We start from the raw sequence: 57,031 nt of genomic DNA, 5'->3' as shown, positions 1-57,031 counted from the left end.
CTTCGCGCTGTGCGCGCTTGCGGGCCAGCTTGCGGGCGCGGCGAACGGCTTCGGCCTTTTCACGGGCGCGCTTCTCGGAAGGCTTCTCGTAGTGGCCGCGCATCTTCATTTCGCGGAAAATGCCCTCGCGCTGCATCTTCTTCTTCAGCGCGCGAAGCGCCTGATCAACGTTATTGTCGCGGACGAGTACCTGCACGGGCAATCCTGTCTTTCGGGTTTGATATCAACAGGCAAGCAGCCATAGCCACAAGCCTCCGCGGCGCTCGACACCACGAATTGTGGCGGCTGATAGCAGAATCAAGCCTCGCTGTCCACAGTCGAAATGACGGACGACAGCCAAATTGCCACAGTCGCCTGGAGATAGGGTGCCTGTTACGCCGTGGCCAGGTGCAGCCGCTCGAAATCCTCGAAGAACTCACCGTAATCGCAGGTGATCTCCTCGCCGACGGCGATATCCCGGGTCGCAGTGGCGCCGCCATATTGCGAAAAATCGGTGTTCGGGGTCGCCGAATGGTTCATGAAGCGGCCATTGTCGACCTCATAGACGATGAAACCGGGCTTGTCCGGGCTCGGATAGGCATAACGGTCGAGCAATTCCTTCAGGGGTTGCGGCGCCGTCTCGTATTTGTCCATCGGGATCAGCCGATCGAAATCCGGATCCAGGCGCCAGATCGAGGCGCCCTTCCGGATGGGCTCGGCGGCGAACATGCCGACGCCTTCGATTGCACTCTGGGCGACATAGGTTCGGATCAGCATCATGGTTCCAGGACCCGTCTTGGCAAGAAGACCCGTTTAGATAGAAACGGAATCGCCAAATCGCGCCGAAAAAGCAAGGCCGGCGGCCTGCGTCACAACGACGAACAGGCCTGTCCCGGCAAAAAATCCTTCACGTCCGGTTGATCGACACTCCGCCATCCGCAAACAGCGCGGTTCCCGTGGTGAAGCTCGAGGCGTCGGAGGCAAGGTAAAGCGCGGAGCGGGCGATCTCTTGCGGCTGCGCCATGCGCTTCAGGGCGTGGAGGCCCTCGACGAAGGCGCGGGCCTCAGGCGTGGTCGTCGTCGCGCCTGGCGTGTCGGTCCCGCCGGGCAGCAGCGCGTTGACGCGCAGCCCCTTCGGTCCGTATTCGGCGGCCAACACCTGCGTCAATCCGATCAGGCCGGCCTTGGCCGCGGCGTAGGCGGCCATGCCCGGCATGCCGACGGTGTAACCGACAAAGCTCGACGTGAAGATCAGCGAGCCGCCGCCGTGCTCGAGCATGGCCGGTATCTGATACTTCGCACCGAGAAAGGCGCTGGTCAGATTGGTGTCCATCGTTCCGTGCCATGTCTGTGCCGACATGTCGGGGACAGGACCCATCGGTCCGACGGAGCCGGCATTGTTCAACGCGATGTCGAGTCCACCGAAGCTGCCGACCGCCAGTTCGACGAGAGCTTTCGCGTAGGTCTCGTCGATAACATCCCCCGCGAGAGCGACAGCCGTGCCGCCGGCGTCCTCGATTTCAGCGGCGAGTGCATCAAGCTCGGTCTGGCGGCGAGCGGAAATGACCAGCTTGGCGCCTTCCTCCGCGAACAGTTTGGCGGTGGCATGGCCGATGCCGGAACTGGCGCCGGTGACGATGGCGATCTTGTTGGAAAGTGCGAGCATGTTTGGCATCCTTGTCCTTCGCGCCAGCTTTGCCGGCGATCGGATGCTTCGTCGCAAATCGGCAGGACAGCAGCCACCCGAAAACCGCAGAGGCTCGCACCAACTATTGCCGGAGCAGCCAAGCCAATCGGTCCAGCGAGAACACGTAGCTGATGACGATCAGCACGGCCATGATGGTGCCCGTGGCGGCATGGCCTGCCACATGGAAACCGGCCGCGCCGCCGAACATGACGACGAATTCCAGCGCCAGCCTGACAGCGCCGGGCACCTGTACCGGTGCACTCCCTGAACGGCTCGGATCGCCGGGCACGGCAAAAATCCCCCACAACGCTGCAGCGATGAGTGGCAAGGCAAGGGCCAGGACCCAGTGCCACCAGCCCTCGAAAAGGCTCCAGCCTGCCATGCCGAGGCCAAGCAAGGCTGACAGCTCCAGCAGGAAGCGCAATGTGAGATTCCACCAAGCGTTGCCCACCATCATTCTCCGAATCCCCGACGCCGGGAAGTGTGACTGAAGGCAATCATCGGGGCCAGACCGGATACCTCTTTTTCAGCACGGCGCAAAACGGCAAGCGCCGTCGCAAACAGCGCAAGGATGGCAGCGCCGTTTCGCTAGTGATACACCTCGCGCGCTGGGCCGAAGGAAGACCCGGCTGCACTCCGCGAGACCTTTTGGCGCGAGGCTGGACCGTGAAGAAATACTCTGTATTCGCCATCGCCCGCGAGGCCATGCGCGGCCACAAGGGCTGGGAGGAACAATGGTCCTCGCCGGAGCCCAGGAAGGAATACGACGTCATCATCGTCGGCGCCGGCGGTCATGGATTGGCCACCGCCTATTATCTCGCCACCGTGCACGGCATCACCAATATCGCGGTGCTGGAAAAGGGCTGGCTGGGCGGCGGCAATACCGGCCGCAACACCACCATCATCCGATCCAACTATCTCTATGACGAGAGCGCAGGGATTTACGACCATGCGCTGAAGCTGTGGGACGGGCTCTCCCAGGAGCTCAACTACAACGTCATGTATTCGGCGCGCGGCGTCATGATGCTCGCCCACAATGTGCACGACATCCAGGTGCTGAAGCGCCATGTCCATGCCAACCGGCTGAACGGCATCGACAATGAATGGCTGACGCCGGAGCAGGCCAAGGAATTCTGTCCGCCGCTCAATACCTCGAAAGACGCGCGCTATCCGGTCGTCGGGGCTGCCCTGCAGCGCCGCGGCGGCACGGCGCGCCATGACGCGGTCGCCTGGGGCTATGCGCGCGGCGCTTCGGCGCGCGGCGTCCACATCATCCAGAACTGCGAGGTCACCGGCGTCAAGCGGGCTGCCAACGGCGCGGTCACAGGCGTCGATACGACGCGCGGTTTCATCGGCGCCAAGAAGGTCGGCGTCGTCGCGGCCGGCCATTCCTCGGTCATCATGAACATGGCCGGCGTGCGCATGCCGCTGGAGAGCTATCCGCTGCAGGCGCTGGTGTCGGAGCCGGTCAAGCCGGTTGTGCCTTGCGTTGTGATGTCGAACACGGTGCACGCCTATATCTCGCAGTCCGACAAGGGCGAACTGGTGATCGGCGCCGGCACCGACCAGTATGTCTCCTATTCGCAGACCGGCGGACTTCACATTCTTCAGCATACGCTGGACGCCATCTGCGAGATGTTCCCGATCTTCACGCGCATGAAGATGCTGCGTTCGTGGGGCGGCATCGTCGACGTGACGCCCGACCGCTCGCCGATCCTGGCCAAGACGCCGGTGCCCGGCCTCTACGTCAATTGCGGCTGGGGCACGGGCGGCTTCAAGGCCACACCGGGCTCGGGCCATGTCTTTGCCCACACCATCGCCAAGGACGATCCGCATCCGATCAACGCGCCTTTCACCATCGAACGCTTCCGCACCGGTCGCCTCATCGACGAGGCGGCGGCCGCAGCGGTGGCGCACTGATGATGATGACTGATATCGCTGTCGCGATGCCGCTGATGCTGGCGGGGGAACAGGGCATGTTCCATGTTCCGACGGTGCAGGAGGTGCGGCTGCAGCCGATCAGCCGTGCCGGAAACGAGACCGGCTGGCCGTTTTCGGTCGACGAGGGAATGCTCGCCTGCGTCTGGAGCGTCGGCCAGAAAGTGGTGATGTTCTACGAGGGCAGACCGCATGGGCTGGATGAGGACGAGGATTTCCAACCGCGTGGCGTCATCGTTACGACAGATCCGATGCAGCTGACGCTCGGCAACATGGCCAACCGCGATCTCTTCAGTGCGGCGACGAGCGTCGAGGAGCGGCTGCGACTCGTCGCTCCCTTCATGACCATGGGCCAGAAGCTTTGCGATCAACCGGCGGGCGCGCGCGTCGGCCACGGCGAATTGTAGGAACAAACACGATGCTTCTCATCCGCTGCCCCTATTGCGAGGAAGAGCGCCCGGAACTCGAATTCCGCAACGCCGGCGAGGCGCATATCGCGCGTTCGGCCAACATGGCCGGCGAGAGCGACGACGATTTCGAGAAGTTCTTTTTCATCCGCTCGAATCCCAAGGGCATCATTTATGAGCGCTGGCGGCACATGCATGGCTGCGCGCGCTTCTTCAACGCGGTGCGCGACACCGTCACCGACAAGTTCGTCATGACCTACAAGGCCGGCGAACCGAAACCCTCCAAGCTACCTGGAGTAGCCAAATGAGCAGCGCGTTGCGCATTCCCGGCGCCGGACGCCTCAGCCAGGCCAAGACCGCCCGCTTCAGCTTCGATGGCCAGTCCTATGCCGGCATCGAGGGCGACACATTGGCTTCGGCGCTGCTTGCCAACGGCGTGCATCTGGTCGGCCGTTCGTTCAAGTACCACCGCCCGCGCGGCATCCTCTCGGCTGGCGCGGAAGAGCCCAACGCCCTGGTGCAGATCGTGCGTGATGACGCGCGCAAGACGCCCAACGTGCGCGCCACCGTACAGGAACTCTATGACGGGCTTGCCGCCAATTCGCAGAACCGCTGGCCGTCGCTATCCTTCGACGTCGGCGCGGTCAACGATTTGGCATCACCGCTGTTCTCGGCCGGTTTCTACTACAAGACCTTCATGTGGCCGAAGGCGGCCTGGAAGAGCCTTTACGAACCCAAGATCCGCGAAGCCGCCGGCCTCGGCGTTTCGCCCGACAAACCCGATCCCGACCATTATTCCTCGCGCTACGCCCATTGCGACGTGCTGGTGCTGGGCGGCGGCGCGGCTGGTATCGCGGCGGCGCTTGCCGCGGCGGAGACCGGCGTGCGCGTCATCCTGGCCGACGAGCAGGCCGAGTTCGGCGGCAGCCTGCGCTTCGAGTCTGGCGCGAAGATCGACGGCAAGGACGGCTTTGCCTGGGCGCAAGCGGCGATCGCCAGGCTGGGTGCAATGGACAATGTCCGCGTGCTGCCGCGCACCACGGCGTTCGGCTATTACGCGCAGAATTTCGTCGGCCTGGTCGAGCGCGTCAGCGATCACCTGAAAGCCCCCGGCCACGACCTGCCGCGCGAACGGCTATGGCAGGTCCGCGCCAAGCGCGTGGTGCTGGCCTCCGGCGCCATCGAGCGCCACATGGTGTTCGCCAATAACGACCGGCCAGGCGTCATGCTGGCGGGCGCGGCGCGCACCTTCCTCAACCATTATGGTGTCGCGGTCGGAAAAAATGTCGGTGTCTACACCGCCAATGACTCGGCCTACAGCGCCGCGATCGACCTGAAGAAGGCCGGCGTCAACGTGGCGGCGATCGTCGATTTGCGCGACAACCCGACCGGCCCGGTGATCGACGAGGCGAGGGCGCTCGGCATCGAGATCAATTTCGGCCGTGCTGTGATCCGCGCCGGCGGCAAGTTGCGGGTGTCGTCGATGACGGTGCAGCCGAAGAATGGCGGCGGCGAACGCACAATTCCGGTCGATGCGATCCTGATGTCGGCCGGCTGGACACCGTCGGTGCATCTGTTCTCGCAGTCGCGCGGCAAGGTCGCCTTCAACGACGAGACCAAGCGGTTCGTGCCCGGCACCTACGCGCAGGACTGCGTCTCGGTCGGCGCCTGCAACGGCACCGACGGACTGGCGGCGACGGTGGACGAGGCCTATGCGGCGGGCGCCAAGGCGGCCAAGGATGCCGGCGCGAAAGCCGCCAAGGAGACCAAACCGAAGGTGGACGCCTCGGAGAGCTGGTCGCGCGGCATGCTGGGTGCGGCGCCCGGCGCCGGACCGGACACGACGGTTAAAGCCTTCGTCGATTTCCAGAACGACGTGACCGCCAAGGACATCCGCCAGGCGGTGCATGAAGGCATGCGCTCGATCGAGCATGTCAAGCGCTTCACCACCAACGGCATGGCGACCGACCAGGGCAAGACCTCCAACATGCACGGCCTGGCGATTGCCGCCGAAACGCTGGGCAAGCCGATCCCGGAGGTCGGCCTGACCACGTTCCGCGCGCCCTACACGCCTGTCACCTTCGGCGCGATTGTCAGCCATGCGCGTGGGCCGCTGTTCGACCCGACACGCAGAACCGCGATCCATCCGTGGGCCGAGGCGCAAGGCGCGGTGTTCGAGGATGTCGGCCAGTGGAAGCGCGCCTGGTATTTCCCGAAAGCCGGCGAAGACATGCATGCGGCGGTCGACCGCGAATGCGTTGGGGTCCGCAATCAAGCCGGCCTGTTCGATGCCTCGACGCTGGGCAAGATCGAAGTGGTCGGCCCGGACGCGGCCAAGTTCATGGAACTGCTCTACACCAATCCGTGGGAGAAGCTGGAGCCAGGCCGCTGCCGCTATGGCATCATGCTGCGCGAGGATGGCTTCATCTATGATGACGGTGTCGTGGGCAGGCTGGCGCCGGACCGCTTCCATGTCACGACGACGACGGGCGGCGCGCCGCGCGTCATGAACCACATGGAGGATTACCTCCAGACCGAGTTCCCGCATCTCAATGTCTGGCTGACCTCGATCACCGAGCAGTGGGCGGTCATTGCCGTGCAGGGTCCGAAATCCCGCGACATCATCGCGCCGCTGGTCGAAGGCATCGACATGTCTGATGAAGCGCTGCCGCATATGTCGGTGCGCGAAGGCAAGATCTGTGGCGTGCCGACACGGCTGTTCCGCATGTCGTTCACCGGCGAGCGCGGTTTCGAAGTCAATGTCCCGGCCGACTATGGCCAGGCCGTCTGGGAAGCGTTGTGGGCCGAGGGCCAGAAGCATGGCGCCACCGCTTACGGCACCGAGGCGATGCACGTGCTGCGCGCCGAGAAGGGCTACATCATCGTCGGCCAGGATACGGACGGCACGGTGACGCCAAACGACGCCGGCCTCGACTGGGCGGTCGGCAAGAAGAAGGCCGACTTCGTCGGCATCAGGGGCATGGCGCGGCCGGACCTGGTCGCCAAGGGCCGCAAGCAACTGGTCGGCTTGAAGACCAAGGACCCCAAGGTGGTGCTGGAAGAAGGCGCGCAGATCGTCGAGGACCCGAAGCAGGCAATCCCGATGAAGATGATCGGCCACGTTACCTCGAGCTACTGGTCGCAGAATTGCGGCCGTTCCATCGCCCTGGCGCTGGTCGCCGGCGGGCGTGACCGGATGGGCGACACGCTCTACGTGCCGATGCCGGACGGGGTGATTGAAGTGGAGGTTGCCGGCATGGTGTTCTTCGACGAGACGGGAGGGCGCCTCAATGGCTAAAGCTGCTGCAAAGACGGCCGCGACGGCTTCGCCCTCGGCGGAGCGGCGTCCGGCATTGGCCGGGCGCACTGTCTCCGCAACGGGTGTCAAGGTCGAAGTGCTGCCGCCGGCCCTGCGCATTTCGCTGCGCGCGCCGGAAGCTTCGGTCGCCGCTCTGTCGAAGGCGCTCGGTGTGACCCTGCCGAAGCAGCCGAAAACCTCGGCGTCGAAGAGCGGCCGTACGGCGCTGTGGCTTGGGCCGGACGAGTGGCTTGTCATCGACGAGGCCGGCAAGGACCCGCTCGCCGATTGCGCGAAGGTTTCAACCTTGCACTCGTCGGTCGGCATCTCGCATCGCAACATCGCGATTTCCGTCACCGGCCCGGCGGCGGAAGCCGCGATCAATTCGGGCTGCCCGCAGGATCTGTCGCTCGACGCCTTCCCGGTGGGCGCCGCTTCGCGCACCATTTTGGGCAAGGCCGAGATCGTGCTGTTGCGCACGGCCGACGAGGCCTTCAGGGTCGAGTGCTGGCGTTCTTTCTCGGACTATGTCTTTACTTTCCTGTCCGAGGGAGCCCGCGACGCCGCCGGCTGACCCCGGAACGTTTGCCGCCCGCGTCCGTTGTGCGGCGACAAATCGAGGGAGAACTGCCGATGCCGTCGAGGTCCGCGCCGAAATCGCCGAAAACCGCGGCGGTCCGTTCGCTTGAACATGAGCGGCATCACGAGGCCGACGCCGAAGACGAACTCGAGGAAGGCCTCGAGGACACATTTCCAGCCAGCGATCCCGTGTCGATTACGGGGTCGTCCATTCCCGGCGCACCGGCCAAGCCTGGCAAGGCCAAGACAGTCCCTGGCCGCAAGGCCCGCAAGCCCTGATTTCACAAATTTTGATCGACGACATCTTTCCAAGACCTCATCGGATGCGGTACTCAAAGCGCTTTGGAGAGGAAAAATGCCTGTTAAAGCCGTTGTCTGGGGCGAGAACGTCCATGAACAGACCAATGCCGCCGTGCGCGTCCTCTATCCCTTGGGCATGCACGGTACCATCGCCGCCGCGCTCAACCAGGACAAGCGGATCGAAGCGACCACCGCCACCTTGCAGGAACCCGAGCACGGGCTGAGCGACACGCGCCTGGCGGCCACCGACGTGCTTCTATGGTGGGGCCATGCCGCCCATGGCGAGGTCAAGGACGAGATCGTCGAGCGCGTCCAGAAGCGGGTCTGGGAAGGCATGGGGCTGATCGTGCTTCATTCCGGCCACTACTCGAAGATTTTCAAGCGGCTGATGGGCACGCCCTGTTCGCTGAAATGGCGCGAGGCGGGCGAGCGCGAGCGTGTCTGGGCGGTCAATCGCGGCCACCCGATCGCGCAAGGCATCGGCGAATGCCTGGAGATCGGCGAGACGGAAATGTATGGCGAACCGTTCGCGGTGCCGGAGCCGCTGGAGACGGTGTTTATCTCCTGGTACGAGGGCGGCGAGGTGTTCCGCTCCGGCCTGACCTATCAGCGGGGAGCGGGAAAAATCTTCTATTTCTCACCGGGCCACGAGACCTATCCGATCTATCACAATGAAGGCGTGCAGCAGGTGCTGCGCAACGCCGTGCACTGGGCGCACAACCCCGCCCCGGCATGGTCCGGCGTCACCAACGCGCCGAATGTGCCGACGGACAAGGCCAAGGAGAAGATCGTCCAGAAAGGCCTGCGTCTGCATGCCGACGGTGAGAGGGGGCTGAGCTGATGCATCGCCTGCTTTTGCTCGGCACCGGCTGGATCGCGGCACATCATATCGAGGAGTTCGGTCAGGTTCCGAGCTGTACCATCGTCGCTTGCGTCGATCATCTGCCGGGCCGCGCGGCGGCGTTCGCCGCCGCCAACAAAATAGGCAATTTCTTCGAAAGCCTCGAAGCTGCGATCGCTTGGGGCGAGTTCGATGCCGCCATCAACGCGACGCCGGACCAGGTCCACAAGGCGACGACGCTCGCCCTGCTGGCCGCCGGGAAACATGTGTTCTGCGAGAAGCCACTGGCGCCGAACCATGCCGATGCGCTTGCGATGAGCGAAGCCGCCGAGGCGGCCGGGCTCGTCAACATGGTCAACCTGACCTATCGCAACACGCCGGTGATCCACGAGGCGCGGCGCATGGTGGAGGCCGGCGAGATCGGCGAGCTGCGCCATGTCGAGGCGAACTACCGGCAAAGCTGGCTGGTCAGCAAGTTCTGGGGTGACTGGCGGGTCGACGACAAATGGCTGTGGCGCCTGTCGAGCCGGCACGGTTCGACGGGTGTTCTGGGCGATGTCGGCATCCATATCCTCGACTTCGCGACCTATGGCGCGGCCCAGGATATCGTCTCGCTGCATGCCGATCTGGTGACGTTTCCGAAGGCGGAGGGCGACCGCATCGGTGACTATCTGCTCGACGTCAATGACAGTTTGGCGGTAACGGCGCGGCTCACCTCAGGCGCGCTGGCCACGATCATGGCCAGCCGCTACACGACGGGCCATGGCAATGATTTGTCGCTGGCTCTGCACGGCACCAAGGGCGCGATCAAGGTCGAGACCGACGGCAAGGTTTCGCGGCTGTCGGCCTGCCTGGGTGACGACGTCGATCAGCACCGTTGGCGGATGCTGACGCCGCCTGACGTCAAGCACAATGCCCGGCGCTTCGCCGATGCGCTGGACACGGGACGGAACGGCGATCCGTCGTTCCGGCGCGCCGCCGACATGCAGAAGCTGATCGACGCGGCCTTCGAAAGTTCAGCGGCCAAGCTGCCGGTCTCGATCGCCTGAAATCACCATCTGGCCGGCTGAGCCGGCCAGACTTTCGGAAAATCTCAGTAGGCGCTCGGCATGATCCACGGGTTCACCGTGATCCCGAGCCTAGGACCCTTGCCGTCGGTTGTGGCTTCCGTGGAAGCCTTCTTGTCGACCGATCCGGTCGAAGCGCAATCGAGCTTCACATTGGTCTTGGTGTCGACGCAGGTCGCTGCAGTCGAATGCTTGACCGCGTGGGGGGTGTTGTTGGCGGCAAAGGCCGAGCCCGAAAGCGCCAGGACGGCGGCGAGGGTGAGGAGTATCTTTTTCATGGTCAGTCTCCGTGTTCGACGGGGTGAATTTGTTCCGTACATGTACGTTGCTTTGTACAAATACGTCCGTCGATCGCGAAGTTCAAGTTTGTTAACCAAGAAATCTGCCCCATTCTGGCTGGGAGAGGCGGTGAGGAAATCTGGAAAAACGAAGAGGTCGCGCTCAGCAGTTGACCGGTGTTTCGGTCAACGGCGGCACATCTTGCGTGCTGAGCGTGGCAAGGGTGAAGTCGCACATCCGCTTCACGAAAGCCTGCGCGTCGCCGAAGGGATAGAAGGGGAATGTGATCAGCAGCGAGATCGTGCCATGGCCGACCGCCCACAGCATGGTGGCGATGGCGCGCGGATCGCCACGCAATTTGCCGGCGGCGACGCAGGCCTCGACCCTGCTGATCAGCACCTTCATCGCCGGGTTGCCTTCCTCCATGTCCTCGTAGCTCCTGCCTTCCGGCAGCTTGGTCTTTTCGGTCATGAAGACAGTGCGGTATTCGTTGGGATTGCCGAGCCCGAAGGCGGCATATTCGGTCATCACCGCCTGCAAGGCCTCGATCGGATCGTCGGACGGGTGCTCCTCGATGCGCCGGGCGAGCGTTTCAAACGCGTCCTCGGCCAGCGCGAAGAGGATGTCCTGCTTGTCGGCGAAGTAGGAATAGACCGACATCGGCGCGTAGCCGACCCGCTTGGCCAGCTTGCGGATGGTCAGGCCTTCATAGCCTTCTTCCTGGACGAGCTTGTGTGCGGCCGCGACAAGCTCCGAGCGCAGTTCGGCCTTTTGTTTCTCGCGGCGTTTCTGGAGGCTCAGCGGCAAGTCCGTTGCCCTTGTCTGGTTGGTGCCTTGGTTAAATTATATACGCTGTACGGAAACGAACAAGGGCGCCGCGGGTTCCCAAGCGGCAGGCGTCAGAAGCGACCCATCCCGTCTCCCGTTACGCCTGCTTGTTGATCAGTTGGACGGCGAGGTGCGAGAGCAATTTCACCGCCTCGCCATAGGTTTTGGCCTTCTCCGGGTTGGAAGCGTTGCCGTCGAGCGCCCGCTTGTAGACACCCTGGCAGATTGCAGCCAGCCGGAAGAAGGAGAAGGCGAGGAAGAATGTCCAATTGCCGATGCCGGTCAGCCCACGTCGCCGGCAATAGGCGGCGACATAGTCTTCCTCGGAAGGCAGGCCGAGTGCCGAGCGATCGATGCCGCCCAGGCCGCGAAAGCCGGATGCATGCGGCAGGCGCCATTGCATGCATTGATAGGCGATGTCGGCGAAGGGGTGGCCTGATGTCGACAATTCCCAGTCGAGCACCGCCAGTACCTTCGGCTGGTCCGGCGCGAAGATCAGATTGTCCAGCCGATAGTCGCCATGCACAAGCGAGGCCCTGACGTCATCGGCCGGCTTATGCATCTCCAGCCAGGTAATCAGTTGGTCCATGTCGGCAATGGTACCGGTTTCGGAGGCACGGTACTGGCTGGTCCAGCGTGCCAGCTGCCGCTCGAAGTAATTGCCGCGGCGGCCGAAAGCGCTGAGACCCACGGCCTCGACATCGACATCGTGCAGGGCCGCAAGCGTGCCGTTCATGGCATCGTACGTCGCGGCGCGCTCATCGTTGTCGCGGGCCTCAGGCAGTGCCGGATCCCAGAAGATGCGGCCATCGAGGAAACCCATGATGTAGAACATGCGACCGATCGGCGAGCCCTCGGCCGACAGATGCAGCATTTTGGGCACCGGCACGGCGGTGCCCGAAAGCGCCTCCATCACCCGAAATTCGCGGTCGACCTGGTGCGCCGATTTCAAGAGTTGGCCTGGCGGCTTGGCGCGCAGCACGTAACGGCCGCTTGCCGCCGTCAGGAGATAGGTCGGGTTGGATTGGCCGGATTTGAATTTTTCGATTGCCGCGAGCCCGGAAAAGCCCGGGATGTGCGCCTCGAGGTAAGGCGCAAGCGCCGCCTGGTCGAGCGCGTTCGGGTCGCTCATACCGTCTCGGGCTGACGTTCAAGTAAGGTCAGCGTCAGCCAGCGGGCGGTCAGCGCCGGCTTTTTGGAACCTTCGATCTCGATGGTCACGTCATGCGCCGTCTGCACCCAGCCCGATGGCCTGACCTTGACGTCGGCCAGCACGAAATGGGTGCGGATGCGCGCGCCAGTCTTCACCGGCGCCAGGAAGCGCAGCGAATCGAAGCCATGGTTGACGCCCATCTTGCCGTTTTCCAGCGGCGGCATGGTCTCGAACGTCATCGCCGACAACAGCGACAGCGACAGGAAGCCGTGCGCGATGGTGCCACCGAACGGCGTTTCGCGCTTGGCCCGCTCCGGATCGCAGTGGATGAACTGGTGATCGTCGGTGGCGTCGGCGAACTGATCGATCATGCGTTGTGTGACCACGCGCCAGGGCGAAACGCCGACCTCCTTGCCGACACTGGCCAGAAGCACATCGAGACTGATCGGTTCCACGCTCATGTCCTCCTGTTTCACTCCCGGCTTCTGCGGCCGGAAAATGTCATTCCTTGAATAAGGTCAACCCATGCTGCACCGACTGCCCGCCGTCGATCGGCAGGATGGCGCCGGTCACATAGCTGCCTGCACGGCTGCACAAATAGAGCGTTGCGCCGGCAATGTCATCCGGCGTGCCGATGCGGCCGATCGGGACATGGCCGCCGACATGCCTGGCCTGTTCGTCCGTGCCGGTGGCGAATGCGGTCATGCGGCTCTGGAATGGGCCTGGTGCGAAGGCGTTGACGGTGATGCGGCGGCCAGCGAATTCGAACGCCAGCGTGCGTGTCAGATGATGCACGGCGGCCTTGGAGGCGGTGTAGGAATAGGCATCGTCGGCCAGCGGCTGCGTGCCCATCACCGATCCCAGATTGATCACCCGGGCCGGATCGGCTTCGCTTGCAGCAGCATCAAGCAGCGGCAGCAATTCGCGTGTCAGATGGAAGACCGCGGTGACATTGACGCCGAACACCTTGGCCCAGGCGTGATAGGGAAAGCTCTCCAGCGGCGCGCCCCAGGACACGCCGGCATTGTTGACCAGAATATGCAGTCTTTCGGTCCGTGCCTTGACCTCACCGACCAGGTCGGCAATGCCAACCTCGCTGGAAATGTCGGCGGCAAAGCCTTCCGCCCGGCCCGGGGCGCCAAGTCCGTTCAACTCGCTGGCGACCTTGATGCAGTCCTCGCCCTTGCGCGAGGCGATCATGACGCTAGCGCCGGCCTTGACCAGCGCGGTTGCCGCCATGCGGCCGATGCCGGTCGCCGCTCCCGTCACCAGCGCGGTCTTGCCGGCAACCGAAAACAGCTCATCCAGATAGCTCATCTAAATTCTCCGCGCCTTCGCCCGCGGGCAAAACAGTTCGCGTTGACAAGGCTATCCGAAGTACGGTCATCCTTGCCACGGATAAAATGCCCGGCCTGCATGAAGGGTTAGCGACCGACGACGCAGATGAATCTCGGCATGACCGAGCGGCTGAAGCCGATCCACGCACGCGTCGCGGCCATGGTGCGCGACGAGATCATGCCGCTCGACAAGGAGTTCCTGGGCGAAGTCGGCAAGGCCGGCGACCGCTGGGTCTACAGCAAACGCCAGAGCGAGATCCTCGAAGGGCTGAAGAAGACCGCACGGGAGCGCGGCCTGTGGAACTTCTGGTTGACCGGCTCGGAACGTGGCTACGGCCTGTCCACTGTCGAATACGCCTATCTGGCCGAAGAGATGGGCAAGGCGCATCTCGGCGCCGAAACATTCAACTGCTCGGCACCGGACACCGGCAATATGGAGGTTCTGGAACGCTACGGCTCGGCCGAGCACAAACGGGAATGGCTCGAACCGTTGCTGGACGGAAAAATCCGCTCGGCCTATCTGATGACGGAGCCGGATGTCGCCTCCTCCGACGCCACCAACATTTCCATGCGCTGCGAGCGGCAGGGCGGCGACTACGTGCTCAACGGCGAGAAATGGTGGGCGTCGGGCGCCGGCGATCCGCGCTGCGCCATCTACATCGTCATGGTGCGGACCGGCGGCGATGACGAGCCGCAGCACCGCCGCCACTCGATGGTCCTGGTACCCTCGGTCACGAAAGGCGTGACCAAGGTCCGCGCCATGCAGGTCTATGGTGACGATGACGCGCCGCATGGCCATATGCATCTTCGCTTCGACAATGTCCGGGTACCGGCCTCGAACCTGATCCTGGGCGAGGGCAGGGGCTTCGAGATCGCGCAAGGCCGGCTCGGCCCCGGCCGCATCCATCACTGCATGCGCGCCATCGGCCAGGCCGAGATGGCGCTGGAGATGCTGTGCCAGCGTTCCGTGCGCCGCGAGGCCTTCGGCCAGAAGCTGGCGAAGCTTGGCGCCAATTTCGACATCATCGCCGAATGCCGCATGGAGATCGAGATGGCCCGCCTGCTCTGCCTCAAGGCGGCATGGATGATCGACCAGGGAGACGCGCGGGCCGCCGCTCCCTGGATCAGCCAGATCAAGGTCGTCGCGCCACGCGTGGCGCTCAAGGTCACCGACGAGGCGGTGCAGATGTTCGGCGCCCAGGGCATCAGCCAGGATACGCCACTGGCGCGCTCGTGGACGCATCTGAGGACGCTGCGCCTCGCCGACGGGCCTGACGCAGTCCATCGCCGCCAGGTGGCGCGTACGGAGTTGAAGAAATACACGCAGGAGAAGCTCTGAGCGGCAGTTCGGCTGGCCATTACGGGTTTGCCTGCGGCAACCAAGGAGTGTCAGTGATGACCATACCCTCCGAAATGAAGGCGCTGCTCTTGGTCGGTGACGGCTATACCAGGACGCCGAGCGGCAGTGCGCTCGAGGCGATGGAGCCCTATCTCGAGCCGGGCAGCATCGCCGTGCCTGCGCCCGGACCGAGCCAGGTGCTGATCAAGGTCAGCCTGGCTTCGATCAATCCATCGGATGTCGCCTTCATCAAGGGCCAGTATGGCCAGCCGCGCGCCAAGGGTCAGCCGGCCGGCTTCGAGGGCGGCGGCACGGTCGTCGCGGGTGGCGAGGAGCCCTATCCCAAAAGCCTCGTCGGCAAGCGTGTCGCTTTCGCCACTGGTCTCAGCAATTGGGGCTCGTGGGCCGAATATGCCGTCGCCGAGGCGGCGGCCTGCATTCCGCTGCTCGATACGGTGCGCGACGAGGACGGTGCCGCGATGATCGTCAATCCGCTGACCGCGATCGCCATGTTCGACATCGTCAAACAGGAAAGCGAGAAGGCCTTCGTCATGACCGCCGGCGCCAGCCAGCTCTGCAAGCTGATCATCGGCCTTGCCAGCGAGGAAGGGTTCCGGCCTGTTGTCACCGTGCGCCGCGACGAGCAGATCGCCATGCTTAAAGGGCTTGGCGCGGCGCATGTCCTCAACGAGAAGGCGCCGGATTTCGAGGCCACGCTGCGCGAGGTGATGAAGGCCGAACAGCCGCGCATCTTCCTCGATGCTGTCACGGGCCCGCTGGCTTCAGCCATCTTCAATGCAATGCCGAAACGGGCGCGCTGGATCATCTATGGCCGGCTCGATCCCGAGGCCACGGTCATCCGCGAACCCGGCCAACTGATCTTCCAGCACAAGCACATCGAGGGCTTCTGGCTGAGCGAATGGATGCGGCAATCCAGGGATCGGCGTGGTCCGGCGATCCTCGAGGCGCAGAAGCGTTTTTCCGATGGACGCTGGTCGACCGACGTGACGGCGGTCATTCCGTTGGCCGAGGCAATGGCACGCGTGCCGGCGGAACTGGCCAAGCCTAACGGCAAGGTGTTCATTCGGCCTTAAAGTGGTGACCTTGCTCTCGACGCCCGACACAATCACGTGTCCGGCGCTATCGGAACGGCCGGATCGTAGCTTGCGCCATTGAGCCCCCCTATGCCTGGCCGCTTTGTCCGTGATATGCCGCCGCCATCGAATGCCGGGACGACGCCAGGCTGAGGCGTCTTCCGCGATGGCGTGCGGGGTGTGTTGATGACGATTTCCAAGCCGGTTTTCGACCGTTTGGGGCTGGGCATGTGGGTCGGGGCGTTCCTGGTCGTTCTCGGCCTGGTGCTATGGTCGCCCCACACGCGCACGGTGATGCAGGCCTACGGATATGGCAGCGAGGCATTCCTCGGCGGCCAGCCGCTGTACAATCTCCAGTCGGAGATGGGCTATCTCTACGCGCCGGCCTTTGCTGCGCTCTACATTCCGGTGCTGAAGCTTGGACCGTATCTGGGCGGCGTGGTGTGGCATGCGGTGGGCTTCGCGGCGCTCACCTTCGCGGCGATGCGGCAAGTGCGCAAAATCGGCGGCGGGGAATTACCGTGGCTGCTTTCCTTCGGGCTCTTCCTTGCCCTGCCGATGGCGCTGGGTGCGGTCCGCAACGGCCAGGCGACGATCCTCTTGACCGGCGCCTGCTGGCTCCTGACCCTGTCGGCGCTAGAAGGGCGGCGCGCCGAGACCTTCTTCTGGGCTTCGGTCGCCATCATTGCCAAACCGACCGCGATCATCATGCTTTTGCTGGTGGGAGCCCTGCGCCTGCGGCTGATACCCGTGCTCGTGCTGGCGGTGCTGTTCGTGCTCGCCATACCGTATGCCTTCGCACCTGCCGGCTATCTCAACGCGCAGTACGGTGATTTCGCCCGCATGCTGACCTCGATGGCCGTCGACCAGTCCGGCCACTTTGTCCCTACCGACTTCACGGCGCCTTTCACCTCGGCAGGAGTGCCCATGCCTGAATTCGCCGCCACGATCGTGCGCGTCGTCGTGGCACTGCTTACGCTATCGATCGTCCTCTGGTTCGACCGCAAGCTCCAGCCCGGGATGGCCGGACTGGCGATCTTCCTGACGGCCGCCTTCTACATGTGCGTCTTCAATCCGCGCGTCGAGCCAAATACCTATGCCATGATCGCCGTGCCTGCCGGTCTCGCTATCGCCACACTGTGGCGGGAGGAGCGTGGTGGCGCCTTGGCTTCGGTGCTGTCGACGGTATTGTTCCTCACAGGTTTGACCAGCGTCGAGCGCCACATGCATAATTTCTTCTACCCTTGGTTCCGGCCGCTCGCGGTCACCTTCATCGCCTGTTCGCTGATCTGGTGGTTCTGGACCAAGGCGCGCGACAAGGCGGTGAATGTCGGACCCGTCGCACATGGCTGAGTTGCGGCAGAAACTCGATATCGTAGCGCCCTTCTTCAATGAGGCGCAGTCGGCTTCGGCCTTTGCCGGGCTGCTCGAGAGGCTCGAGGAAGCGGTATCAAGCCGTTTCGGCATGGCCGTCCATAAGATCCTGATCGACGATGGCAGTCGCGACGATGGCGCCGAGCGGTTTTCGCTGGCGCTGTCGGGTTCCTGGGAGGTCGTGCGGCTCAGCCGTAATTTCGGCAAGGAGGTCGCGGTGCTCGCCGGCCTCGACCATTCGCGCGGCGACATGGTGCTGATCATGGATTCCGACCTTCAGCATTCCATGGATGTCAGCCTGCAGATGATTGCCGAGTTGGTGGAACACCACGATATCGACGTCGTCTACGCTCAGAACGACCGGCGCGAGGCCAGTTGGCGGCGCAGCCAGCTGGCGAAGCTGTTCTACAGCCTGATCAACAGCAGCCAGCGTTTCGATATCCCCGAGAATGCGGGAGACTTTCGCGTCATGCGCGGTACCGTGGCGCGCGCGCTGACAAGCTTGCGCGACAAGCGGCGCTTCAACAAGGGCCTGTTCGCCTGGGCCGGCTTCCGCCAGAAAGCCATACCCTATTCGCCGGAAAATCGTGCCATCGGCACATCGAAATGGAGCCGGCTCAACCTGATCGCCTTTTCGCTGGAAGGCTTTACGTCGTTTTCCGTCATCCCGCTGCGCATCATCAGTCTGAGCGGCATGCTGGCGGCGCTGGCGGGCGTCGTTTACGGCGCCAAGGTGTTCTTCGAAGTGATGTTCTACGGCATTGCAGTGCCTGGCTATCCCAGCCTGATGGTCGCCGTCGTCCTGCTCGGTGGCCTCAACCTCACCCTCCTTGGCCTGATCGGCGAATATGTCTGGGTCACGCTGTCGGAGAGCAAGGACCGTCCGGTGTATATCGTGCGCGATGTCGTGCGCAGCGACGTTTCAGACGGCGCCGCGGGCGCGTCCCGCGGATGACGCGGCGCATTCGCCTGATCGCCGATGACTACGGCCTGGCGCCAGGGGTTTGCGCCGGGATTCTCGACCTGCTCGACCGGCGACGCCTGACCGGCACCAGCTGCATGACCGGTTTTCCGGAATGGGCTGGGGCGGCGGCGCGTATAAGGCCACTGTGCGGTCACGCGGCGATCGGACTGCACCTGACCCTTACGGACCAGCCAGCCGTCACGGGCAAATCGAGTCTGGCGCCTGAGGGCCGGCTGCCGCCGCTTCGTTCGCTGGCCCTGCCGGTCTTCCGCAGCCGGATCGATGAGCGCGACGTCCATGCCGAACTCGGCGCGCAATATAGTCATTTCGTCGAGGCGCTGGGCCGCAAGCCCGACTTCATCGACGGACATCAGCACGTGCATTTCCTGCCCGTCGTGCGCGGCTGGCTGCGGGCGAATTTTCGTGAAGCTGCGGGCAGGCCGGTGTTGCGCGGCGCTCCCGCGCTGGGTGATGCCGCCGTCGCACCGAAGATCGCGGCAATCGCTGCCGTGGCCGCCGGCTTCAACCAATCGATGCAGCGCGCCGGCTTTGCCGTTTGGAAGCCGCTCGCCGGCATCTATGACTGGCGGCAACCCGGAAAATTTGCCCCATTGCTGGAGGCTGCGGTCGAAGCGCTGCCGGACCATGGATTGTTCATGTGCCACCCCGGCCATGTCGACGAAACACTGTGCGCGCGCGATCCGATGCAAAGCGTGCGCGAAGTGGAACTTGGGGTTCTGGCCTCGGACGCGTTCGGCGCGCGCCTGGCCCGCGCCGGTGTCGAGATCATGGACGGCATGGGATGAGCGGCGGCAAACAGCCCCAGCGTTCGACCGGCAGCAAGATCGTCCGTTTTGCGCTTGTCGGACTGGCGAACACGGCCATCGATCTTGCCGGCTTCTCCCTGCTGCTCAAGCTGCATGTCCCGCCGCTGTCCGCCAATGTCGTCTCGTGGTCGATCGCCGTGATCTTCTCTTTCGTGGCGAATGGCTTCTGGTCGTTCGAGCGCAATCACGCCATCCGGCTGCATGACGCCTTCCTGCGGTTCGTCACGGCTGGGGCGTTGATTTCGCTCGGCGTTTCCAGCCTGTCGATCGCACTCTTCGCCGGTATCACCGGTGTGTGGCCGGCAAAGATCGGCGGCGTCATCGTGGCGGCTGTGTTGAACTTCCTTGCCGCCCGCTGGTCGATCGAAGGCCGGCTGCTGAAATAGCTATCTCTATTGCGCTGGTTCCACATTGGTGTAGGCGGCTTCCTCGAGTTCGCGCTTCAGCCGTGCTTCCTCGTGGGTCTTCGGGGTGACGAAACGGCCAAGCAGGAGATAGGCGACCGGTGTCAGAAACAGCGTCGAGACGGTCGCCAAGCCAAGCCCGCCGACGATGACCCAGCCAAGCGCCACGCGCGCCTCGGCGCCCGCGCCGGCGGCCAGCACAAGCGGCACACCGCCGAGAATTGTGCAGATCATCGTCATCATCACCGGCCGCAGGCGAATGGTGGAAGCCTGCTCGATCGCTTCGCGCACGCCGAGGCCCCGATCACGCAGCTGGTTTGCGAATTCGACGATCAGGATGCCGTTCTTGGCCATGACGCCGACCAGAAGCACCAGGCCGATCTGGCTGTAGGCGTTGAGGCTGGTGCCCGAGAGCAGCAAGGCGAAAATGGCGCAGGCAAGGCCGAGCGGCACCGTCGCCATGATGATGACGGCGCTGACGAAACTCTCGAACTGGGCGGCCAGCACCAAGAGGATGATGACCAGCGCGAAACCGAAGATGGTGACCATTGCGCTATTGGTTTCGCCCAAAGTCGCGGCTTCGGCCAGCGGCAGGATGCGGCTGCCGGGCGGCAGAAGCGGCGCGGCGATCTCCTGCGCGCGTGTCAGCGCATCGCCAAGCGCGAAATTGCCTGAGAGATTCGAGGTAATCGCCACCGAAGGCTGCTGCTGTTCGCGCGAGAGCGACGGCGGCACGGCGCGCTCGGTCAGCTTGGCGATGGTCGACATCGGCACGAAGCGGCCATCCGCCGTCTTGAGGAAGACATTTTCCAGATCGGTCGGGTCGTTGATCGGGTTGGTGGTCGAGACCAGCTTCACGCCATAGCTACGGTCGGCGACGTAAACATCGACGACGTCGTTGCCGTCGAGCATGGCTTGCATGGTGTTGGCGAGCCCGGTGATGTCGATGCCGAGATCGGAAGCGCGCTCGCGGTCGATGGCCACGGCGAGCTGCGGCTGCGTCGGGTCGATCGACAGGCGCGGCGTCTGGAAACGCTGATCCTTCTGCATCTCGGCGATGACCTTGACCGCCGCGTCGCTAAGCGCTTTGCGGTCGTTGCCGACCAGCGCGAATTGCAGGCCATTGCCGGCGCCGCGGATGCCGAGGCTGTTGGGCTGGACCGGGAAGATGCGCACGCTGGGCACCTGCCTGGTCAACTGGCTGATCTCGGCCATGATCTCCTGCTGGCTGCGGCTGCGCTCGTCCCACGGCGCCAGCGTCATCACCATGAAACCGGAGTTGTAGGAGCCGTTCTGGCCGGCGTTTTCGAAGGTCGAGCGGATCTCGCCGGAATCGCGCATGGGCTGGATCAGGCGCTCGATTCTCTGCATCTGCTGCGTCGTATATTCGAGGCTGACGCCTTGCGGGGCGTTGATGCGCAACAGCACGGCGGCGCGGTCCTCGGTTGGCGTCAGCTCCTGGCGGATGGTGCCGAACAGCGCAAACGCGATGCCGGCAAACAGCACCGCGACCAGAACCACGATCCACGGTGCGTCGAGACATGCATGGAGGGCGCGCTTGTAGCCGGCATTCAGGACGCCGCCGATGCGCGCGCCAATGCCGTGGCCGCCTTCGTGGTGGAGGGACGCGCTGGTCAGCATGCGTGAGGCAAGCATTGGACAAAGCGTCAGTGCCACCACGCAGGACAGAAGCACCGACATTGCAAGCACGAAGCCGAATTCGCGGAACAGGCCGCCGGTCTGGCCCGGCAGGAACGAGATCGGCACGAAGACGGCAACCAGAGTCAGCGTCGTGGCGACGACGGCGAAGAACACTTCCTGTGCACCGAGCACGGCGGCCGCGCGCGGGCCCATGCCTTCGTTGCGCCGTCGCACGATGTTTTCAAGCACCACGATGGCGTCATCGACGACAAGGCCGGTGGCCAGCACCAAAGCAAGCAGCGTCAGGATGTTGACGGAGAAGCCGGCCAGATAGATGGCGGCTATGGTGCCGATCATGGCGACCGGCATCGATAGGCCCGGGATGAGCGTGGCGCGCCAGTCGAGCAGGAAGACATAAATCACGATCAGCACCATGGTGACCGACAGGCCAAGCGCTATCTCGACCTCGTGCACCGCACCCTTGACGAAGACAGCGTCGTCGCTGGTGATCTTGATCGACATGCCCCTGGGCAGGTTCTCCTGCAGCTTGGCGACGGCGGCCTGGACGCCGGTCGAAATGTCCAGCGTGTTGGATTCCGCCTGCCGGATGATGCCGATGCCGATGCCCGTCTTGCCGTCCGAACGCAGCGCCGTCTGGCCGACGTCGGGGCCGAGCGTGACGGTCGCGACATCGCGGATGCGCGTCGTGCCGCCAATGATGATGTTCTCGAATTCCTCAGGCGTCGTTACGTCGGCCGTGGTGCGGACGATCAGGTCCTGGTTTGTCGTGGTGATCGACCCGGCCGGGGAATCGAAGGCGACGGAGGCAAGCGCCGCCCTGAGGTCGGCGACCGTGAAGCCAAGGCTGGCCAGCTTGTTCTGGTCGACATCGATGCGGAAGATCTTGTCGCGGTCGCCATAGACCTGGACGTCGGCGACACCGGGCACGGCGGCCAGTTCGTCCTCGATCTGGTCCTGGACCACCACCGTCATGTCCTGGATCGACATGGTGTCGGAGGTCACCGCCAGCCGCATCACCGCGTCGGAATTGGCGTCGGCCTTGACGATGCGCGGCGGATCGGCCGTGTCCGGCATCTGGTTGGCGACGCGGCCGACCGCGTCACGCACGTCCGAGGCGGCGACGTTGAGATCGACCCCGTCGTTGAACTCGATGGTGACACGGCTCGAGCCGAAGGAGGACGAAGACGAGATCGACTTGACGCCGGAGACGCGGGCGACTGCGCCCTCGATCGTGTCGGTCAATTCGCGGTCGACGGTTTCGGCGGCGGCCCCTTCGAAGGTGGTGGAGACCGTGACGACGGCACGGTCGACGTCGGGCAGTTCGCGGATCTCGACACCGTAGAAGGCAGCGAGGCCGGCAACGGCAATAAGGGTGTTCAGCACGAAGGCCATGACCGGCCTGCGGATGAACAGCGCGGTGAAGCCGGTGTCGCTGGAGGCGTTGGCGGGGCCGGTCATGAGCCTTCCGCGGCGTTGGCGGCGCGCTGGTCCTGGCCGGCGATGCGAACCTCGCCGCCTTCGCTGACATTTTGGGTGCCTTCGGTGACCACCATGTCGCCGGTGTCGATCTTCGCGTCGACCAATACGGTTTCGGTGTTGCGCTGGATGATGCGAACCGGCAACCGCCTGGCCTTGCCGTCCTCGATCTGCCAGACATAGGCGCCCTCCGATCCCCACAGGATCGCCAGCGGGCTGACGGCCGGATAGGTCTCGCCGGGGAATTTCATGGTGATGGAGAACGACATGCCGGCGCGCAGCGAATCGGCCGGGTTGGCGATCTTGGCCTTGACCAGCAGGGTGCGGCTCTTTTCATCGACGTGGTTGTCGATCGCCGACACCGTCCCGGTATAGGCCTTGCCCGGATTGGCGATCGGCGTCGCCGTCAATTGCGCGCCGACCTTGACAGCGGCCGCGAAGCGCTCGGGCACCTGGAAATCGACCAGGATCGAGGAGCGGTCGTCAAGCGTGGCGATCGCCGACTGGTTGGTCACATAGTTGCCGGCCGAGATCGGCAGGATGCCGACCGTACCGGCGATCGGCGCCAGGATCGAGCGGCGCTGCAGCGCAAGCTCGGCATCCTGAAGCGCCAGCTTGGCGCCGGCCAGCACCACTTCCGCATCGGCGACCGCGACCGGCGTCGCGGCGTTTGAGGCACGCAACGACTTGACGCGGTCGAGCTTGGACTGGGCATCCTGCAAAGCGAGCTTGGCCCGATTCTGGGCGATGATCTCCGTGTCGGGATCGAGCGAAGCGATGATCTGCCCCTTATCGACATGACTGCCGGATTCGACCAGCAGTTCGGCAAGGCGGCCGGAACTATAGGGATTGACGGTCACCGAGGCGTTGGCACGGCCGGTGCCGATCGCCTGCAGGCGGTCGTTGATCGTGGCCATGCTGGCTGGCGACGCGACGATCGTGGCAATCCGGGTGCGCCCCGTCTGCCGGGCGCCAGCCGCTGCGGTGTCCTTTGCTGGAGGCGTCGCGCCATACGCCCAGTCCATCCCCCAGCGTGTCAGCACTCCGGGAGCGGCGGGGTAGAAACGCGCCCACGCAGCCGCGGCGGCGACCACGATCACAAATGCGAGGACAATCTGTTTCCAGCTCGACATCGATACTCCAGCGGCAACAATCGTCCGCTGGGTTCCAGGTGGAAGCGGATGCAGCGACGATGCGGGCTGGCGGCAACAACCGGCCACGCCACACCCCGATATCATCGGTTTATGGCAATTATCACGCAATCGTGCACATTAAATCTCGGTAACGTGAATTCGGGACGCTGTAGCGGAGCCGATGCGATGCCCGGGGGATCTGCTTATCGCAGGCCTTCCATCTCGCGGATGCGCCGGGCGCCGTCGGCCTCGAGCTGCCTTGTGACAGCGCCGATCAGGGTTTCGGCGACAACGAAGAGCGCCGCCGAAGAATCCCATGCGGAAGGCACGGCGGTTCGCCCGGCAATGACATGGCGGGCAAAGCGGGCGATCGGCGACAGCCATTGATCGGTGAACAGTACGATCTGCACGCCGCGCTGATGCGCCTTCTCGGCAAAGCGGAGGAGGCTGCCCTGGTAGCGCCTGATGTCGAAGATCACCAGCACGTCGCGCTTGCCCATGTCGATCAGCCTGTCGCGCCACATGCTCTCCTGGCCGGCGAGGTGAAAGACATCGGGCTGGATGACCGCCAGATGGGCTGCCATGTAGCGCGCCAGCGGATCGGTGAAGCGGCCGCCGATGAGGAAGGTCTTGCCGCGCCGCTCGGCCAGCCTGGTGGCAATGTCGGCAAGCTGCCTGTCGGACAGATGCCTGAAGGTCTCGCGCATGTTGTCGAGCGTCGCTTCCAGCATGGGCGACACCGTGCCGCCATTGGGCGAGGGCGGATTGAGCGTTCGTATCGCCGGCGACTGCAATTGCGCCGCCAGTTCGTCCTGCAGGCTCGACTGGAACTCGGGATAGTTCTGGAAGCCGAGCCGGGCGACAAAACGCAGGATCGTCGGCGAGGAGACGCCGGCCGCGGATGAGAATTCGGCGACCGTCTTCAGGCCGATCATCGGGTAGTTCGCGATCAGCGTCTGCGCCGCTCGCCGTTCGCCGGCGGGCATCGCGCCGATACGGTCGGCGATCAATTCGGCAATGTTGGAAATCATCTTTTCCCCACACTGGCCGTCGACGGTCTTTTCCCCAGATCGCATTTGACAAAGCCAAACAAACTGTATGAAATCATCCGTAGGGACGCAATGAGGCAAAATACGTAACATACGATACAGCGCTCCCCGGGGACGGCAGACTATGGAGAAAGCACGGCCCGCCAGCCTTGCATCGTCTGATACCGTGCGGGTGATGAACCCCGGCGGATCGAGCCCTTTCGTACTGACCTGCGACCACGCTTCCAATTTCCTGCCGACCGAATTCGGCACGCTCGGCCTCGCCGCCGAGGACCTGACGCGCCACATCGCCTGGGATCCCGGTGCGCTGCCGGTTGCGTCGCGGATGGCGCAGGCACTCGATGCCACGCTGGTCGAAACCCGGATTTCGCGATTGGTCGTCGACTGCAACCGGCCGCTCGACGCGCCGGACCTGGTGCCGCAGGTCAGCGAAACGACAGCCATACCGGGCAATACCGGCCTGTCCGAGAAGCAGCTCGCGGCGCGGGTGGCCCTGTCATGGCAGCCATTTCACAGCACGATCGAGCGCATCGTCGAGGAGCGGCTGGCGCGCGGCCAGGAGACACGGCTGGTCTCCGTCCATTCCTTCACGCCGGTCTACAAGTCCAAAAACCGGCCCTGGCACATCGGCGTTATCCATGACGAGGATCGCCGCCTGGCGGCGCCGCTGATCGCGGCACTCAAGCGGCTTGCCGGCGTAACCGTCGGCGTCAACGAGCCCTATTCGCCGGCCGACCGCGTGTATTTCACGCTGGAACGGCACGCACGTTCGCGCGGCTTGCCCTGTGCGATGATCGAGATCCGCAACGACGAAATCTCCGGCGAGACCGGGCAGCGGAAATGGGCGGATCTGCTCACCGGCATTTTTTCCAATCTGGAGCCAGAGGAGGCCACGCGGCCCAGATCGCATTCAGTCAGAAAGTCAGTCCAATCGGCCAGCTGAGAAACAAACAGGGGACTTCCAATGACAGCACCGGGTTATACAGACGTTGACAAGGCGGAGGACGTAAAGGCCCTCCACAGCATGGGCTACGCCCAGGAACTGGAGCGGCGCCTCAGCCGCTTTTCGAATTTCGCGGTTTCCTTCTCCATTATCTGCATCCTTTCGGGCGGCATCAATTCGCTGGCGCAAGGTACCTCAGGCGCCGGCGGCATCGGCATCGGCATCGGTTGGCTGGTCGGCTGTTTTGTCTCGCTGACCTTCGCGGTCGCCATGTCGCAGATCAGCTCGGCCTATCCGACCGCCGGCGGCCTCTATCACTGGGGTTCCATCCTCGGCAACCGTGGCACCGGCTGGGTGACAGCCTGGTTGAATCTGCTCGGTCTGATCACCGTGCTCGGTGCCATCAATGTCGGCACCTGGACGTTCTTCGTCGGCGCCTTCGGGCCAGCGCTTGGCATCGAGGGCACGCTGACCAACCAGATGATCTTCCTGATCATCATCACCGGTGCCCAGGCCCTGATCAACCATCTCGGCATCAAGCTGACGGCGAAGCTGACTGACTTCTCGGGCTATCTGATCTTCTTCGGCGCCATCCTGATCGCGGTGGTCTGCCTGATCTCGGCGGAACATTGGGATTTCAGCCGGCTGTTTACGTTCCACAATTACTCCGGCGATGCCGGCGGCGGCGTCTGGCCGCAGGTTTCGAACGCTTGGGTGTTCGCGCTCGGGCTCTTGCTGCCGATCTACACGATCACCGGCTACGACGCTTCGGCGCACACTTCCGAGGAAACCATCAAGGCGGCTTCCTCGGTGCCGCGCGCCATGGTCATGTCGGTGATCTGGTCGGCACTGTTCGGCTATCTGTTCCTCGCCGCCTTCGTGCTGATGATCCCCAACATGGACGATGCCGCCAAGCAGGGCTGGAACGTGTTCTTCTGGGCCTTCGACCAGCGCGTCAGCCCCGGCATCAAGGAATTCGTCTATCTCGTCGTTTTCGTCGCTCAGCTGCTGTGCGGCCTTGCCACCGTCACGTCGGCCTCGCGCATGATCTTCGCCTTCTCGCGCGACGGCGGCCTGCCCGGTTCATCGGCCCTTGCCAAGGTCAGCCCGACCTACCGCACGCCGGTGGCGGCGATCTGGACGGCGTCGATCCTGTCGGTGCTGTTCGTCTGGGGCTCGACGCTGGTTTCGGTCGCCGGCACCTCGGCCTACACCATCGTCGTGTCCTGCACCGTCATCTTCCTGTTCCTGTCCTTCATCGTGCCGATCGTGCTCGGCATGTTGGCCTGGGGCACACCGAAGTGGGACAAGATGGGGCCGTGGAACATGGGGCGCGGCGTGTTCATGCTGTTCGGCTTCCTGTCGATTGTGTCGATGGTCCTGATCTTCATCATCGGCATCCAGCCGCCGAACGACTGGGCGCTCTACATCACTGTCGGCTTCTTCATCCTGACTGCGATCGTCTGGTTCGCTTTCGAGCGCAACCGCTTCCAGGGGCCGCCGCTCGGCGACATCATCGCGGCGCGCCAGGCCGCAATCAAGGCAGCGGAGCAGGCGGTCGGCGAAACCGGCCACTGACATCCGCCATCATGGCCATGGCCGGCATCGCGCCGGCCATGGTTTTGTTTCTCCCTTTCAACGACCAAGCACTGGAGTGCCAAAGGAATGGCCGGAAATTTCTCGTTCGATCAGTTGAAGAAAGCGGTCTCCAATGGCGAGATCGACACGATGCTGGCCTGCATCGTCGACATGCAGGGCCGACTGGCGGGAAAACGGTTCCTGGCGCAATATTTCGTCGATTCCGCGCATGACGAGACGCATGGCTGCAACTATCTGCTGGCGGCCGACATCGATATGGAACCGGTGCCGGGTTACAAGGCGGCAAGCTGGTCGAAGGGCTATGGCGATTTCGTCATGAAGCCGGACCTGGCGACGCTGCGGCGCATTCCATGGCTGGAGAAGACGGCGCTGGTGATCTGCGACGTGCTCGACCACCACACCCATGACGACCTGCCGCATTCGCCGCGCGCCATCCTGAAGAAACAGGTCAAGCGGCTGAGCGAGCGCGGCTATATCGGCTATTTCGCTTCCGAGCTCGAATTCTACCTGTTCAACGAGACCTATGATTCCGCCCGCAAGAAGCACTGGCAAAGTCTCGACACCGCTTCGCCCTATATCGGCGATTACCAGATCGGCATCACCACCAAGGAAGAAGGCGTCATGCGCCGGCTTCGCAACGAGATGGAAGCAGCCGGCATTCCGATCGAGAATTCCAAAGGCGAGTGGGGCCCGGGCCAGGAAGAGATCAATGTGCGCTATGCCGAAGCGCTCGACATGGCCGACCGCCACGTCATCCTGAAGAACGGCGCCAAGGAAATCGCCGAGTCCGAAGGCAAGGCGATCTCCTTCATGTCGAAGTACAATTACGGGCTCGCCGGCAATTCCAGCCACATCCACAACTCGCTGTGGAGCGCCGACGGCAAGACGCCGCTGTTTTTCGACAAGAAGGCCAACTGGACCTTGTCGACGCTCGGCCAGCAATGGGCGGCCGGACAATTGAAATACGCCAAGGAATTCACCTGGTTCCTGGCGCCCTACATCAATTCCTACAAGCGCTTCCAGGCCGGCACCTTCGCGCCGACCAAGATCATGTGGAGCGAGGACAACCGCACCGCCGGCTTCCGCCTGTGCGGCGAGGGTACCAAGGGTATCCGCATGGAATGCCGCATCGGCGGCGCCGACCTCAATCCCTATCTCGCCTTCGCGGCGCTGATCGCGGCCGGCCTTGCCGGCATTGACGAGAAGCTGGAATTGCAGAAGCCTTTCGTCGGCGACGCCTATCAGGCTTCTCGTTTGCCGGAGATTCCGAAGACACTGCGCGATGCCACGGAGACGCTGGCCAAGTCGAAGATGCTGAAGCAGGCGCTCGGCGAGGATGTGCTCGAGCACTATGTCCACACGGCGAAGTGGGAACAGTTCGAATACGACCGCCGGATCACGGATTGGGAACTGCACAGAGGGTTCGAACGATATTAAACCAAGCCGCCGCTGCCCTCTCCGGCCATCGCTGGAATGGTGGCGGCGCCAATCAAGATTCATGAAGTGCGAGGACTGAACGAATGACCGAAACGGTCAAGTTAAAATCTCCTATCGACGGCTCGATCTACGCCGAGCGTCCGATCGCGACGGATCAGGCGATCAATGCCGCGGTCGAGCGCGCCAAGGCGGCGCAGGAGAAGTGGGCACAGACGCCGATCGTCGAGCGCGGCAAATACATGCTGGCGATGCTCGAAGCGCTGGTCGCGATGACCGACGAGATCGTGCCGGAGATAGCCTGGCAAATGGGGCGGCCGGTTCGCTATGGCGGCGAGTTCGGCGGCGTCAAGGAGCGCACCAATTATATGGTCGAGATCGCGGAAGCGGCGCTCAAGTCGATGCCGGCTTCCAACCCGAAGGACGGCTTCCGACGCTATGTGAAGAAGGATCCGCTCGGCGTGGTCATGGTGATCGCGCCATGGAACTATCCCTATCTAACAGCGGTCAACACCATCGTGCCGGCGCTGATGGCCGGCAACGTCGTCATCCTCAAACATGCCGCGCAGACATTGCTGGTCGGTGAGCGCTTCCAGCAGGCCTTCGACAGGGCTGGCCTGCCCAAGGGCGTTTTCCAGAACGTGGTTCTCAACCACGCCCAGACCGAAAAACTGCTGGGTTCGGGCAAGATCGACCATGTCAATTTCACCGGCTCGGTCGGCGGCGGTCGCGCCATCGAAAAGGCGGCGGCAGGCACCTTCATGACGCTTGGCCTCGAGCTTGGTGGCAAGGATCCGGCCTATGTGCTGCCCGATGCCAAGATGGACCATGCGGTCGCCAATCTGGTCGACGGCGCTTTCTTCAACTCCGGCCAGTGCTGCTGCGGCATCGAGCGCGTCTATGTGCACGAGAAGGTCTATGACGAGTTCGTCGAAGGCTTCATCGCCGAGACGAAGAATTATGTCGTCGGCAATCCTCTGGAGCAGGCGACGACGATGGGGCCGATGGCGCAGGCGCGTTTCGCCGACCTGATCCGCGAGCAGAAGGCCGAAGCGCTGCGTAAGGGTGCGGTGGCGCACATCAACATGAAGGTGGCTAACGACAAGGCCGGCTCGCCCTATCTGGCACCGGAGGTATTGACCGGAGTCGACCACCAGATGAGCGTCATGCGCGAGGAAAGTTTTGGCCCGATCGTTGGCATCATGAAGGTGCGCAACGACGAAGAGGCGATCGCTTTGATGAACGACAGCGCCTATGGGCTGACCGCCTCGATCTGGACGCGCGACACCGAGCATGCGGTGGCGATCGGCGACCGGGTCGAGACTGGCACGGTGTTCATGAACCGCTGCGACTATCTCGATCCGGCGCTGGTCTGGACCGGTGTCAAGGACACCGGCAAGGGCGCCGGGCTGTCGGCCATCGGCTACGACAATCTGACGAGGCCGAAGTCATTCCACCTGCGCGAAGCCATCTGATTTTTGAAAGACAAGCAATGTCCAAGCTCATCTCCAAATGGAACTACCCCACCACCGTCCGCTTCGGCGCCGGGCGCATCAAGGAATTGCCGGAGGTGCTCGCGGCCACCGGCATCAAGCGGCCGCTTTTCGTGACTGATCCGGGCTTGGCGAAACTGCCGGTCGTCGCCTCGACGCTTAGGATTCTCGATGAGGCCAAGGTGCCCTATGGCGTGTTCTCCGAGGTGAAGCCGAACCCGGTGGACTCCAACCTCACCGCCGGCATCGCGGTGTTCAAGAAGGGCAAGCATGACGGTGTCATCGCTTTCGGCGGCGGCTCGGCGCTCGACCTCGGCAAGCTGATCGCCTTCCAGTCCGGCCAGACGCGGCCGGTCTGGGATTTCGAGGATGTCGGCGACTGGTGGACGCGCGCCGACTCCGATGCCATCGCGCCGATCATCGCGGTGCCGACCACGGCGGGAACCGGCTCGGAGGTCGGCCGCGCCGGTGTCATCACCAATGAGGCGACCCATACCAAGAAGGTCATCTTCCATCCGAAACTTTTGCCGGCAATCGTCATTGCCGATCCGGAACTGTCGGTCGGCATGCCGGGCTTCTTCACCGCCGGTACCGGCATGGACGCGCTCGCCCATTGCCTCGAAGCCTATTGCGCACCGGGCTACCATCCGATGGCCGACGGCATTGCCGTCGAAGGCATACGCCTGGTGTTCGAGAACCTGCCGAAGGCTTATGCCAATGGCAAAGACCTCGTCGCCCGCGCCCATATGATGAGCGCGGCCGCCATGGGCGCCGCGGCCTTCCAGAAGGGGCTGGGTGCCATCCACTCGCTGTCGCATCCGATCGGCGCGCTCTACGACACCCATCACGGCATGACCAATGCCGTGTTCATGCCTTACGTGCTGGCCTTCAACCGGGATTCCATCGAGGAGCGCATTGCCAGGCTTGCCGCCTATTGCGGCATCAAGGGCGGCTTCGACGGCTTCGCCAAGGCAATCATCAAACTGCGCAAGGAATTGAAGGTGCCACACGCGCTGCCGGGCCTGATCAAGGGGCTCGACATGGACAAGAAGCGCAAGGCGCTGATCGCCGACATGGCGGTGGTCGATCCAACGGCCGGCGGCAACCCGGTCAAGCTGACCAAGAAGGCGGCGCTGACACTGCTCGAAAACGCGATCGCCGGGACGGTCTGAGGCCGGTTCCGGGGTGCGGAAGTTGATCGAGAAACGAGGGGAAAGGAAAGGGGGAAGGGGCGATATAGGGGCGGATTAATGATTAGCCGGAAAATTAAGTGATGGCTAATTGCTACAGTCCGTTAAAAAGAGTTAACTTTTCACGCTGCGAGGCGCTGGTTTCACAAAGCTTTCATTTGGCTGTCACACGGAAACGATACCGCATCGCAGACGTCCAACGGCGTCAGTTCAATGGAGAGAACACATGTTCAAATTCACGGGGAAAGTACTTTCCCTTTCGGCCGCGACCCTCATGGTGTCGTCGGTGATTTCGTCCGCCGCTTCGATGGACGATCTCATCAAGGCCGCCAAAGCCGAAGGCCAGCTCACCACGATCGCTTTGCCGCATGACTGGTGCGGCTACGGCGACGTCATTGCCGGCTTCAAGGCGAAATATCCGGAAATCACCGTCAACGAACTCAACCCCGACGCCGGTTCCGGCGATGAAGTCGAGGCGATCAAGGCCAACAAGGACAATAAGGGCCCGCAGGCTCCTGATGTCATCGACGTCGGCCTGTCCTTCGGCCCGACCGCCAAGGCCGATGGCCTGTTGATGCCTTACAAGGTGTCGACCTGGGACTCGATCCCGGACAGCGCCAAGGATGCCGATGGCGCCTGGTACGGCGACTATTATGGCGTTCTCTCGTTCATGGTGAACAAGGACCTGATCAAGGAGTCGCCGAAGGACTGGGCCGATCTCCTCAAGCCCGAATTCGCCAACGCGGTCGCCGTTGCCGGCGATCCGCGCGCTTCGAACCAGGCCATCCAGGCCGTCTACGCCGCAGGCCTTTCCGGTGGGGCGGCTGCTGGTGAAGCCGCTGGCACCGCCGGCCTCGACTTCTTCAAGAAGCTCAACGCCGCCGGCAATTTCGTGCCGGTTGTCGGCAAGCCGGCAACGCTTGCCCAGGGCCAGACCCCGATCCTGATCAACTGGGATTACAACGCGCTTGCGGGCCGCGATACGCTGAAGGGCAACCCGCCCGTCGACGTCATCGTGCCGAAGACCGGCGTTGTCGCTGGTGTTTATGTGCAGGCGATCAGCGCCTTCGCGCCGCATCCGAACGCAGCCAAGCTGTGGATGGAATATCTCTATTCCGACGAAGGCCAGGTCGGCTGGCTGAAGGGCTATTGCCACCCGATCCGCTTCAACGATCTCGCCAAGAACGGCAAGATCCCGGCTGACGTGCTGGCCAAGCTGCCGCCGGCGGAATCCTACGCCTCGGCCGCCTTCCCGACGCTCGACGAGCAGGGCAAGGCGAAGGAGGCCATCAGCAAGAACTGGGACGCCGTTGTCGGCGCCAACGTCAAGTAAGGCTTGAAATCCACCGGGCGGCCTCGCCGCCGCCCGGCTTCCCCTCGAGGACGGTAGCCGGCGCATGACCGATCTTACGCTTTCAAATCAGCCCGTTACCACCAAGCCCGCGCCCCCGAACGAGGCGACCGCTTTCCGCTTTCCGATGCAATGGATTGGCGTGGCGCCCTTCTTTATCTTCGTCCTGATGTTCCTGATCCTGCCGACGATCTATCTCGTCCTGGGCGCTTTCCAGAATGGCGACGGTCAGCTGACGCTGGATAATATCCTGCAGCTGGTCAGTGATCCCTCGATCAGCGCTTCCTACTGGGTTTCGATCAAGATCAGTTTCTGGTCGGCCGTCATCGGTGCCTTTGCCGGGCTCGCGATTGCCATCGCCATCGTGCGCGGCGGGCTTCCCAACTGGACCCGCTCGGCGACCCTGACTTTTTCCGGCGTCGCCTCGAATTTCGCCGGCTTGCCGCTGGCCTTCGCCTTCCTGGCGACCCTCGGCCGCGTCGGCATCGTCACAACGCTTCTGCGTGACGTTCTCAATGTCAACATATACGCGATGGGCTTCAATTTCCTCACGACATCGGGCCTGATCGCGGTCTATCTGTTCTTCCAGATTCCGCTGATGGTGGTCATCATCGTGCCGGCCATCGACGGCTTGAAGAAGGAATGGGGCGAGGCCGCCGCCACGCTCGGGGCAACCCAGTCGCAGTATTGGCGCATGGTGGTCATCCCGGTCTTGTGGCCGAGCTTCCTTGGCACCGTCATCCTGTTGTTCGCCAATTCCTTCGGCGCCATCGCCACGGCTTATGCGTTTGCCGGCCCGGCACTCAACATCGTTCCGATTAAGCTCTATTCGCAGATCAATGGCGACGTGCTGCACAACCCGCAGCTCGGCTATGCCATCGCCTTCGGCATGATCGTCATCACGGGCTTAGCCAACGTCTTCTACATCTGGTTCCGGACCCGGTCCGAAAGGTGGCTCAAATGAAGTCGGGCAAATTCTGGGCCTGGGTCGTCTTCATTGTCGGCGCGGCCTATTTCTTCATTCCGCTGATGGCGACGGTCGAGTTCTCGTTGCGCATGCGGCGCGGCGTCCATTCCTTCGACGCCTACCAGATCGTGCTGGGCGACGCTCGCTTCCAGTCGACCTTCCTGTATTCGGTGGTGGCGGCCGTCTTCACCATCATCCTCGGTGTGCTGATCGTGGTGCCGGCGGCATACTGGATCCGGCTGCGCCTGCCGCAGCTCAGGCCGATCGTCGAATTCATCACGCTGTTGCCGCTGGTCATTCCGGCCATCGTCATCGTCTTCGGCTATATCAGGATGTACGGCTCGAATTCCCCGCTGCCGTTCCTGGGAAGCAATATGGGCGCCAATGCCTTGCTGGTGATCGGCTATGCGACGCTGGCTCTGCCTTACATGTATCGCGCCGTCGATACCGGGCTGCGCACCATCGATGTGCGGACATTGACCGAAGCAGCGCAGATCCTGGGTGCCGGCTGGGGCACGATCATTGGCCGGGTGATCCTGCCCAATGTCCTGATCGCCGTGCTGTCGGGCGCCTTCCTGACCTTTGCCATCGTCATCGGCGAGTTCACCATGGCGAGCCTCCTCAACCGTCCGGCCTTTGGCCCGTATCTGCAAAACGTCGGCGCCAACCGGGCCTATGAACCGGCGGCCCTAGCCATCATCGCCTTCGCTATTACCTGGGGCTGCATGTCGCTCATCCAGATCCTGTCCCGCTTCGCGCCGAAATCGGCGAACCGCCCGAATTGACCTGAGAGAAAAAGCCATGGCCGAGCCATTCCTGTCCATCCAGCATGTGCGAAAGTCCTACGGGTCCAATACCGTGGTGCAGGATTTCAGCCTCGACGTCGAGCCGGGCGAGTTCGTCTCGTTCCTGGGGCCCTCCGGTTGCGGCAAGACGACGGTGCTGCGCATGGTCGCCGGCTTCGAGGAGCCGTCGGCCGGCAAGATCGTCGTCGCCGGCAAGGACATCACCCGGCTGAAGCCCAACCAGCGCAATGTCGGCATGGTGTTCCAGGCCTATGCGCTGTTCCCAAACCTCACCGTGGCACAGAACATCGCTTTCGGGTTGAAGGTTGCCGGCATGCCGAAGGCCGACGCCGACAAGCGCGTCGCCGAGATGCTCGACATGATCAGGCTGCCGCAGATGGCGGACCGCTATCCCTACCAGCTCTCCGGCGGCCAGCAGCAGCGCATCGCGCTGGCGCGCGCGATCGCGCCAAAGCCGAAGCTGCTTTTGCTCGACGAGCCGCTGTCGGCGCTCGACGCCAAGGTGCGCGTGTCGCTGCGCGAGGAAATACGCTCGATCCAGAAGAAGCTCGGCATCACCACCATCTTCGTCACCCATGACCAGGAAGAGGCGCTATCGATCTCCGACCGCATCGCCGTCATGTACGGCGGCAAGGCCGAGCAGGTCGCGACGCCGTTCGAGATCTACAACCGGCCGGCGACCAAGTTCGTCGCCAATTTCGTCGGCACGCTGAACGTGCTCGAAGGCAAGGTCACCGATGCCGCCTCCGGCAAGGTTCAGGTCAACACGCAGGAAGTCTCGCTTAAGGGCAAGCTCAACGGCTCGAAGTCCGGCGACACGCTGTCTCTGGCGCTGCGGCCCGAGGCGATTTCGCTCGGCCGCCAGCCCGGCCGCGACTCCAGCCTGACCGGAGAGATTTCCGAAGTGCACTTCCTCGGCTCGGTGATCCGGGTTCGTGTCGGCATCGGCGGCAACACGGTGTCGCTCGACACATTCAACAGCCCGGCGACGCCGCCGCCCGCGGTAGGTGAAAAGGCGGAGATTTCGTTCTCGTCGAGCGATATGCTGGTGTTGCATTAGGTAATCCGCGGTCGGTTGGCGCTCCCGAACGGATGCTCCAGCAATCCGAATTCCCGTGCTGTCCGCGGCGACACAACCCGTGCCAGAAGTATCACCCGTTGTTTCACGGCCACGACTTTGGCACTGCCAATCGTTTCATTCGGCCGCTACGATAGCGCATGGCCCTTTTCGAACTGACGCTTATCCTGCTTTTGACCGCCGTCGCGCTGACGGCGCTGTCGCGACGGCTGGAGATTCCCTATCCGTCCCTTCTGGCCCTGGCCGGCGTCGCGATTGCCTTCGTACCTGGCGCGCCTGTGATCGAGATCGATCCGGAACTGGCGCTTGCCCTGTTCATCGCGCCGGTGCTTCTCGATGCCGCCTATGACACGTCGCTGCGCGACCTGAAGCGCTACAGGCTGTCTCTGGTGCTGCTGGCGCTCGGCGCCGTGGTCTTCACCACCGTGGTCGTTGCCTTCGTCGGCTGGAAAATGGCCGGGCTGCCGATCGCGGCGGCGGTCGCGCTTGGCGCCATCGTCGCACCGCCGGATGCGGTGGCGGCGAGCGCCGTGCTCGGCCAGTTCAAGGTGCCGTACCGCCTCACCGCCATCCTGCAGGGCGAGAGCCTGCTCAACGATGCCACCGCGCTGCTGATCTACCGGTTGGCGGTTTCGGCCGCACTCGGTTCGATCCTGTTGAGCAACGCCATTCCGGTGATCTTGCTGTCGACGATTGGCAGTTTGGCCGCGGGTTATGTGCTTGGCCGTGTCTCGCTGCTGACACTTAGCCGGATCGACGACGCCGCAAGCAGCACCGTGGTGCAGTTCGCCGGGACATTCGGGGTGTGGATCCTGGCCGACAGGCTCGGTCTTTCCGCCATCATCACCATCGTCGTCTATGCCATCACCATTGCACGCAGTGGACCGCGCCGCATGTCGGCGAGACGCCGCGTCAGCACCTATTCGGTCTGGGAATCGGCGGTGTTCGTGCTCAACGTGCTGGCTTTCGTGCTGATGGGGCTGCAGGCACGCTCTATCGTCGGCCGGCTCTCCGGCGATGGGCAGGGCGGTGCCTTTCTCTTTGCCGCGACGGTGCTGGTTGTCGTCATTCTGGCACGCCTCGTCTGGGTGGCGAGTTACGTTGCGATCATCAGATGGTTCGCCCGTTTCGGTGGCGAGGACAGAAGGCGAGAAGCGCCGACATTTCGCGGCGCCGTGCTGGTCGGCTGGTGCGGCATGCGGGGGCTGGTGACGCTGGTGGTGGCCATTGCCCTGCCGGCCGGCTTTCCCGGCCGCGACCCGATCGTGCTAGCCGCCTTCGCGGTGGTTCTGGGCACGCTGGTGTTGCAAGGCATGACCTTGAAGCCCTTGCTGCGGATACTCAACTTCGAACGGGACACGAGCGTCGATCGCGAAGTGGCTCAGGCGCGTGTTGCCGTCATGCAGGCCGCGCTTGACGTGTTGAGCCGCAAGACGTCGGCCGCGGCGGCCGTCGTGCGCGAGCAGTACGAGGCTCAGCGGCAGATCGCGGAAAATCCGGAGGATGCGCAGGCGGCGACCGAATACGACCGGCTGCGGCTCTATGCTATCAACCGCCAGCGCGACACGCTGGAGGAACTGCGCAGCAACGGCACGATCGGCGATGAAGCCTATCACCGGCTGGAGGAAGAGATCGACTGGGCGGAACTGGCGGCGTCGCCGGCAGGCCGGTTCCAGCCGCTGACCACGGACTAGCAGATGCCGGGTCTCGACCGCCGCCCTGCTGGCCCAAGCCCCGTCCGTCCTCCTGCACATTGCAAGCGATCGACCGAACCGTTACTGCCAACACCGGGAAGTGAGCCGGATAAGCAATGAAGCTGGTCAGCTACAACATCCAGTACGGGTTCGGCAGCGACGGGCGCTACGATCTTTCGCGCGCCGCGCGCATGATTGCCGGCGCCGACATCATCGCCTTGCAGGAGGTCGAGCGGCACTGGCAGCGCAGCAATTTCGACGACCAGCCGGAGTTGCTTTCACGGCTTCTGCCTGATTATCACTGGGTGTATGGCCCGGCCTTCGACATGGATGGCAGCGAATGGCGGGACGGCCGTCTGGTCAACCGCCGCCGGCAATTCGGCACCATGGTCCTGTCAAAACTGCCGATCGTCTGGTCGCGGCTGCACGCGCTGCCGATGCGCCGTACGCTGCGTCCGCTCAACACCCGCAACGCCGCGCTCGAATGCATGATCCGCACGCCGGCCGGGTCGGTCAGGGTGCTTTCGCTGCATCTCGCGCACATCGCCGCGGAAGAGCGGCTGGACCAGATCGACTATCTCTTGGCGCAGCATCGCCGGGCGCCGGGGGAAGGCGGACCGTGGAGCGGCGTGGACGACGAACCTTCGCGTAACTGGACACATGGGCAAGTCGAGCCGGAAAGCCCGCCGGCGGCGATCTGGCTGGGCGATTTCAACATGGAGCCGGACAGCGCCGAATACCGTCGCATCGTCGGCAGCACGCCGTATCATCGTGGAGCAGCCTATCTCGACGGCTTCGTCGATGCCGCCGCCGTGGCGGTTGAACCGGCTGGTGATTTCCATACGCATGAGAAGATCATCGACGGCAGACTGGCAAAGCGTCGTCTTGACCATTGCTTTGTCGGCGGCATGTTGGCCGGGCGTGTGCGCTCGGTCAGCGCCGATATAGGCGAGCTTGCTTCCGATCACTTCCCCGTCCAGGTCGACATCGATCTCGAAACGCCCTTCGGCTCCGGAGGTCGATGATCTCCATATGACGCTTTTCGTCTTCCTCGCGGTGCTTGCCGCGGCCGCCATGCACGCGATCTGGAACGCGCTGGTCAAGGTACATCTCGACCGCTTCCTGTCGATTACTTTGATGACGTTCGGCATGGGGGTCGCTGGCCTCGTGGTGCTGCCTTTCGTCGAGGTGCCCAAGGTGGAAGTCTGGCCCTATATCGCCGCTTCGGTGATCTTCCACATGGGCTACCGCACCTTCCTGATCGGCGCCTACCAGGCCGGCGATTTTGCCCAGACCTATCCGTTGGCACGCGGAACGGCACCTCTGCTGGCCGCGATTGGCGGGATGTTCGTTGTCGCCGAGGTGCCGGCACCGCTTGCCATCGTGGGCATCCTGCTGTTGTCGGCCGGAACGCTGGTGATGTCGTTTCGCGGCGGGGCGCATCTGGAGAAGCTGAACCTGCGCGCGGTCGCATTCGCGCTGGGCACGTCGATCTTCATTGCCAGCTACACGCTATCCGACGGCAGCGGCGCGCGGCTGGCCGCGACCGCGCAAAGCTATGCCGCCTGGCTGTTCATCTGCGATGCGCTTGGGGCGCTGGTGCTCTGCCTCGTTTTCCGAGGATCCAAGGCGCTTCCGGTGTTGGCGCGCGACTGGAAGACCGGGCTGTTCACCGGCGTGCTTTCCGGCGCCGCCTACTGGATCGTGATGTGGGCGATGACCAAGGCGCCGATCGCCTCGGTGGCGTCACTGCGCGAAACCTCGATCCTGTTCGCCATGATGATTTCGGTCTACGCGCTCGGCGAGAAGATGACGGGCTGGCGCGGTGCAGCCGCGCTCAGCATCGTCGCAGGCGTCATCGCGCTGAGGATGGGCTGACATTTCAACCCAGCACCGTCATTACCTGACCGCGCCGCTCCGGACTGAAGCGGATGACCACGATGATGCAGACGGCGACCACGCCGGCAAATAGCGCCAGCGCATAACCATAACTGCCGCCGGGCGCTTCCGCGATCCCCGCTTGATACGGACCGCCGTAGGAGGCGGCGAGATTGCCGGCCTGGTATATGAAGCCGGGCAAGGTGGCGCGCACCGCGCCGGGCGAAAGCTCATTGAGGTGAACCGGGATGACACCCCAGGCACCCTGGACCGCGACCTGTATGATGAAGGCGCCGATGGCCAGCATGAAGGGCGTGGAGCTGTAGGCCCATAGCGGGATCGCCGGCAGGGCGATGATGCATGCGAGGGTAATGGCGTTGATGCGGCCGATCTTCTCCGACAGCGCGCCAAACGCCAGGCCGCCGACAATGGCGCCGATATTGGCGACGATGGTGATCCAGCTCACCGTATGCGGATCAAAGCCATGCTGTTTCTTCAGGAAGGTCGGGTAGAGATCCTGCGTGCCATGGCTGAAGAAGTTGAAGAACATCATCAGCACCACGGCATAGAGCGCGACGCGCCAGTGCTTCCGCAGCGTTTCCAGCAACCCCGGTCTGACCTGCTTTCGTGCCTCGACGAAGGGGGGCGATTCCGGCACGTGCGAGCGGATGAACAGCACCATCAGCGCCGGTATGAAGCTCAGCAGGAACATGAAGCGCCAGCCGAGGACGAAGTCGCCGACCTTCTGTCCGTAGAGCAGCCCATAGACCACCGCCGCCAGGAGGTAACCGGCGGGATAACCGCATTGCAGGATACCCGAGACCATGCCGCGTGCCCGCGGCGGTATGGATTCCATGGCAAGCGAGGAGCCGAGGCCCCATTCGCCGCCCATGGCGACGCCGAACAGGGCGCGTAGCGCCAGGAACATGCCGAGATTGGGAGAGAAAGCAGCCAGCGCCCCGATCACCGAGTAGCTGACGATGTTGAGCATCAAGATCGGCTTGCGACCGTATTTGTCGGCAAGCATGCCGAAGAAGAACGCGCCGGTGAAGCGGGTCGCCAAGGTCAGGAACAGAGCCTTCGACACCGCGGGGACATCAGTCTGGAACTCAGCCGCAATGTCGGTGAGCAGAAAGGTCAGAAGGAAGAAATCAAAAGCATCGAGCGTCCAGCCCAGAAATGACGCCAGAACGGTTTTCTTCTGCTCGGCGGTGAGTTTCAAGGCGTCCTCCTTTGTACCCCCAAAGGAACGATATGTCGCCTTGTCGGCAAAAGAGAACAGCGATCGGGCGGCTTTCGAAAGGCCGGCGGTTCACTTTTTCGTAAGATCGAGGTCGAAGACCATCAATGCGTCGGTGCCGCCTTCGAGGGTCGCGATCAGCCGGGCGCCGGCACGCTGATGCGCCTCATGGACGAGATAGGCGTCGCGCGCCGCTGCATCGCGGAAATCGATGGTGAAGCCATGGCTGAAACCCCGCGCGAAGGGCTCCGGACTGACATTGGCGCTGATTGAACCGTCTCCATGCCTTCGATCACCTGCCGCAACGCTTCGAGGTCGGCGTGGATAGCCGTGCGCTCGGCCGGGGACACATCACTACGAAATCTTGCGAAAACACAGTGCCTGATCATTTTACCACTCCCTAAGCAGCACGATTGCCGGAAAACACCGCCGGCGCCAGCGGCTCGCGGCCAAGGATCAGATCAGCGCCCTTTTCGCCAACCATGATGGTCGGCGCGTTGGTGTTGGAAGAAGGCACACGCGGCATCACCGATGCGTCGCAGACGCGCAAGCCTTCTATACCGCGCAGCTTGAGATCCGGCGTCACCACCGCCATCTCGTCATGGCCCATGCGGCAGGTGCCGACGGGATGGTGGTCGGTCTTGGACGTGCGGCAGGCATAGTCGATCAACTCGTCATCGCTGGCGAGCGACGGACCGGGCAGCACCTCGCGCAGCACGTAGGGGGCAAGTGCCTTCTGCCGCATGATCTCTCGCGCCAGCCGCAGTCCCTTCAGCGACATGGCGCGGTCATAGGGATCGGACCAGTAGTTCGGATCGATCAGCGGATGGTCGGCTGGATCGGCGCTTTTAAGCCGCACCGTTCCGCGCGAGCGCGGCCGCAGGAAAGCCGAGTTCAAGGTGACGCCCGGGTTTTTCAGCTTCTCGACGCCGGCCTCGATGCCGGAGCCGAGACCCAGATGGAACTGGATGTCGGGCGAGGCGGCGGTCGGATCCGCGTACCAGAAGCCGCCGGTCTCGAACAGGCTGGAAGCCACCGGTCCCTTCTTCAGCAGCAGATATTGCAGGCCGGCCCAGGCCGTGCGGTGCAGCTTGGCGTAATTATCGTAGGTGTGATCGCCTGTGCATTCGGCGATGACGAAGAGGTCGAGATGATCCTGCATGTTGGAGCCGACGCCTGGCAGATCGTGTACCGGCGTGATGCCGACCGATTTCAGGTGGTCGGCCGGGCCGATGCCCGACTGCATCAGAAGCTTCGGCGAACCGACGGCGCCGGACGAGACGATCACCTCGCGGTCGGCATGCAGGATTGTTGTCTGGCCGCCCGGCCTGTCGACCACCTCGACGCCGACGGCACGGCCGTTCTCGACGACGATGCGGGTGACCAGCACATCGGTCCGGACAATGAGATTCTTCCGGTCGCGGATCGGCTTGAGATAGGCCACCGAAGCGGAGGACCGGCGGGCGTCCTTCTGGGTGAGCTGGTAATAGCCGACGCCTTCCTGGCTGGCGCCGTTGAAATCCGGGTTGAAAGGAATGCCCATCTCCTGGCCGGCGCGGAAATAGGCCTCGCAGATCGGCAGCGGCGAAATCGGGTTGGAGACGCCGAGCGGGCCTTGGTCGCCGTGGAAATCGTTGGCGTAACGCTGGTTGTTCTCGGCGCGTTTGAAATAGGGCAGTACGTCGCGGTAGCCCCAGCCGGCCAGCCCTTCTTCCTTTTCCCAGGCATCGTAATCGCGTGCATTGCCGCGCGTGTAAATCTGGGCGTTGATGGAAGAACCGCCGCCGACCACCTTGGCCTGCGTGTACCAGAAGACGCGGTCCTTCATGTGTTTCTGCGGCACGGTCGACCAGCCCCAAGAGGCGATGCCCTTGGTCATCTTGGCGAAACCCGCCGGCATGTGGATATAGGGGTGCCAGTCCTTGCCGCCGGCTTCGAGCAGCAGCACGGAATTGGAGGGATCCTCGCTTAGCCGGTTGGCCAGCACGCAGCCGGCCGGACCGGCGCCCACGATGATGTAGTCGGTCATTGTCTTATCCGTTCACAGCCGGGGCACGGAGAGCGCGCCGTCGACATTGATGATCGAGCCGGTCGAAAAACCCAGTCTGCCGGCAGCGAGCGCCGCCACCATGGCGCCGATGTCGGAGGCTTCGCCCCAGCGTTTCGCCGGCACCAGGCCGCTGTCGATCAGCGCGTCGTATTTGGCACTCACGCCTGCCGTCATGTCGGTGCGGATGATGCCCGGCCGCAGCTCGAACACGCCGATGTTTTCCGGGGCGAGCCTGAGCGCCAGGTTCTTCACCCACATGGAAAGCGCTGCCTTCGACATGCAATATTCGGAGCGTTCCGGAGAGGCCATCTCGGCGCTGACCGAGGTGATGGTGATGATTGACTTGGCATGATCGCCCGGCTTGGCCAGCATCGCCTTGGCGACGGCCTGGCTGAGGAAGACGGTGCCACGCAGGTTGACGCCGAGCGCGCGGTCGAAATTATCGGGTTTGAGGTCGAGAAGGTCGCCACGCGCCACGGCGCCGACGCCGGCATTGTTGACCAGGCAATCGATGCGGCCGAAGGCGCGCATGGCGGCGTCGACGAGGGAAGCATGGGTGGAAAGATCGGCGATGTCGCAGCCGAAATACGCGAACTTCGCGCCGCGCGCGGTGATGTCAGCGGCGAGCTCGCCTGCGGCTGTTTTGGCAAGGTCAGCGACGAGAATGTCGAATCCGGCGTCGGCCAGCGCCTCGGCGCAGGCAAAGCCGATGCCGCGCGCGCCGCCGGTGACGATGGCCGCCGGGCGGGTCATGCGGCAAGCTCTGTTTTGCGGATGTGTTCGGCTACCCGCAGCGCCTGGGCGGCGATCGACAGCGCCGGGTTCACGGCGGCCGAGTTCGGCAGGAAACTGGCGTCGACGACGAAGAGGTTCCGGTGATCGAAGGCGCGACAGAACGGATCGAGCGGCGACATCGCCGGATCGTCGCCCATTTTGACCGTGCCGCACTGGTGCGAGGGCGTGCGCTTGTCGAACGGGCGCGACAGCACGATGGGATAACCGCAGGCGCGGAAATTCGCGCGCATCACCTTGGTCAGGCCGTCGAGCGACTGCATGTTGGAGCGTCGCCATTGCATGACGATGTCCTTGCCGTCGACCATGATGCGGCTTTCGGGATCGGGCAGGTCTTCGCACATCAGATACCAGTCGATGGCATGGCCGGCCATGAAGTCGAGCGCGAATTTCGGCAGCCGTTTCACATTGGCCTTGAGCATGTTGCCGTCGATCTTGCCGAGAAGCTGGACATTGCCGAGCGGTTTGCCGCCCTTGCCACCCGTGAGATAGTAGTCGTTCAGCATCAGGGTCTTCTGGTAGACGGCGTCGTTCCTGCGGCGCGGATCGATCGCCAGCATGGCGCTCGAATTGTGATTCATGAAGTTGCGGCCGACCTGGTCGGAGCGGTTGGCCAGGCCTTTCCCATGAGGTGAGGGTGAGCGCAGCAGGATGACGGCTGAATTGACCGCGCCGGCCGACAGGATCACCAGTTTCGGCGCGACTTTCCTCGGCTCGCCGTTCTGGCGATAGTGAACGGCCGAGATGGTTTTGCCGTCCGGGGCTGTCTCGAGATATTCGACATAGGCGCCGGTCTCGAGCTTGATGTTCTGGTCGGTCAGGGCCGCCGTCAGCGGTCCGGTCTGCGCGTCGACCTTGCCCTGGCCGGTATTGGGAAAAGCGTCCCAGCCGGTCCTGCCCTCCTTCAGCCACGTGTCGATGTCGACGCCCAGCGGCAGGGAGGCCGGATGCAGCCCCAGCCCCCTGAGTTCGGCACGGGCGCGCGCGATCGGCGCCTCGTCGGGCACCGGCTTGAAGGCATAGGGAACCGAATGAAATGGCTCGGTTGGATCCTCGTCCAGCGCGCCGCGCACGCGGAACAGCTGCTCTGCCCTGGAATACCAAGGCTCGAATTCGTCATAGGAAAACGGCCATGCCGGCGAGACGCCGCCAAAGTGTTCCATGGCGGAAAAGTCTTCCTTGCGGTAGCGGATCAGCACCGCGCCGAAGAATTTCGAATTGCCGCCGACATAGTAGTAATTGCCTGGGTTGAACGCGGCACCGCCAGCTTCGCGCCACATCTCCTTCGGCCGGTAATGGCCGTCAACGAAGATGGCGCGTGTGTCGCGCGCGTGCGGCGTTGCCGGCAGCGGCTCGCCACGCTCCAGCATCAGGATAGAGGCGCCGCTGCCGGCCAGACCAGAGGCGATCGTGGCGCCGCCGATGCCGGAACCGATGATGACGATATCGGGGTTTGCCATCGCCTAAAGCGCGCCGCGTTTGAATTGACACATGCGACCCGCTTCAGGTCTTTTGTTTTGATGCATGTCGTTGCCCCAAAACCAGATCCATTTTTGGGCGACACGCATCAGCGAATACGGCTCTCGGTCGCCGGATCAAAGAACACAGCCTTGGTCAGGTTGAAGGCCAGCGGCGTGTTGGTGCCCGGCTGGATGTTGGCATCGGCGCGCAGCCGCGCCACCACGCCCTTGCCACCGAGATTGGTGACGGCGAAAGTGTCGGAACCGGCCGGTTCCACAACCTCGATATGACAATCGGCGGTGGCGATTTGCGAGGCGTTGCGTTCCGCGCCTTCCGGATCGGTGAGCGCCTCCGGGCGGACGCCGAAGATGATCGGCTTACCCTTGAACGCCGACAGTCCGGCCGGCGCGTTGGCCATCGGCAAGGTGATCGGGTGGCGTGCCTCGCGATCAAGCACGACGGCCAGATCGCCGCCATTACCGCCGATGGTCGCCGGGATCAAGTTCATTGCCGGCGACCCCATGAAGTCGGCGACGAAGACATTGCTCGGGTTATTGTAGATTTCCGCCGGCGTGCCGAATTGCTGCACCTCGCCGTCACGCATGACCGCGATCTTGGTCGCCAGTGTCATCGCCTCGATCTGGTCGTGGGTGACGTAGACGATCGTTGTGCCCGTGGTGGCATGCAGGCGCTTGATCTCGATGCGCATGTCGACGCGCAGCTTGGCGTCGAGGTTGGACAGCGGCTCGTCGAACAGGAACAGCTTGGGGTCGCGCACCAATGCCCGGCCCATGGCGACGCGCTGGCGCTGGCCGCCGGAGAGCTGGCTCGGCTTGCGCTGCAGCAGATGGCCGATCTGCAGTACCTTGGCCACCTTGTCGATCGCCTTCTGGCGTTCCTCGGCTGGTACGCCGCGCATCTCCATGCCGAAGGAGATGTTCCCGGCCACCGTCATGTTGGGGTAGAGCGCATAGCTCTGGAACACCATGGCGATGTCGCGCTTGGACGGGTGCAGATCGGTGATGGTGCGGCCGTCGACGCGGATATCGCCAGAGGTGATCGTCTCCAGTCCGGCAATGGTGTTGAGCAGCGTGGACTTGCCGCAGCCGGACGGACCGACCAGCACCAGAAACCCGCCCTTTTCCAGCTCGAGGTTAATCCCTTTCAGGATCTCGACCTGGCCGAAACGCTTCCTCAGACCATCAATTTCCAGAAAAGCCATTGCGTTATCCTTTGACCGCGCCGGCCATCAGGCCACGCACGAAATAGCGGCCGGCGAGCACATAGACGAGAAGGGTGGGCAGCGCGGCGATCATCGCAGCCGCCATGTTGACGTTGTATTCGACGACGCCGGTCGAGGTGTTGACGACATTGTTGAGCGCTACCGTCATCGGCATCGCGTCGCCTGTGCCGGCATAGGCGGAGGCGAACAGGAAGTCGTTCCAGATGTTGGTGAACTGGTAGATGACGGTGACGACGAAGATCGGCATCGAGTTCGGCAGCATGATGCGCCGGAAGATCTGGAAGAAGGAAGCGCCGTCCACCTGCGCGGCCTTCACCAGTTCGGTCGGGAACGCCTCATAATAGTTACGGAAGAACAGCGTGGTGAAGCCGATGCCGTAGACGACGTGGACGAACACCAGGTTGACCGTCGGGTTGCCGAGGCCGAAGCTGGTTCCGACCGTGTTCTGCAGCGTCACGCCGAACCGTCCGAGGCTGCCCAGGATCGTCGCCATCGGCAAGAGCACCGACTGGAACGGGATGAAGCAGGCAAACAGCATCAGCCCGAACACCAGTGTCGCGCCGCGGAAACGCCATTTGGTCAGCACGTAGCCGTTGAGCGCGCCGAGCATGGTCGAGATCAGCACGGCGGGAACCACCATCTTGATGGAGTTCCAGAAATAGCCCTTGATGCCGGCGCAGGTGAGGCCAACGCAGGTCTCGCCCCATGCCTTCAGCCAGGGCTCGAAGGTCGGCGCCTTGGGCAGCGCCAGCATGTTGCCGTTCTGGATCTCGTCCATGGTCTTGAACGAGGTCACCAGCATGACAAACAGCGGCATCAGGTAGAACAGCGCGAACAGCGCCAGAAGCCCGTAGATGACGATGCGGTTGACGATCTTGACGTTCATGCCGCCGCTGGCCTGGCGGGTGGGAATGGTCACGGCGCTCATCGCGACTTCTCCCTGAGTTCCGAATAGAGATAGGGCACGATGATGGCGACGATGGTCATCAGCATGATCACGGCACTTGCCGAACCGACGGCCATTTCGTTGCGCTTGAAGGTGTATTCATACATGAAGTTGGACGGCAGCCAGGCCGAGCCGCCGGGGCCACCGCTGGTCAGCGCCACAACCAGATCGTAAGATTTGATGGCAAGGTGCGCGAGCACGATGAAGGCTGACAGGAAGATCGGCCGCAAGAGCGGAATGACGATGCGGCGATAGAGCTGGAAGGTGGTGGCGCCGTCGATCTGCGCCGCTTTCATGATCTCGCCGTCAATGCCGCGCAGGCCGGCCAGGAACATCGCCATGATAAAGCCGGAGGCCTGCCAGACACCGGCGATGACCACGGTGTAGATGACGAAATCCTTGTTCTTGATCCAGTCGAAATGGAAGCTCGTCCAGCCCCATTGATGCAGCGTCTGCTCGAGACCGAGGCCAGGGTCGAGGAACCATTTCCAGGCAACGCCGGTGACGATGAAGGAGAGCGCCATCGGGTAGAGATAGATCGGACGCAGCACGCCTTCACCGCGGATCTTCTGGTCGAGCAGGATGGCCAGGAACAGGCCGAGCGCCAGGCAGATCAAGATGTAGAGAAAGCCGAAAATGCCCATATTGGTGATCGACGTGTACCAGCTCGATGGCGGGTTGGTGTCGAAAGTCCAGCCCCACAGTCGCTGATAGGCGCGCCCGCCCGTTATAGCGTAGGACGGGAAGGTCTTGGAGTTGGTGAAGGATAGGTAGATCGTCCACAGGATGAAGCCGTAGACGAAAACGATAGTGATGGCGAAGCTCGGCGCCAGCACGATTTTCGGCAAGGCGTCCTGCAGGCGCGACCGCACAGAGGTGCGCGGGCGGGCATGCTCCGGCGTCAGCTTGATCTGGCTTGTCGCAACTGTGCTCATGGGTTCCTCCCATCGGCGTCCGGCCGACCGGCCTCACGGGAACCTTCCCCGCCGGAGCGGGGAAGGCGTTTTCGTGCGTAACGCTTACTTGGCGTCGTCGATTGCCTTGACCAGTTCGGTCACGGCCTCGTCCGAGGTCTTGATCTGACCATGGACGAATTTGGAGATGACGTCCTTGTAGGCGTTGGCGACAGCCGGGGGCGCGCCATAGCCCTGGGCGAGCGAGCCGAACAGCGTGCCGCCTTCATTGGCCTTCTTCAGGTCGGCAATACCCTTCTTGCCGCAAGCGTCGAAGTCGGTGTCAGGCACGTCGGTGCGGGCCGGAACCGAACCCTTGACGACGTTGAAGGCCGACTGGAAGCTCTTCGACAAAGTGGCGGTGGCGAGTGCAACCTGGGCGGCCTTGCGGTCGTCCGGGACATTGAACATGCCGAACATGTCGGAGTTGTAGATCACCGAGCCGTCGGTGCCCGGGAAGCGATAGCAGAGGAAGTCGGTGCCTGGGGTCTTGTTGGCGGCGTGGAATTCGCCCTTGGCCCAGTCGCCCATGACCTGCACCAGCGCATCGCCCTTGATGACCATGGCGGTGGCGAGGTTCCAGTCGCGGCCCGAGAAGTTCGGGTCGACATAGGTGACGAGCTTGGCGAGATTGTCGAACGACTTCTTCATCGTGTCGGACTTGAGCGAAGCGTCGTCGAGGTCGTTCATCGCCTTCTTGTAGAACTCCGGCCCGCCGGTCGACAGCACGACGGAATCGAACATGGTGGCTTCCTGCCAGTTCTGACCACCAAGCGCGAGCGGGGTGACGCCGGCCGCCTTGGCCTTGTCGAGCAATGCCACGAAGTCGTCGAAGGTCTTCGGCTCGGTGCCGCCGATCTTGTCCATCACCGCCTTGTTGATCCACAGCCAGTTGACAGAGTGGACGTTGACCGGAGCCGCGACCCACTTGCCTTCATAGACGGCGAATTTCTGCAGGGCGGCCGGAACCGACTTGTCCCAGCCTTCCTTCTTCGCCGTCTCGGTGAGGTCGCCCATGACGCCGGCAGCGGCATAATCGAGCACGGTGTAGCCGAGCATCTGCGAGGCGGTCGGATAGTTGCCGGCCGCGACCATCGCCTTCAGCGCGGTCATGGCGGCATCGCCGCCGCCGCCAGCCACGGGAACGTCCTTCCAGGCATAGCCTTCCTTGGCCAGATCGCCCTTGAGCACGTTGAGAGCAGCCGCTTCGCCACCCGACGTCCACCAATGCAGCATCTGCACTTCCTTGACATCCTCGGCATGGGCCGCGAAAGCCAGGCCCGAAGCGAGCGCCGTTCCGATAAGCAGTTTGCTCAACATGTACTTCCTCCCTTGTTGCATTACACGACCGGTGGCAGCCCACCGGGTTCTTCCCAACTCAGCCGACCCACCAACCGGTGCGCTGGCCGCGATGAAACTGGATTGTCTTTTCCTCGGTATAGTCCTCGACGGCGCGCTTGCCGAGTTCGCGGCCCAGGCCCGACTGCTTGTAGCCGCCGAACGGCAGTTCGGGATAACCTTCCATGAACGTGTTCACCCAGACCGTCCCCGAACGCACGCCCCGCGCCACCGACATGCAGGTGTCGATGCTGGCGCTCCACACACCCGCCGACAGACCATAGGGCGTGTTGTTGGCAATGTGCAACGCCCTTTCAATCGATTCAAAAGTCAGCACCGATAGCACCGGCCCGAACACTTCCTCGCGGGCGACGGCCATGTTTTCGGTGACGTCGCGTAAGATCGTCGGGTCGAGATATTGGCCGGCATTGGAAGGGCGTTGCGCGCCGCCACTGTAGATGCTGCCGCCGTCACTCGCGGCTGCCGCCACGTAATCCGTCACCTTGGCCAGATGGTCGGAGGAAATCATCGCGCCGACCTTGGTCCTGTCATCGAGCGGATCGCCCACGGTTACCTTGGCTGTCAACGCCTTCACCGCGGCCAGGAAATCATCGGCGATCGCCTCATGCACGATCAGCCGGCTGCCGGCATTGCAGCATTCGCCGGCATTGAAGAAGCCGCCGAACACCGCTGCATCGGCGGCCGCCACGAGATCGGCATCGGGAAAGACGATCTGGCCGTTCTTGCCGCCGAGCTCCATCGACACCTTCTTCAGGGAGTTCGAGGCCGCCGCCATGGTCATCTTGCCAACGCGGGTGGAACCGGTGAACGAAACCATCTCGACCAGGGGATGGCTGACCATCGGCGCGCCGACATCGGCGCCGAGACCGGCGAGGACATTGACGACGCCGGCGGGCACGCCGGCTTCGAGCAGGATGTCGCCAAGCACGAAGGTCGAGGCCGAGGTCATCTCGCTCGGCTTGACCACCGCCGTGCAGCCGGCGGCGAGCGCGAAAGGCAGTTTCTGGCTGACGATGAGGAACGGAAAATTCCACGGCGTGATGATCGAGACGACACCGACCGGCTCGCGCAGCACCACACCCAGCATGGCGTCGCCGAGATTGGCGTAGCTTTCGCCGTGCAACGTGCGGGCCAGCGAAGCGGCATAGCGCCAGATGTCAACGGCGCCGCCGATCTCGCTGCGCGCCTGGGCGATCGGCTTGCCGGATTCCAGCGCATCGAGCCGCGCGATGTCTTCCAGCCGCGCCTCGATCAGGTCGGCCGTCTTGAGCAGGATCGCGGCGCGCTCGGCCGCTTTCATGCGCGGCCAGGGACCGGTCTCGAACGCCCTGTGCGCTGCCTGCATCGCGGCTTCCACTTCGGCGGCACCTGCCAGGGCATAATGTGAAACGGTGAAGCCGTGGCCGGGGCTCTTGCGTTCCAGCATGCGGCCGTCGCGGGCATCGACATGCTTGCCGTCGATCAGAAGCTTGTATGCCTTGGGAGCCGCGGAGGCCTCGGCAGGCATGGAAATCTTGAGAGGTGCATTCATGTGATTTCCACTCTGTTCTAGGAACGCGAAAACACGGGCTTTTGCTTGGTCTTGAAGGAGCCGACGCCGGCCTTGAGATCGCCGGTGAGCGCTATGAAGCCGCTGGCCAATACTTCGGTCGCGGCAGCGCTTTCTTCGCCTTCCGCCACTGCGATCATCAGCTTGGCGGCTTCGGTCGCCAGCGGCCCGCGTTCGGCGATTTTTTCAGCCCATGTCTTGGCTTCACCCGACGCTTTGCCGGTTTCGACGATGCGATCGACGATACCCAGCGCAAGCGCTTCCGCCGCCAGAAAAATCTCGCCACCGACAGCCATACGGCGCACCGTCTGAGCGCCGAGGCGGCGCACCGCGCGTTGCGTGCCGGACCAGCCGGGGACGACGCCGATCGAGGTTTCGGGAAAGCCGAGTTTCACCTGCGTTTCCGCGACGCGAAAATCGCAAGCGACAGCCAATTCGAGCCCACCGCCGAGCGCATGGCCGGACAGAACGGCGATGGTCGGCTGCCGCAGCCGTGCCAGCCGGTCGAAGACACGGTGGCCGTAGCGCACCCATTGCACCTGGAAATCGGCGGCACTCATGCCGCCCCAGGCTTCGACATCGCCGCCGGCGCAAAACCCCTTGCCTTCGCCGCATATGAGCACCACGCGCACACCTTCGGCGCTTTCCGCCTCGTCGAGCGCCGCTTCCAGCGCGCGCAGCATCGGGATGTCGAGCGCGTTGAATTTTTCGGGCCGGCGCAAGGTGACGGTGCCGATCGCACCATCCTGCTCGAAGGTGACGAGGCGCTCAGCCATGCACGCCTCCGAGCGGGGTGCTGCCATTGAGCGAAAGGCCGATCGGCCGATCCTGGTAGAGCGCGGTCGGCGTCACCTTGAGGTCGTTGGCTACATTGAGCGGGATCTCGGCTTGACCAAGCACATCGCGCTCGAGGTCGATGCCCGGCGCCAGTTCCGTCACCATCAGCCCATCTGACGTCAGCTTCATCACGCAACGCTCGGTCACATAGGTGATATCCTGTCCCTGCGCGACGGCGCGCTTGCCGGAGAAGGAGATGTGCTCGACCTCCTCGACGACTTTCTTGACCTTGCCTTCCGCGTCGATGCGGATGCCGCCATCGGCGAGCGACAGCTTGGCTCCGGCATTGAAGAAGCCGGAAAACACGATCTTCTTCGCCCGCGACGTGATGTCGACGAAGCCGCCGGCGCCGGCGGTGACATGCGGCCGTGCCGAAAGCTTCGAGACGTTGACCGAGCCGTGGCGGTCGATCTGCAGGAAGGAGAGCAGCGAAGCGTCGAAGCCGCCAGCCTGGAAATAGATGAACTGGTGCGGCGAGGGCATGATCGCCTCGGCATTGGAGGCGCAGCCGAACTTGAAGTCGAGCAGCGGCACGCCGCCGACAGCGCCCTGTTCGATCAGCCAGGTGACCTTGCCGTGCTGGCCTTCTTCCAGAAGGATGCGCGGCACGTTGGCCGAGATGCCGAAGCCGATATTGACGGCCATGCCGTCGCGAAGCTCCATGGCGACGCGGCGCGCGATCACCTTCTGAACGTTCATTTCCGGCGTGCGGAAGCTCGACAGCGGCCGGAAGATTTCACCCGAAATCGCCGGATCGTAAGGCGTCAGCGTAGTCTGCAACTGGTCGGGCGCGACGACGATATGATCGACCAGCACCCCCGGCACGCGCACATCATGCGGCTTCAGCGTGCCGTTCTCGACGACGCGCTTGACCTGCGCGATGACGATGCCGCCATTGTTGCGGGCGGCGAGCGCCTGTTCCAGGCCGCCGAGATAGGCGCCCTCATGCTCATAGGTCAGGTTGCCGCGCTCGTCCGCGGTGGTGGCCCGGATGATCGAAACCTGGGGCACGATGGCGCGGAAATAGAGCCATTCCTCGCCGTCGAACTGCTGCACCGAGACGATCGGCTCGCCGGCGGCGGCGTTCATCGCGCAACCCTGGTGGCGCGGGTCGGCGAAAGTGTCGAGGCCGACCTTGGTCAGCACGCCCGGCCGCTTGGCGGCGGCCTCGCGGTGCATGTCGAACAGGATGCCGGACGGCACGTTATAGGCGGCGACTGAATTGTCGCCGATCATCTTCCAGATCCGCGGCGGCTCGGCGGAGGAGGGACCCGACGGATAGGAGCCGCACAACGTACGCTTCAACAGGCCCGGCTTGGCCAGATGATCGATGCCCTTGATGCCATACATATCGCCGGCGGCGATCGGGTGCAGCGTGGTGATGTCCTTCGGATGGCCCTCGCTGTCAAAGCGTTCGCCGATGGCGGCGAGCACGGCGTCCGGACAGCCGAGGCCGCTCGACGAGGACACCGAGACGACCGTGCCATCCTTGATCAGGCTGGCTGCCTGCGCCGACGAAACGACCTTGCTCAATTCATGCTCCCGAGTTTCGGGTCGATCTTGACGGCTCTGCCGGAATTGGCCGATTGCAATGCCGCCTCGGCCGCGGCGAGCGACCAGATGCCGTCCTCGCCGGTGGCGGAAGGCTGGCCCTCGCCACGGATCGCGGCATGGAACCGGCGCACCGACCTGACATAGAGATTCTCGCGGTCGCAGCTCAATTCTTCTTCGCCGCTGGCGGTGCGCAGAAGGACCGAGCCGACCGGTTTCTGCGTCATCACGTTACGGGCGATCAGCGAGCCTTGGGAGCCGTGCACCTCGAAGCCGGTGTCGGCAAATCTGGTGGTGAAGCCTTCATGCGATTGCGCGATGAGGCCCGACTTGAAGCGCCAGATACACATGGCGCCGTCTTCCAGCCCGCTGCCGGCCATACCGGCGGATTGCGTGAAGGCGGAAACCTCGACCGGATCGTCGCCAAGCACGAAGCGCAGCGTGTCGGCATCGTGCACGGTGATGTCGAGCACCACGCCGCCGCCCGCCTCAGGCCTGGCGATGCGCCAACCCTGCAGGTTTTCGGGCAGGTAGACGGCGTGGAAGACCCGCGCGGCGATCGGCTGGCCGATGCGGCCTGCGCTAACAGCCTCGCGCATGGCACGGTGCGCGCCGGCGTTGCGCAGATGATGATTGGTTCCGAGCACGATGCCCGCGGCCTTGGCCGCAACGACCATTCTGCGCGCGTCGTCGCTGGTCAGCGCCAGCGGCTTTTCACACAGCACATGCTTTCCCGCCTTGATCGCGGCCAGCGCCTGTTCGAGGTGCAATTCGTTGGTGGTCGAGATGTAGACGGCGTCGATGTCGGATCCGAGCAAGGTATCGAGATTTGATACGGCGGCTGGAATACCATTTTCCCTTGCGTAGGCCGTGGCGCGTTCGGAGTTGGAGCTCATTACCGCCGCGATCTCGCCATCGGCTTGCGCGCGAATGGCGTCGATCATGAATTGCCGGGCGATCGTGCTGGCGCCGATCAGCCCCCATTTGACGCTCATGTCGCGGCTCCCGTAGGCCTTTTTTGCGTGCGGCGATCTGGGCCGCAGCTTTCCCTGACCACGAGATTGACGGCGCCGATATGGTCCTCGGCGCGCGTGGTGCGCGACTGGATCATCTTGATCATGACGTGGGCCGCGCGTTCGCCGAGACCGGCGGAGTCCACCGCGACGCTGGTCAGCGGCGGCATATAATGTTCGGCCTCGACCACATCGTCGAAGCCGACGACGGCGAAATCCGGGCCCGGCTCAAGTCCACGCTTGCGCAGCGCTAGCATGACGCCGAAGGCAACGGCATCGTTGAAGCAGAGCGCCGCGGTTGGCGGCTCCGCCATTGCGAGTGACGTTTCCAGGCAGGCCATGCCGCCCTTGCGGTTGGTCTCGCCCTCGATGATGAGCGCGTCGCGAGCGTCGATGCCGAGCGTCTCGCAGGCCTCGCGAAAGCCGCCCAGCCGCTCATGGTAGACCACCAGATCAGACGAGCCGCCGAAGAAGGCCAGGCGTCGATGTCCCTTGCCGACGAGATGAGCGGTGGCGAGATAGGCGCCCCGATGATTGTCGGGAGCAATCACCGGAATGCGGCTTTCAGGCAGCCGGCGCATGGCGAAGGCAATCGGCAGACCGGCTATTTCCAGCCGCCGGAACGCCCCTGGCGTGGTGCCGCGCGCCGGGGAAACGATGAGCCCGGCGACGCCCTGTTCCATCAGAGACTTCAGCACTTCTTCCTGGCGCACCGGATTTTCGGCCGTGTTGGCGATGAAGGGCACGATGCCGGCCGATTGAAAAACACGCTCCATGCCCACTGCCAGTTCCGCGAAGAAGGGATTGGTGAGATCGTTGATGACCATGCCGATGACGTTGGAATGGGCCTTGCGCAGATTGGCGGCGCCGCGGTTGTAGACATAGCCGACATCCTCGATCGCCTTGCGCACCTTGACCGCGGTTTCGGGGCGGATCAGGCCGCTGCCCTGCAGCACGAGCGACACCGTCGATTTGGACACGCCCGCTTCGCGGGCAATGTCGAAGATCGTCGCCTTGGCCCGACTGGCCATCCTGATATCCTCCCGGTTTTCTAAATCGACGTTTATTGGAACGTTCTAATCTCTGCGTCGTAGGCGAGTCAATCGGGATTTTTTCTCAATCAGAAGGAAGCGATCATATGTGGTCAAGAAACATGCCATCCAAGGCCATTTTTTGTTGCAACGCAGCATTGGCTGGCCGGCCATTTCGAATGTTAGAGGTTCTTGATTTATTGGAACGTTCCATTTAATAAGTGTCGAAAAGGGAGAGATTGATGGATATTGCCTTGCCGGGCGAGAGTGGCCGCAGCACATGTTACGCGCTTGTCGGACAGCCGGTCCAGCCGGTGATCGGCGCGGGGTTCCCGCGCATAGCCTATGCCGCAGCGCATGTCGTTGCCGATCCCCTCAAGATGACCGATCCGTGGTCGCGGCCAGTGGTCGACTGGGACAGGACGATGGCGTTTCGTCATCATCTGTGGCGGCTCGGCTTCCGCATCGCAGAGGCGATGGACACGTCGCAGCGTGGCATGGGCTTCGATTGGACAAATGCGCAGGAATTGATCCGCCGTTCAATCGCGGAGGCGCGAACCGTCGCTGGCGCCGATCTCGCCTCGGGTGCCGGAACCGACCATCTGGCGCCGGCGTCGGCCAGGACACTGGACGATGTGGTCGCCGCCTATGAGGAGCAGTTCGCTTTCATCGAAGGCCAGGGTGGCAAGGCGATCATGATGGCGAGCCGCGCCCTGGCAGCCGTGGCGAAGGGGCCGGACGACTACGCCCTGGTTTACGACCGCATATTGGGCCAAGCCTCCGGCAAGGTCATCCTGCACTGGCTGGGCGACATGTTTGATCCGGCCTTGAGGAGTTATTGGGGCAGCGACGATTTTGAGGCCGCGCTCGATACGGTGATCGCCATCATCGAGCGCCACGCCGGCAAGGTCGACGGCATCAAGATATCGCTGCTCGACGCCGGCAAGGAGGTGGCGCTCAGGAACCGGCTGCCGGACGGCGTGTTGATGTTCACCGGCGACGACTTCAATTATCCCGAACTGATCGCCGGAGACGGCAAGCGGCACTCGCACGCATTGCTCGGCATTTTCGACGCGATCGCGCCGGTTGCCAATGCCGCGCTGGCGAAGCTGGCTGACGGCGATCGTGCCGGCTACGACGCGCTGATGGCGCCGACCGTGCCGCTGTCACGAAAAATCTTCGAGGCGCCGACCGAATATTATAAAGCCGGCATCGTCTTCATGGCCTGGCTGAACGGCCACCAGGATCATTTCGCGATGGTTGGCGGCATGCAGTCGGCGCGCGGCATCCTCCATTATGCCGATGTCTTCCGCCTAGCCGACCAGGCTGGACTGCTGGCGGATCCGGAGATGGCGATTGCCAGGATGAAGAGCCTCTGCGCCGTCGCAGGCATTTAAGCGAGTTTCGCGATCGGATCAGCCGTCGTCCATCCCAGTCGGCGTCAAGACGGGCGCTCCGCGATGCAAGGTCCGATTGTCCGGTGCCCTTCCCGAGAGATGGGTGACAGTTCATTCCGGATAGATGGGTTACACTTTCGGCCCTTTGCAAGGAGAGCAAG

53 protein-coding genes (1 of these 53 cut by a window edge) are annotated in these 57,031 nt (G+C 63.4%); 27 read left to right on the top strand and 26 right to left on the bottom strand.

Annotation, left to right across the window (positions count from 1 at the left end; all coding sequences use genetic code 11):
- The 4 genes from rpsU to FJ492_RS14715 form a co-directional block, all read right to left on the bottom strand.
- Window positions 1-196, bottom strand: the 5' portion of a protein-coding gene (gene rpsU / locus FJ492_RS14730) for a 30S ribosomal protein S21 (RefSeq protein WP_010911429.1). It extends 71 nt beyond the left edge of the window; the window shows 196 of its 267 coding nt (coding positions 1-196); the start codon lies at window positions 194-196; its stop codon lies off the left edge, out of view.
- Window positions 197-372: 176 nt separating this feature from the next.
- Complete coding sequence (locus tag FJ492_RS14725) at window positions 373-759, bottom strand: SET domain-containing protein-lysine N-methyltransferase (protein ID WP_027142987.1); 387 nt, start codon at window positions 757-759, stop codon at window positions 373-375.
- A gap of 127 nt (window positions 760-886) precedes the next feature.
- Window positions 887-1,645, bottom strand: coding sequence for an SDR family oxidoreductase (locus FJ492_RS14720; protein WP_140745268.1), 759 nt, complete (start codon window positions 1,643-1,645; stop codon window positions 887-889).
- A gap of 103 nt (window positions 1,646-1,748) precedes the next feature.
- Window positions 1,749-2,123: a DUF2568 domain-containing protein gene (locus tag FJ492_RS14715; protein ID WP_246673718.1), complete on the bottom strand. Its 375-nt coding sequence runs from the start codon at window positions 2,121-2,123 to the stop codon at window positions 1,749-1,751.
- Between the two features lie 209 nt (window positions 2,124-2,332).
- Here FJ492_RS14715 and FJ492_RS14710 point away from each other — a divergent pair, with 209 nt between their 5' ends.
- The 8 genes from FJ492_RS14710 to FJ492_RS14675 all read left to right on the top strand — a co-directional run bounded on the left by FJ492_RS14710 (window position 2,333) and on the right by FJ492_RS14675 (window position 10,078).
- Window positions 2,333-3,586 (top strand): sarcosine oxidase subunit beta, encoded by a 1,254-nt coding sequence (locus FJ492_RS14710; RefSeq protein ID WP_140770605.1) that lies wholly within the window; start codon window positions 2,333-2,335, stop codon window positions 3,584-3,586.
- 2 nt (window positions 3,587-3,588) lie between these two features.
- Window positions 3,589-4,011: a hypothetical protein gene (locus FJ492_RS14705; RefSeq protein ID WP_140770770.1), complete on the top strand. Its 423-nt coding sequence runs from the start codon at window positions 3,589-3,591 to the stop codon at window positions 4,009-4,011.
- Window positions 4,012-4,022: 11 nt separating this feature from the next.
- The gene (locus FJ492_RS14700; RefSeq protein ID WP_023770558.1) at window positions 4,023-4,319 is read left to right on the top strand and encodes a sarcosine oxidase subunit delta; all 297 of its coding nucleotides are present in this window, start codon (window positions 4,023-4,025) and stop codon (window positions 4,317-4,319) included.
- Complete coding sequence (locus FJ492_RS14695; protein WP_140770603.1) at window positions 4,316-7,309, top strand: sarcosine oxidase subunit alpha; 2,994 nt, start codon at window positions 4,316-4,318, stop codon at window positions 7,307-7,309. Before FJ492_RS14700 ends, FJ492_RS14695 begins: the two co-directional genes overlap by 4 nt.
- On the top strand, window positions 7,302-7,883 hold the full coding sequence (locus FJ492_RS14690; RefSeq protein WP_140711972.1) for a sarcosine oxidase subunit gamma: 582 nt from the start codon (window positions 7,302-7,304) through the stop codon (window positions 7,881-7,883). Before FJ492_RS14695 ends, FJ492_RS14690 begins: the two co-directional genes overlap by 8 nt.
- Before the next feature lie 59 nt (window positions 7,884-7,942).
- Window positions 7,943-8,167, top strand: coding sequence for a hypothetical protein (locus tag FJ492_RS14685; RefSeq protein ID WP_140711970.1), 225 nt, complete (start codon window positions 7,943-7,945; stop codon window positions 8,165-8,167).
- Window positions 8,168-8,243: 76 nt separating this feature from the next.
- On the top strand, window positions 8,244-9,029 hold the full coding sequence (locus FJ492_RS14680) for a ThuA domain-containing protein (protein ID WP_140770601.1): 786 nt from the start codon (window positions 8,244-8,246) through the stop codon (window positions 9,027-9,029).
- Complete coding sequence (locus FJ492_RS14675) at window positions 9,029-10,078, top strand: Gfo/Idh/MocA family oxidoreductase (protein WP_140770599.1); 1,050 nt, start codon at window positions 9,029-9,031, stop codon at window positions 10,076-10,078. Before FJ492_RS14680 ends, FJ492_RS14675 begins: the two co-directional genes overlap by 1 nt.
- Before the next feature lie 44 nt (window positions 10,079-10,122).
- Here FJ492_RS14675 and FJ492_RS14670 read toward each other — a convergent pair whose 3' ends face one another.
- The 5 genes from FJ492_RS14670 to FJ492_RS14650 form a co-directional block, all read right to left on the bottom strand.
- A complete protein-coding gene (locus tag FJ492_RS14670) occupies window positions 10,123-10,374 on the bottom strand; it encodes a DUF680 domain-containing protein (RefSeq protein WP_140770597.1) in 252 nt (83 codons plus the stop codon).
- Between the two features lie 163 nt (window positions 10,375-10,537).
- A complete protein-coding gene (locus FJ492_RS14665; protein ID WP_140504329.1) occupies window positions 10,538-11,182 on the bottom strand; it encodes a TetR/AcrR family transcriptional regulator in 645 nt (214 codons plus the stop codon).
- Window positions 11,183-11,300: 118 nt separating this feature from the next.
- Window positions 11,301-12,335 (bottom strand): phosphotransferase, encoded by a 1,035-nt coding sequence (locus tag FJ492_RS14660; protein ID WP_140770595.1) that lies wholly within the window; start codon window positions 12,333-12,335, stop codon window positions 11,301-11,303.
- Window positions 12,332-12,817 (bottom strand): MaoC family dehydratase, encoded by a 486-nt coding sequence (locus tag FJ492_RS14655; RefSeq protein WP_281405562.1) that lies wholly within the window; start codon window positions 12,815-12,817, stop codon window positions 12,332-12,334. Before FJ492_RS14655 ends, FJ492_RS14660 begins: the two co-directional genes overlap by 4 nt.
- A 40-nt stretch (window positions 12,818-12,857) precedes the next feature.
- Window positions 12,858-13,673: an SDR family oxidoreductase gene (locus FJ492_RS14650; protein WP_140745279.1), complete on the bottom strand. Its 816-nt coding sequence runs from the start codon at window positions 13,671-13,673 to the stop codon at window positions 12,858-12,860.
- Between the two features lie 126 nt (window positions 13,674-13,799).
- On the opposite strand from FJ492_RS14650, the gene FJ492_RS14645 reads away from it, so the two are divergent.
- From FJ492_RS14645 to FJ492_RS14620, 6 genes are all read left to right on the top strand, one after another.
- The gene (locus FJ492_RS14645; protein ID WP_140770593.1) at window positions 13,800-15,032 is read left to right on the top strand and encodes an acyl-CoA dehydrogenase family protein; all 1,233 of its coding nucleotides are present in this window, start codon (window positions 13,800-13,802) and stop codon (window positions 15,030-15,032) included.
- 56 nt (window positions 15,033-15,088) lie between these two features.
- The gene (locus FJ492_RS14640) at window positions 15,089-16,126 is read left to right on the top strand and encodes a zinc-binding dehydrogenase (RefSeq protein WP_140770591.1); all 1,038 of its coding nucleotides are present in this window, start codon (window positions 15,089-15,091) and stop codon (window positions 16,124-16,126) included.
- A gap of 186 nt (window positions 16,127-16,312) precedes the next feature.
- Window positions 16,313-17,479, top strand: a complete 1,167-nt coding sequence (locus FJ492_RS14635) for a glycosyltransferase family 87 protein (protein WP_140770589.1) — start codon at window positions 16,313-16,315, stop codon at window positions 17,477-17,479.
- Window positions 17,472-18,455, top strand: a complete 984-nt coding sequence (locus tag FJ492_RS14630) for a glycosyltransferase family 2 protein (RefSeq protein WP_140770587.1) — start codon at window positions 17,472-17,474, stop codon at window positions 18,453-18,455. The genes FJ492_RS14635 and FJ492_RS14630 overlap by 8 nt, the downstream gene beginning before the upstream one ends.
- Window positions 18,452-19,270, top strand: a complete 819-nt coding sequence (locus tag FJ492_RS14625) for a ChbG/HpnK family deacetylase (protein ID WP_140504314.1) — start codon at window positions 18,452-18,454, stop codon at window positions 19,268-19,270. The genes FJ492_RS14630 and FJ492_RS14625 overlap by 4 nt, the downstream gene beginning before the upstream one ends.
- The gene (locus tag FJ492_RS14620) at window positions 19,267-19,677 is read left to right on the top strand and encodes a GtrA family protein (RefSeq protein ID WP_027142966.1); all 411 of its coding nucleotides are present in this window, start codon (window positions 19,267-19,269) and stop codon (window positions 19,675-19,677) included. Before FJ492_RS14625 ends, FJ492_RS14620 begins: the two co-directional genes overlap by 4 nt.
- Window positions 19,678-19,683: 6 nt before the next feature.
- Here FJ492_RS14620 and FJ492_RS14615 read toward each other — a convergent pair whose 3' ends face one another.
- The 3 genes from FJ492_RS14615 to FJ492_RS14605 all read right to left on the bottom strand — a co-directional run bounded on the left by FJ492_RS14615 (window position 19,684) and on the right by FJ492_RS14605 (window position 24,997).
- Complete coding sequence (locus FJ492_RS14615) at window positions 19,684-22,815, bottom strand: efflux RND transporter permease subunit (protein ID WP_140770585.1); 3,132 nt, start codon at window positions 22,813-22,815, stop codon at window positions 19,684-19,686.
- Entirely contained in the window at window positions 22,812-23,966 is a 1,155-nt protein-coding gene (locus FJ492_RS14610) for an efflux RND transporter periplasmic adaptor subunit (protein WP_140770583.1), read from the bottom strand. Before FJ492_RS14610 ends, FJ492_RS14615 begins: the two co-directional genes overlap by 4 nt.
- A gap of 203 nt (window positions 23,967-24,169) precedes the next feature.
- The gene (locus FJ492_RS14605) at window positions 24,170-24,997 is read right to left on the bottom strand and encodes a MurR/RpiR family transcriptional regulator (protein WP_140770768.1); all 828 of its coding nucleotides are present in this window, start codon (window positions 24,995-24,997) and stop codon (window positions 24,170-24,172) included.
- A gap of 142 nt (window positions 24,998-25,139) precedes the next feature.
- On the opposite strand from FJ492_RS14605, the gene FJ492_RS14600 reads away from it, so the two are divergent.
- From FJ492_RS14600 to FJ492_RS14545, 12 genes are all read left to right on the top strand, one after another.
- A complete protein-coding gene (locus FJ492_RS14600) occupies window positions 25,140-25,958 on the top strand; it encodes an N-formylglutamate amidohydrolase (protein WP_140504306.1) in 819 nt (272 codons plus the stop codon).
- Between the two features lie 21 nt (window positions 25,959-25,979).
- On the top strand, window positions 25,980-27,536 hold the full coding sequence (locus FJ492_RS14595; protein WP_140745298.1) for an amino acid permease: 1,557 nt from the start codon (window positions 25,980-25,982) through the stop codon (window positions 27,534-27,536).
- A gap of 87 nt (window positions 27,537-27,623) precedes the next feature.
- Entirely contained in the window at window positions 27,624-28,994 is a 1,371-nt protein-coding gene (locus FJ492_RS14590; RefSeq protein ID WP_140770581.1) for a glutamine synthetase family protein, read from the top strand.
- A gap of 83 nt (window positions 28,995-29,077) precedes the next feature.
- Window positions 29,078-30,466 (top strand): aldehyde dehydrogenase family protein, encoded by a 1,389-nt coding sequence (locus FJ492_RS14585; protein WP_140770579.1) that lies wholly within the window; start codon window positions 29,078-29,080, stop codon window positions 30,464-30,466.
- A 17-nt stretch (window positions 30,467-30,483) separates the two neighbouring features.
- The gene (locus FJ492_RS14580; protein ID WP_140770577.1) at window positions 30,484-31,656 is read left to right on the top strand and encodes an iron-containing alcohol dehydrogenase; all 1,173 of its coding nucleotides are present in this window, start codon (window positions 30,484-30,486) and stop codon (window positions 31,654-31,656) included.
- Between the two features lie 244 nt (window positions 31,657-31,900).
- Window positions 31,901-33,007: an ABC transporter substrate-binding protein gene (locus FJ492_RS14575; protein ID WP_140711942.1), complete on the top strand. Its 1,107-nt coding sequence runs from the start codon at window positions 31,901-31,903 to the stop codon at window positions 33,005-33,007.
- Between the two features lie 145 nt (window positions 33,008-33,152).
- The gene (locus FJ492_RS14570) at window positions 33,153-33,989 is read left to right on the top strand and encodes an ABC transporter permease subunit (protein WP_181165828.1); all 837 of its coding nucleotides are present in this window, start codon (window positions 33,153-33,155) and stop codon (window positions 33,987-33,989) included.
- Window positions 33,986-34,777, top strand: coding sequence for an ABC transporter permease (locus FJ492_RS14565; protein ID WP_015315811.1), 792 nt, complete (start codon window positions 33,986-33,988; stop codon window positions 34,775-34,777). Before FJ492_RS14570 ends, FJ492_RS14565 begins: the two co-directional genes overlap by 4 nt.
- 16 nt (window positions 34,778-34,793) lie before the next feature.
- A complete protein-coding gene (locus FJ492_RS14560) occupies window positions 34,794-35,858 on the top strand; it encodes an ABC transporter ATP-binding protein (RefSeq protein WP_140504293.1) in 1,065 nt (354 codons plus the stop codon).
- A gap of 158 nt (window positions 35,859-36,016) precedes the next feature.
- Window positions 36,017-37,570 carry a sodium:proton antiporter gene (locus FJ492_RS14555; protein ID WP_140504291.1) on the top strand — a complete coding sequence of 518 codons (1,554 nt, stop codon included), beginning with the start codon at window positions 36,017-36,019 and terminating at the stop codon, window positions 37,568-37,570.
- Window positions 37,571-37,686: 116 nt separating this feature from the next.
- Entirely contained in the window at window positions 37,687-38,595 is a 909-nt protein-coding gene (locus FJ492_RS14550) for an endonuclease/exonuclease/phosphatase family protein (RefSeq protein WP_140711936.1), read from the top strand.
- A gap of 7 nt (window positions 38,596-38,602) precedes the next feature.
- Window positions 38,603-39,448 (top strand): EamA family transporter, encoded by an 846-nt coding sequence (locus tag FJ492_RS14545; RefSeq protein WP_140504286.1) that lies wholly within the window; start codon window positions 38,603-38,605, stop codon window positions 39,446-39,448.
- Between the two features lie 4 nt (window positions 39,449-39,452).
- Here the strand turns inward: FJ492_RS14545 and FJ492_RS14540 are convergent, their stop codons facing one another.
- From FJ492_RS14540 to FJ492_RS14475, 14 genes are all read right to left on the bottom strand, one after another.
- On the bottom strand, window positions 39,453-40,670 hold the full coding sequence (locus FJ492_RS14540) for an MFS transporter (protein WP_140770573.1): 1,218 nt from the start codon (window positions 40,668-40,670) through the stop codon (window positions 39,453-39,455).
- Between the two features lie 90 nt (window positions 40,671-40,760).
- The gene (locus FJ492_RS29580; RefSeq protein WP_348641911.1) at window positions 40,761-40,901 is read right to left on the bottom strand and encodes a hypothetical protein; all 141 of its coding nucleotides are present in this window, start codon (window positions 40,899-40,901) and stop codon (window positions 40,761-40,763) included.
- A gap of 187 nt (window positions 40,902-41,088) precedes the next feature.
- Window positions 41,089-42,717, bottom strand: a complete 1,629-nt coding sequence (locus FJ492_RS14530; RefSeq protein WP_140711928.1) for a choline dehydrogenase — start codon at window positions 42,715-42,717, stop codon at window positions 41,089-41,091.
- Between the two features lie 12 nt (window positions 42,718-42,729).
- Entirely contained in the window at window positions 42,730-43,491 is a 762-nt protein-coding gene (locus FJ492_RS14525) for a 3-ketoacyl-ACP reductase (RefSeq protein WP_140770571.1), read from the bottom strand.
- A complete protein-coding gene (locus FJ492_RS14520; protein ID WP_140745318.1) occupies window positions 43,488-44,990 on the bottom strand; it encodes a GMC family oxidoreductase in 1,503 nt (500 codons plus the stop codon). Before FJ492_RS14520 ends, FJ492_RS14525 begins: the two co-directional genes overlap by 4 nt.
- A gap of 107 nt (window positions 44,991-45,097) precedes the next feature.
- Entirely contained in the window at window positions 45,098-46,213 is a 1,116-nt protein-coding gene (locus FJ492_RS14515) for an ABC transporter ATP-binding protein (RefSeq protein ID WP_140770569.1), read from the bottom strand.
- Between the two features lie 4 nt (window positions 46,214-46,217).
- Window positions 46,218-47,162: a carbohydrate ABC transporter permease gene (locus FJ492_RS14510; RefSeq protein ID WP_140711922.1), complete on the bottom strand. Its 945-nt coding sequence runs from the start codon at window positions 47,160-47,162 to the stop codon at window positions 46,218-46,220.
- Window positions 47,159-48,115, bottom strand: coding sequence for a sugar ABC transporter permease (locus FJ492_RS14505; RefSeq protein WP_140504270.1), 957 nt, complete (start codon window positions 48,113-48,115; stop codon window positions 47,159-47,161). The genes FJ492_RS14510 and FJ492_RS14505 overlap by 4 nt, the downstream gene beginning before the upstream one ends.
- Before the next feature lie 84 nt (window positions 48,116-48,199).
- Window positions 48,200-49,453, bottom strand: a complete 1,254-nt coding sequence (locus FJ492_RS14500) for an ABC transporter substrate-binding protein (protein WP_140770567.1) — start codon at window positions 49,451-49,453, stop codon at window positions 48,200-48,202.
- Window positions 49,454-49,511: 58 nt separating this feature from the next.
- Complete coding sequence (locus FJ492_RS14495; RefSeq protein ID WP_140770565.1) at window positions 49,512-51,023, bottom strand: aldehyde dehydrogenase family protein; 1,512 nt, start codon at window positions 51,021-51,023, stop codon at window positions 49,512-49,514.
- 17 nt (window positions 51,024-51,040) lie between these two features.
- Entirely contained in the window at window positions 51,041-51,817 is a 777-nt protein-coding gene (locus FJ492_RS14490) for an enoyl-CoA hydratase/isomerase family protein (RefSeq protein ID WP_140770563.1), read from the bottom strand.
- Complete coding sequence (locus FJ492_RS14485; protein WP_140770561.1) at window positions 51,810-53,411, bottom strand: acyl CoA:acetate/3-ketoacid CoA transferase; 1,602 nt, start codon at window positions 53,409-53,411, stop codon at window positions 51,810-51,812. The genes FJ492_RS14490 and FJ492_RS14485 overlap by 8 nt, the downstream gene beginning before the upstream one ends.
- A complete protein-coding gene (locus tag FJ492_RS14480) occupies window positions 53,408-54,424 on the bottom strand; it encodes a Gfo/Idh/MocA family oxidoreductase (protein WP_140770559.1) in 1,017 nt (338 codons plus the stop codon). Before FJ492_RS14480 ends, FJ492_RS14485 begins: the two co-directional genes overlap by 4 nt.
- The gene (locus tag FJ492_RS14475; RefSeq protein ID WP_140711914.1) at window positions 54,421-55,473 is read right to left on the bottom strand and encodes a LacI family DNA-binding transcriptional regulator; all 1,053 of its coding nucleotides are present in this window, start codon (window positions 55,471-55,473) and stop codon (window positions 54,421-54,423) included. Before FJ492_RS14475 ends, FJ492_RS14480 begins: the two co-directional genes overlap by 4 nt.
- A gap of 242 nt (window positions 55,474-55,715) precedes the next feature.
- Between FJ492_RS14475 and FJ492_RS14470 the strand changes: the two genes are divergently transcribed.
- Window positions 55,716-56,870, top strand: coding sequence for a dihydrodipicolinate synthase family protein (locus tag FJ492_RS14470; RefSeq protein WP_140770557.1), 1,155 nt, complete (start codon window positions 55,716-55,718; stop codon window positions 56,868-56,870).
- The last annotated feature ends 161 nt before the right edge of the window (window positions 56,871-57,031 follow it).

This window comes from Mesorhizobium sp. B2-5-4 (assembly GCF_006441095.1).
In the GTDB taxonomy this organism is placed as follows: Bacteria; Pseudomonadota; Alphaproteobacteria; order Rhizobiales; family Rhizobiaceae; genus Mesorhizobium; species Mesorhizobium salmacidum.
Note: the sequence above shows the minus strand (reverse complement) of the source record. Positions and strands in the feature narration are given on the sequence as shown.

Bases quoted from the DNA above. Each gene is read 5' to 3' on its own strand.
- FJ492_RS14515 (WP_140770569.1), bottom strand. From the start codon at position 46,213: ATGGCTTTTCTGGAAATTGATGGTCTGAGGAAGCGTTTCGGCCAGGTC.
- FJ492_RS14605 (WP_140770768.1), bottom strand. From the start codon at position 24,997: ATGATTTCCAACATTGCCGAATTGATCGCCGACCGTATCGGCGCGATG.
- FJ492_RS14580 (WP_140770577.1), top strand. From the start codon at position 30,484: ATGTCCAAGCTCATCTCCAAATGGAACTACCCCACCACCGTCCGCTTC.
- FJ492_RS14650 (WP_140745279.1), bottom strand. From the start codon at position 13,673: ATGAGCTATCTGGATGAGCTGTTTTCGGTTGCCGGCAAGACCGCGCTG.
- FJ492_RS14505 (WP_140504270.1), bottom strand. From the start codon at position 48,115: ATGAGCACAGTTGCGACAAGCCAGATCAAGCTGACGCCGGAGCATGCC.
- FJ492_RS14590 (WP_140770581.1), top strand. From the start codon at position 27,624: ATGGCCGGAAATTTCTCGTTCGATCAGTTGAAGAAAGCGGTCTCCAAT.
- FJ492_RS14475 (WP_140711914.1), bottom strand. From the start codon at position 55,473: ATGGCCAGTCGGGCCAAGGCGACGATCTTCGACATTGCCCGCGAAGCG.
- FJ492_RS14655 (WP_281405562.1), bottom strand. From the start codon at position 12,817: ATGAGCGTGGAACCGATCAGTCTCGATGTGCTTCTGGCCAGTGTCGGC.
- FJ492_RS14530 (WP_140711928.1), bottom strand. From the start codon at position 42,717: ATGACCGACTACATCATCGTGGGCGCCGGTCCGGCCGGCTGCGTGCTG.
- FJ492_RS14525 (WP_140770571.1), bottom strand. From the start codon at position 43,491: ATGACCCGCCCGGCGGCCATCGTCACCGGCGGCGCGCGCGGCATCGGC.
- FJ492_RS14500 (WP_140770567.1), bottom strand. From the start codon at position 49,453: ATGTTGAGCAAACTGCTTATCGGAACGGCGCTCGCTTCGGGCCTGGCT.
- FJ492_RS14610 (WP_140770583.1), bottom strand. From the start codon at position 23,966: ATGTCGAGCTGGAAACAGATTGTCCTCGCATTTGTGATCGTGGTCGCC.
- FJ492_RS14635 (WP_140770589.1), top strand. From the start codon at position 16,313: ATGACGATTTCCAAGCCGGTTTTCGACCGTTTGGGGCTGGGCATGTGG.
- FJ492_RS14700 (WP_023770558.1), top strand. From the start codon at position 4,023: ATGCTTCTCATCCGCTGCCCCTATTGCGAGGAAGAGCGCCCGGAACTC.
- FJ492_RS14510 (WP_140711922.1), bottom strand. From the start codon at position 47,162: ATGAGCGCCGTGACCATTCCCACCCGCCAGGCCAGCGGCGGCATGAAC.
- FJ492_RS14720 (WP_140745268.1), bottom strand. From the start codon at position 1,645: ATGCTCGCACTTTCCAACAAGATCGCCATCGTCACCGGCGCCAGTTCC.
- FJ492_RS14725 (WP_027142987.1), bottom strand. From the start codon at position 759: ATGATGCTGATCCGAACCTATGTCGCCCAGAGTGCAATCGAAGGCGTC.
- FJ492_RS14570 (WP_181165828.1), top strand. From the start codon at position 33,153: ATGCAATGGATTGGCGTGGCGCCCTTCTTTATCTTCGTCCTGATGTTC.
- FJ492_RS14675 (WP_140770599.1), top strand. From the start codon at position 9,029: ATGCATCGCCTGCTTTTGCTCGGCACCGGCTGGATCGCGGCACATCAT.
- FJ492_RS14520 (WP_140745318.1), bottom strand. From the start codon at position 44,990: ATGGCAAACCCCGATATCGTCATCATCGGTTCCGGCATCGGCGGCGCC.
- FJ492_RS14470 (WP_140770557.1), top strand. From the start codon at position 55,716: ATGGATATTGCCTTGCCGGGCGAGAGTGGCCGCAGCACATGTTACGCG.
- FJ492_RS14670 (WP_140770597.1), bottom strand. From the start codon at position 10,374: ATGAAAAAGATACTCCTCACCCTCGCCGCCGTCCTGGCGCTTTCGGGC.
- FJ492_RS14550 (WP_140711936.1), top strand. From the start codon at position 37,687: ATGAAGCTGGTCAGCTACAACATCCAGTACGGGTTCGGCAGCGACGGG.
- FJ492_RS14600 (WP_140504306.1), top strand. From the start codon at position 25,140: ATGGAGAAAGCACGGCCCGCCAGCCTTGCATCGTCTGATACCGTGCGG.
- FJ492_RS14695 (WP_140770603.1), top strand. From the start codon at position 4,316: ATGAGCAGCGCGTTGCGCATTCCCGGCGCCGGACGCCTCAGCCAGGCC.
- FJ492_RS14620 (WP_027142966.1), top strand. From the start codon at position 19,267: ATGAGCGGCGGCAAACAGCCCCAGCGTTCGACCGGCAGCAAGATCGTC.
- FJ492_RS14715 (WP_246673718.1), bottom strand. From the start codon at position 2,123: ATGATGGTGGGCAACGCTTGGTGGAATCTCACATTGCGCTTCCTGCTG.
- FJ492_RS14495 (WP_140770565.1), bottom strand. From the start codon at position 51,023: ATGAATGCACCTCTCAAGATTTCCATGCCTGCCGAGGCCTCCGCGGCT.
- FJ492_RS14685 (WP_140711970.1), top strand. From the start codon at position 7,943: ATGCCGTCGAGGTCCGCGCCGAAATCGCCGAAAACCGCGGCGGTCCGT.
- FJ492_RS14545 (WP_140504286.1), top strand. From the start codon at position 38,603: ATGACGCTTTTCGTCTTCCTCGCGGTGCTTGCCGCGGCCGCCATGCAC.
- FJ492_RS14615 (WP_140770585.1), bottom strand. From the start codon at position 22,815: ATGACCGGCCCCGCCAACGCCTCCAGCGACACCGGCTTCACCGCGCTG.
- FJ492_RS14690 (WP_140711972.1), top strand. From the start codon at position 7,302: ATGGCTAAAGCTGCTGCAAAGACGGCCGCGACGGCTTCGCCCTCGGCG.
- FJ492_RS14480 (WP_140770559.1), bottom strand. From the start codon at position 54,424: ATGAGCGTCAAATGGGGGCTGATCGGCGCCAGCACGATCGCCCGGCAA.
- FJ492_RS14575 (WP_140711942.1), top strand. From the start codon at position 31,901: ATGTTCAAATTCACGGGGAAAGTACTTTCCCTTTCGGCCGCGACCCTC.
- FJ492_RS14645 (WP_140770593.1), top strand. From the start codon at position 13,800: ATGAATCTCGGCATGACCGAGCGGCTGAAGCCGATCCACGCACGCGTC.
- FJ492_RS14560 (WP_140504293.1), top strand. From the start codon at position 34,794: ATGGCCGAGCCATTCCTGTCCATCCAGCATGTGCGAAAGTCCTACGGG.
- FJ492_RS14660 (WP_140770595.1), bottom strand. From the start codon at position 12,335: ATGAGCGACCCGAACGCGCTCGACCAGGCGGCGCTTGCGCCTTACCTC.
- FJ492_RS14490 (WP_140770563.1), bottom strand. From the start codon at position 51,817: ATGGCTGAGCGCCTCGTCACCTTCGAGCAGGATGGTGCGATCGGCACC.
- FJ492_RS14630 (WP_140770587.1), top strand. From the start codon at position 17,472: ATGGCTGAGTTGCGGCAGAAACTCGATATCGTAGCGCCCTTCTTCAAT.
- FJ492_RS14640 (WP_140770591.1), top strand. From the start codon at position 15,089: ATGACCATACCCTCCGAAATGAAGGCGCTGCTCTTGGTCGGTGACGGC.
- FJ492_RS14595 (WP_140745298.1), top strand. From the start codon at position 25,980: ATGACAGCACCGGGTTATACAGACGTTGACAAGGCGGAGGACGTAAAG.
- FJ492_RS14565 (WP_015315811.1), top strand. From the start codon at position 33,986: ATGAAGTCGGGCAAATTCTGGGCCTGGGTCGTCTTCATTGTCGGCGCG.
- FJ492_RS14585 (WP_140770579.1), top strand. From the start codon at position 29,078: ATGACCGAAACGGTCAAGTTAAAATCTCCTATCGACGGCTCGATCTAC.
- FJ492_RS14625 (WP_140504314.1), top strand. From the start codon at position 18,452: ATGACGCGGCGCATTCGCCTGATCGCCGATGACTACGGCCTGGCGCCA.
- FJ492_RS14705 (WP_140770770.1), top strand. From the start codon at position 3,589: ATGATGACTGATATCGCTGTCGCGATGCCGCTGATGCTGGCGGGGGAA.
- FJ492_RS14680 (WP_140770601.1), top strand. From the start codon at position 8,244: ATGCCTGTTAAAGCCGTTGTCTGGGGCGAGAACGTCCATGAACAGACC.
- FJ492_RS14555 (WP_140504291.1), top strand. From the start codon at position 36,017: ATGGCCCTTTTCGAACTGACGCTTATCCTGCTTTTGACCGCCGTCGCG.